The organism is Marinobacter sp. F4206 (assembly GCF_019392195.1).
Taxonomy (GTDB): domain Bacteria; phylum Pseudomonadota; class Gammaproteobacteria; order Pseudomonadales; family Oleiphilaceae; genus Marinobacter.
The window spans coordinates 1490630-1547767 of the sequence record NZ_JAHXKI010000002.1; the positions used below are offsets into that span (position 1 = coordinate 1490630).

General features: G+C 60.0%; 56 protein-coding genes (2 of these 56 only partly in view). 34 read left to right on the forward strand and 22 right to left on the reverse strand.

Annotated elements, in window-relative coordinates:
- A protein-coding gene (locus KZO34_RS09245) for a hypothetical protein (RefSeq protein WP_219477265.1) crosses the window boundary here: on the reverse strand, positions 1-325 show its start. Its footprint begins 698 nt before the window's first position; the window shows 325 of its 1023 coding nt (coding positions 1-325); the start codon lies at positions 323-325; the stop codon falls past the left edge of the window.
- A gap of 330 nt (positions 326-655) precedes the next feature.
- Between KZO34_RS09245 and KZO34_RS09250 the strand changes: the two genes are divergently transcribed.
- Complete coding sequence (locus tag KZO34_RS09250; protein WP_219475926.1) at positions 656-928, forward strand: HU family DNA-binding protein; 273 nt, start codon at positions 656-658, stop codon at positions 926-928.
- Positions 929-978: 50 nt separating this feature from the next.
- Here the strand turns inward: KZO34_RS09250 and KZO34_RS09255 are convergent, their stop codons facing one another.
- The 8 genes from KZO34_RS09255 to gshB form a co-directional block, all read right to left on the reverse strand.
- Positions 979-1965, reverse strand: a complete 987-nt coding sequence (locus tag KZO34_RS09255; protein ID WP_257900369.1) for a putative solute-binding protein — start codon at positions 1963-1965, stop codon at positions 979-981.
- Between the two features lie 243 nt (positions 1966-2208).
- On the reverse strand, positions 2209-3516 hold the full coding sequence (locus KZO34_RS09260; protein WP_219475930.1) for a dihydroorotase: 1308 nt from the start codon (positions 3514-3516) through the stop codon (positions 2209-2211).
- Entirely contained in the window at positions 3513-4526 is a 1014-nt protein-coding gene (locus tag KZO34_RS09265) for an aspartate carbamoyltransferase catalytic subunit (protein ID WP_219475933.1), read from the reverse strand. Before KZO34_RS09265 ends, KZO34_RS09260 begins: the two co-directional genes overlap by 4 nt.
- A gap of 41 nt (positions 4527-4567) precedes the next feature.
- The gene (gene pyrR / locus KZO34_RS09270) at positions 4568-5077 is read right to left on the reverse strand and encodes a bifunctional pyr operon transcriptional regulator/uracil phosphoribosyltransferase PyrR (RefSeq protein WP_219475935.1); all 510 of its coding nucleotides are present in this window, start codon (positions 5075-5077) and stop codon (positions 4568-4570) included.
- Positions 5078-5109: 32 nt separating this feature from the next.
- Positions 5110-5553 carry a Holliday junction resolvase RuvX gene (gene ruvX / locus KZO34_RS09275; protein WP_219475936.1) on the reverse strand — a complete coding sequence of 148 codons (444 nt, stop codon included), beginning with the start codon at positions 5551-5553 and terminating at the stop codon, positions 5110-5112.
- Positions 5546-6112 carry a YqgE/AlgH family protein gene (locus tag KZO34_RS09280; protein WP_219475937.1) on the reverse strand — a complete coding sequence of 189 codons (567 nt, stop codon included), beginning with the start codon at positions 6110-6112 and terminating at the stop codon, positions 5546-5548. Before KZO34_RS09280 ends, ruvX begins: the two co-directional genes overlap by 8 nt.
- Positions 6109-6975, reverse strand: coding sequence for an energy transducer TonB (locus KZO34_RS09285; RefSeq protein WP_219475938.1), 867 nt, complete (start codon positions 6973-6975; stop codon positions 6109-6111). The genes KZO34_RS09280 and KZO34_RS09285 overlap by 4 nt, the downstream gene beginning before the upstream one ends.
- 37 nt (positions 6976-7012) lie before the next feature.
- Positions 7013-7975: a glutathione synthase gene (gene gshB / locus KZO34_RS09290; protein ID WP_219475939.1), complete on the reverse strand. Its 963-nt coding sequence runs from the start codon at positions 7973-7975 to the stop codon at positions 7013-7015.
- A gap of 298 nt (positions 7976-8273) precedes the next feature.
- On the opposite strand from gshB, the gene pilG reads away from it, so the two are divergent.
- The 12 genes from pilG (at position 8274) to KZO34_RS09350 (ending at position 25115) form a co-directional block, all read left to right on the forward strand.
- On the forward strand, positions 8274-8666 hold the full coding sequence (pilG, locus tag KZO34_RS09295; RefSeq protein ID WP_008175635.1) for a twitching motility response regulator PilG: 393 nt from the start codon (positions 8274-8276) through the stop codon (positions 8664-8666).
- A 32-nt stretch (positions 8667-8698) separates the two neighbouring features.
- Positions 8699-9061 carry a twitching motility response regulator PilH gene (pilH, locus tag KZO34_RS09300; RefSeq protein ID WP_008939836.1) on the forward strand — a complete coding sequence of 121 codons (363 nt, stop codon included), beginning with the start codon at positions 8699-8701 and terminating at the stop codon, positions 9059-9061.
- Positions 9062-9081: 20 nt separating this feature from the next.
- Positions 9082-9627 (forward strand): chemotaxis protein CheW, encoded by a 546-nt coding sequence (locus tag KZO34_RS09305; protein WP_219475940.1) that lies wholly within the window; start codon positions 9082-9084, stop codon positions 9625-9627.
- 91 nt (positions 9628-9718) lie between these two features.
- The gene (locus KZO34_RS09310) at positions 9719-11794 is read left to right on the forward strand and encodes a methyl-accepting chemotaxis protein (RefSeq protein ID WP_219475941.1); all 2076 of its coding nucleotides are present in this window, start codon (positions 9719-9721) and stop codon (positions 11792-11794) included.
- A gap of 27 nt (positions 11795-11821) precedes the next feature.
- Positions 11822-12721, forward strand: a complete 900-nt coding sequence (locus tag KZO34_RS09315; RefSeq protein WP_219475943.1) for a CheR family methyltransferase — start codon at positions 11822-11824, stop codon at positions 12719-12721.
- Between the two features lie 11 nt (positions 12722-12732).
- Positions 12733-20358 (forward strand): Hpt domain-containing protein, encoded by a 7626-nt coding sequence (locus KZO34_RS09320; protein WP_219475945.1) that lies wholly within the window; start codon positions 12733-12735, stop codon positions 20356-20358.
- Complete coding sequence (locus KZO34_RS09325) at positions 20358-21410, forward strand: chemotaxis protein CheB (protein ID WP_219475947.1); 1053 nt, start codon at positions 20358-20360, stop codon at positions 21408-21410. The genes KZO34_RS09320 and KZO34_RS09325 overlap by 1 nt, the downstream gene beginning before the upstream one ends.
- Positions 21411-21421: 11 nt before the next feature.
- A complete protein-coding gene (locus KZO34_RS09330) occupies positions 21422-21883 on the forward strand; it encodes a chemotaxis protein CheW (protein WP_219475949.1) in 462 nt (153 codons plus the stop codon).
- Positions 21884-21951: 68 nt separating this feature from the next.
- Positions 21952-22443, forward strand: a complete 492-nt coding sequence (locus KZO34_RS09335; protein WP_219475950.1) for a Fur family transcriptional regulator — start codon at positions 21952-21954, stop codon at positions 22441-22443.
- Entirely contained in the window at positions 22436-23227 is a 792-nt protein-coding gene (gene znuC / locus KZO34_RS09340; RefSeq protein ID WP_219475952.1) for a zinc ABC transporter ATP-binding protein ZnuC, read from the forward strand. The genes KZO34_RS09335 and znuC overlap by 8 nt, the downstream gene beginning before the upstream one ends.
- Positions 23214-24026 (forward strand): metal ABC transporter permease, encoded by an 813-nt coding sequence (locus KZO34_RS09345; RefSeq protein WP_219475955.1) that lies wholly within the window; start codon positions 23214-23216, stop codon positions 24024-24026. The genes znuC and KZO34_RS09345 overlap by 14 nt, the downstream gene beginning before the upstream one ends.
- Before the next feature lie 90 nt (positions 24027-24116).
- Positions 24117-25115 (forward strand): PAS domain-containing protein, encoded by a 999-nt coding sequence (locus KZO34_RS09350; RefSeq protein ID WP_219475957.1) that lies wholly within the window; start codon positions 24117-24119, stop codon positions 25113-25115.
- On the opposite strand, the gene KZO34_RS09355 is transcribed toward KZO34_RS09350, so the two are convergent.
- Positions 25112-25360, reverse strand: coding sequence for a CDGSH iron-sulfur domain-containing protein (locus tag KZO34_RS09355; protein ID WP_219475958.1), 249 nt, complete (start codon positions 25358-25360; stop codon positions 25112-25114). The two genes, KZO34_RS09350 and KZO34_RS09355, sit on opposite strands and share 4 nt — an antisense overlap.
- An 80-nt stretch (positions 25361-25440) precedes the next feature.
- Here KZO34_RS09355 and KZO34_RS09360 point away from each other — a divergent pair, with 80 nt between their 5' ends.
- From KZO34_RS09360 to arsJ, 4 genes are read left to right on the forward strand one after another with little or no spacing between them, the layout of a single operon-like run.
- Complete coding sequence (locus KZO34_RS09360; RefSeq protein ID WP_257900236.1) at positions 25441-25854, forward strand: ArsR/SmtB family transcription factor; 414 nt, start codon at positions 25441-25443, stop codon at positions 25852-25854.
- Positions 25854-26882 (forward strand): ACR3 family arsenite efflux transporter, encoded by a 1029-nt coding sequence (arsB, locus tag KZO34_RS09365; RefSeq protein ID WP_219475959.1) that lies wholly within the window; start codon positions 25854-25856, stop codon positions 26880-26882. The genes KZO34_RS09360 and arsB overlap by 1 nt, the downstream gene beginning before the upstream one ends.
- A gap of 42 nt (positions 26883-26924) precedes the next feature.
- Positions 26925-27929: an ArsJ-associated glyceraldehyde-3-phosphate dehydrogenase gene (locus tag KZO34_RS09370; protein WP_219475960.1), complete on the forward strand. Its 1005-nt coding sequence runs from the start codon at positions 26925-26927 to the stop codon at positions 27927-27929.
- 1 nt (position 27930) lies between these two features.
- Positions 27931-29124 carry an organoarsenical effux MFS transporter ArsJ gene (gene arsJ, locus KZO34_RS09375; protein WP_219475961.1) on the forward strand — a complete coding sequence of 398 codons (1194 nt, stop codon included), beginning with the start codon at positions 27931-27933 and terminating at the stop codon, positions 29122-29124.
- 3 nt (positions 29125-29127) lie between these two features.
- Here the strand turns inward: arsJ and KZO34_RS09380 are convergent, their stop codons facing one another.
- Positions 29128-30210, reverse strand: coding sequence for a patatin-like phospholipase family protein (locus KZO34_RS09380; protein WP_219475962.1), 1083 nt, complete (start codon positions 30208-30210; stop codon positions 29128-29130).
- Positions 30211-30390: 180 nt separating this feature from the next.
- Here KZO34_RS09380 and KZO34_RS09385 point away from each other — a divergent pair, with 180 nt between their 5' ends.
- Positions 30391-31440 carry a GGDEF domain-containing protein gene (locus KZO34_RS09385; RefSeq protein WP_219475963.1) on the forward strand — a complete coding sequence of 350 codons (1050 nt, stop codon included), beginning with the start codon at positions 30391-30393 and terminating at the stop codon, positions 31438-31440.
- Here the strand turns inward: KZO34_RS09385 and KZO34_RS09390 are convergent.
- Positions 31433-32350 carry an alpha/beta fold hydrolase gene (locus KZO34_RS09390; RefSeq protein WP_219475964.1) on the reverse strand — a complete coding sequence of 306 codons (918 nt, stop codon included), beginning with the start codon at positions 32348-32350 and terminating at the stop codon, positions 31433-31435. The two genes, KZO34_RS09385 and KZO34_RS09390, sit on opposite strands and share 8 nt — an antisense overlap.
- Before the next feature lie 195 nt (positions 32351-32545).
- On the opposite strand from KZO34_RS09390, the gene folE reads away from it, so the two are divergent.
- From folE to KZO34_RS09420, 6 genes are all read left to right on the forward strand, one after another.
- Positions 32546-33115: a GTP cyclohydrolase I FolE gene (folE, locus tag KZO34_RS09395; protein WP_219475965.1), complete on the forward strand. Its 570-nt coding sequence runs from the start codon at positions 32546-32548 to the stop codon at positions 33113-33115.
- Positions 33116-33139: 24 nt separating this feature from the next.
- Entirely contained in the window at positions 33140-33514 is a 375-nt protein-coding gene (gene folX / locus KZO34_RS09400; protein ID WP_219475967.1) for a dihydroneopterin triphosphate 2'-epimerase, read from the forward strand.
- Positions 33515-33536: 22 nt separating this feature from the next.
- Entirely contained in the window at positions 33537-33968 is a 432-nt protein-coding gene (locus tag KZO34_RS09405; protein WP_219475968.1) for a CoA-binding protein, read from the forward strand.
- A gap of 192 nt (positions 33969-34160) precedes the next feature.
- Positions 34161-36428 carry a putative bifunctional diguanylate cyclase/phosphodiesterase gene (locus tag KZO34_RS09410; RefSeq protein ID WP_219475971.1) on the forward strand — a complete coding sequence of 756 codons (2268 nt, stop codon included), beginning with the start codon at positions 34161-34163 and terminating at the stop codon, positions 36426-36428.
- A gap of 51 nt (positions 36429-36479) precedes the next feature.
- Complete coding sequence (locus tag KZO34_RS09415) at positions 36480-36803, forward strand: hypothetical protein (protein ID WP_219475973.1); 324 nt, start codon at positions 36480-36482, stop codon at positions 36801-36803.
- Positions 36804-36886: 83 nt separating this feature from the next.
- Positions 36887-37474 (forward strand): LysE family translocator, encoded by a 588-nt coding sequence (locus tag KZO34_RS09420; RefSeq protein ID WP_257900372.1) that lies wholly within the window; start codon positions 36887-36889, stop codon positions 37472-37474.
- Here KZO34_RS09420 and KZO34_RS09425 read toward each other — a convergent pair.
- The 7 genes from KZO34_RS09425 to KZO34_RS09455 all read right to left on the reverse strand — a co-directional run bounded on the left by KZO34_RS09425 (position 37436) and on the right by KZO34_RS09455 (position 43109).
- Positions 37436-38293 carry an AraC family transcriptional regulator gene (locus tag KZO34_RS09425; RefSeq protein WP_219475975.1) on the reverse strand — a complete coding sequence of 286 codons (858 nt, stop codon included), beginning with the start codon at positions 38291-38293 and terminating at the stop codon, positions 37436-37438. The two genes, KZO34_RS09420 and KZO34_RS09425, sit on opposite strands and share 39 nt — an antisense overlap.
- A gap of 225 nt (positions 38294-38518) precedes the next feature.
- A complete protein-coding gene (locus KZO34_RS09430; protein ID WP_219475976.1) occupies positions 38519-39607 on the reverse strand; it encodes a HigA family addiction module antitoxin in 1089 nt (362 codons plus the stop codon).
- Complete coding sequence (locus KZO34_RS09435; RefSeq protein ID WP_219475977.1) at positions 39597-39899, reverse strand: type II toxin-antitoxin system RelE/ParE family toxin; 303 nt, start codon at positions 39897-39899, stop codon at positions 39597-39599. The genes KZO34_RS09430 and KZO34_RS09435 overlap by 11 nt, the downstream gene beginning before the upstream one ends.
- A gap of 211 nt (positions 39900-40110) precedes the next feature.
- The gene (locus tag KZO34_RS09440; protein ID WP_219475978.1) at positions 40111-40491 is read right to left on the reverse strand and encodes a hypothetical protein; all 381 of its coding nucleotides are present in this window, start codon (positions 40489-40491) and stop codon (positions 40111-40113) included.
- 272 nt (positions 40492-40763) lie between these two features.
- Positions 40764-41258: a hypothetical protein gene (locus tag KZO34_RS09445; RefSeq protein ID WP_219475979.1), complete on the reverse strand. Its 495-nt coding sequence runs from the start codon at positions 41256-41258 to the stop codon at positions 40764-40766.
- A gap of 170 nt (positions 41259-41428) precedes the next feature.
- Positions 41429-42409: a DUF4365 domain-containing protein gene (locus tag KZO34_RS09450; RefSeq protein ID WP_219475980.1), complete on the reverse strand. Its 981-nt coding sequence runs from the start codon at positions 42407-42409 to the stop codon at positions 41429-41431.
- Position 42410: 1 nt separating this feature from the next.
- The gene (locus KZO34_RS09455) at positions 42411-43109 is read right to left on the reverse strand and encodes a hypothetical protein (protein ID WP_219475983.1); all 699 of its coding nucleotides are present in this window, start codon (positions 43107-43109) and stop codon (positions 42411-42413) included.
- A gap of 349 nt (positions 43110-43458) precedes the next feature.
- Here KZO34_RS09455 and KZO34_RS09460 point away from each other — a divergent pair, with 349 nt between their 5' ends.
- The 3 genes from KZO34_RS09460 (at position 43459) to KZO34_RS09470 (ending at position 47103) form a co-directional block, all read left to right on the forward strand.
- Positions 43459-43890, forward strand: coding sequence for a MerR family transcriptional regulator (locus KZO34_RS09460; protein ID WP_219475985.1), 432 nt, complete (start codon positions 43459-43461; stop codon positions 43888-43890).
- Positions 43891-43896: 6 nt separating this feature from the next.
- Entirely contained in the window at positions 43897-46512 is a 2616-nt protein-coding gene (locus KZO34_RS09465) for a heavy metal translocating P-type ATPase (RefSeq protein WP_219475987.1), read from the forward strand.
- Positions 46513-46653: 141 nt separating this feature from the next.
- A complete protein-coding gene (locus tag KZO34_RS09470) occupies positions 46654-47103 on the forward strand; it encodes a DUF411 domain-containing protein (RefSeq protein ID WP_219475990.1) in 450 nt (149 codons plus the stop codon).
- A gap of 48 nt (positions 47104-47151) precedes the next feature.
- On the opposite strand, the gene KZO34_RS09475 is transcribed toward KZO34_RS09470, so the two are convergent.
- A complete protein-coding gene (locus KZO34_RS09475; RefSeq protein WP_219475993.1) occupies positions 47152-48252 on the reverse strand; it encodes a hypothetical protein in 1101 nt (366 codons plus the stop codon).
- 133 nt (positions 48253-48385) lie between these two features.
- Between KZO34_RS09475 and KZO34_RS09480 the strand changes: the two genes are divergently transcribed.
- The 3 genes from KZO34_RS09480 (at position 48386) to KZO34_RS09490 (ending at position 51402) form a co-directional block, all read left to right on the forward strand.
- Positions 48386-49060 carry a Fe2+-dependent dioxygenase gene (locus KZO34_RS09480; protein ID WP_219475994.1) on the forward strand — a complete coding sequence of 225 codons (675 nt, stop codon included), beginning with the start codon at positions 48386-48388 and terminating at the stop codon, positions 49058-49060.
- An 83-nt stretch (positions 49061-49143) separates the two neighbouring features.
- A complete protein-coding gene (locus tag KZO34_RS09485) occupies positions 49144-51132 on the forward strand; it encodes a ribonuclease R family protein (RefSeq protein ID WP_219475996.1) in 1989 nt (662 codons plus the stop codon).
- Positions 51133-51192: 60 nt separating this feature from the next.
- A complete protein-coding gene (locus KZO34_RS09490; RefSeq protein WP_219475998.1) occupies positions 51193-51402 on the forward strand; it encodes a hypothetical protein in 210 nt (69 codons plus the stop codon).
- A gap of 18 nt (positions 51403-51420) precedes the next feature.
- Here KZO34_RS09490 and KZO34_RS09495 read toward each other — a convergent pair whose 3' ends face one another.
- On the reverse strand, positions 51421-52311 hold the full coding sequence (locus KZO34_RS09495) for an acyltransferase (RefSeq protein WP_219476000.1): 891 nt from the start codon (positions 52309-52311) through the stop codon (positions 51421-51423).
- 199 nt (positions 52312-52510) lie between these two features.
- Here KZO34_RS09495 and KZO34_RS09500 point away from each other — a divergent pair, with 199 nt between their 5' ends.
- Entirely contained in the window at positions 52511-53662 is a 1152-nt protein-coding gene (locus KZO34_RS09500; RefSeq protein WP_219476002.1) for an alpha/beta fold hydrolase, read from the forward strand.
- 16 nt (positions 53663-53678) lie between these two features.
- On the opposite strand, the gene KZO34_RS09505 is transcribed toward KZO34_RS09500, so the two are convergent.
- Positions 53679-54350, reverse strand: coding sequence for a haloacid dehalogenase type II (locus KZO34_RS09505; RefSeq protein ID WP_219476003.1), 672 nt, complete (start codon positions 54348-54350; stop codon positions 53679-53681).
- A gap of 108 nt (positions 54351-54458) precedes the next feature.
- Between KZO34_RS09505 and KZO34_RS09510 the strand changes: the two genes are divergently transcribed.
- From KZO34_RS09510 to tpx, 3 genes are all read left to right on the forward strand, one after another.
- Positions 54459-55370, forward strand: a complete 912-nt coding sequence (locus KZO34_RS09510) for a LysR family transcriptional regulator (protein ID WP_219476004.1) — start codon at positions 54459-54461, stop codon at positions 55368-55370.
- A 225-nt stretch (positions 55371-55595) separates the two neighbouring features.
- Positions 55596-56816 (forward strand): multidrug effflux MFS transporter, encoded by a 1221-nt coding sequence (locus tag KZO34_RS09515; protein WP_219476005.1) that lies wholly within the window; start codon positions 55596-55598, stop codon positions 56814-56816.
- A 103-nt stretch (positions 56817-56919) separates the two neighbouring features.
- Positions 56920-57138: the beginning of a thiol peroxidase gene (gene tpx, locus KZO34_RS09520; protein ID WP_219476006.1), read on the forward strand. It continues 279 nt past the right edge of the window; 219 of the gene's 498 nt are visible here — the first part of the coding sequence; its start codon is at positions 56920-56922; its stop codon lies off the right edge, out of view.

Genomic DNA, 57138 nt, shown 5'->3' on the forward strand with positions numbered 1-57138 from the left:
CATGCATGGCTGCCAGGCCATCCAGCTCGAATTCCCGCGCCTTTTCCTCCGCACAACCACCGGCCGAGAGGTAAAGCATGACGGCCAACTGGTCCGGCTCGGACGTCACCCGGCCAAAGGACATTAGCAGGGGTGCGGTGGCTTCACTCATCGCACAGCCCATGGCCAGATCGCTGCTTTCCAGCAGGTAGGGCACGGTATGATCGCGGGAGAAGCCTTGCATGACGTCGCCGGTGGTCTTGTAGAGCATGTTATTGACCGCCCCACAGCCACTGAGCACCGCACTCGCCAACAAGGCGGTGATAAGAGTCTTTAGCCGGGGCATGGCATGGCCACGGTTCAGTGGGGGATTCGGGAAATGTGTCATAGCGACTTCACCTTCAGCTTTATTATTCTCGTGCGGTCTGCGCCCGCCCTGAGCCGCTGATCTTGCATCGGCTTGAACGTGTTACAGACTGTAACCAGAACCGCATTATGGCCGACAGCGTCCTGTTTTTATGAGACCAACGCCTCAAATGACGCCAAATGCCACAGTTAACTGAGCCTCCGGGGTTTGCACATTTCGTGGCAACCCACTATAGATGGATGCAACCGCAGGGTTACGCCCCTGTGGCCAGCACCCAGACCAAAAACAGTAATAAAAAAGGAGTACCCGATGCGCAAACCTGAACTCGCTGCTGCAATTGCCGATCGAACCGGTCTCACCCGCGAGAAGGCCTCTGAGGTCATAAACACTGTTACCGATCAGATTTCAGCGGCTGCCGCTCGAGGTGAAGATGTCACCCTGATCGGATTTGGCACGTTCAACATCCGCGCCCGGGAAGCACGAGATGGCAGAAACCCGCAAACCGGCGCCACCATCCGCATCCCCGCAAGCAAAACCGTAGGCTTCAAGGCTGGCAAAGCGCTCAAGGAACAGATTCGCTGAAACAGACAGGGCCCGCGATTGCGGGCCCTGTCACCGTCGATCGTGCCTGGTCAGGAAGCGCACTCTGAACGCGTGGCATCGACCCGGCAGCGAATGGCTTTCATCAGCTTTATCGCCCGTTCATCAAAAACCCCATCGTCCAGCAGCGACAAGCGCACCTTGCGCAGCATCTTGTCGTACTCGGCCGTATCTTCCTGCGGCAGGTTCATCCACACATCCTTGGGAATTTCCGCTTCAGCCTGGGCGATGATCTCGTACGCCTCATCAATGCGCTTGATCGATTCGTTCCGCACCATCTGCGCGGCTTCGTCAGGAAAACGGTCCCGATGAATAATGACCTGGAAGTTCATGTACCCAAGGGCATACTTAACCACGGCGCCGTTGGGCTGAACGCCCTTGTAGAGTTCCAGTGGGGTGTAGGCCACAGCCGGTGCGTAGGCCAGGTCGACGCTGCCGTTGTTGAACTTGCCGGCAAAGTTGGCTGAGTTGGAGCCGACCACGGAGGCGCCGACATGCCGAACCATACGAACGGATGCCTGGTCGTAATCCAGGGTCGCAATCCGCTTGCCCTGCAGTTTTTCCACGGAATCGATGCTGCGATCACGGGTATGGAGGTAGATGGCTCCGCCCGGGAACACACCGGCCACTTCATAGGGGCCGTCGATGAGAAACGGACGAGCCTTCGATTGGCTCAGGGTGTTATAGAGCAGGCGCATCTCTTCTTCACCGGGTACGGCGCCCATCGCCTCCAGGCTTCCGGTGAATTTGTTGAACTCCCGGGCGCGGGTACCGGTTAACAGAACCGCGTCGCATTGCCCCGCCTTGAAATCCTCGGCCGCGACCTTTTCATCGGTGTAGGCCCGGAGATTCAGTTTGATACCCTGTTTCAGGGCAACGGGTTGGAAGGTCTTGGTGATGGCGAACAACGGGCCATTGGCGCCCACCGGATCAAAAACGCAGAAACTGCGTTCCAGTGGCTCGTTCTGCGCCTGGCTCAGTGAGGGGAACAGAAGACTGGCACACAGGGTGGCAGCCATGGCCACCCGTTTCGGGAAGGTTGCTGATTTCACGGGATGACTCCTGATTTATTATTGTCGGGTCGTGATACGTCCATGTGTATCAATGGACCCGCTTTCCTTGGCCGACGTTAGGCGGTCGCCTACAAGAATACGTTGGCACAGGTGGCTGTCATCAAGGTTTTTTCAGCAACACGAGGGGATTCTGTGATGGTGTCGACAGAGGTTCCGCCACCTCTGCCGCATTTTGGCCAGCTCCGGTAATCAGTTCGCCGGCTGCTGCCAGGCCACCTTGCCCCCGGCCAGGGTCAGGCGAACAACGCCCGGTAATTCACGACCGGTTATCGGGGCATGACGCCCGACCGAAACCAGTGTGTCGGTGTCCGGCGTCCAGTGTTGCTCGGGATCGAACAGGCACAGGTCGGCAACTTCGCCCTCCGCCACCCGCGCCTGCCGGCCCAGGACCGAGGCCGGTCCGGCTGTCAGCGCACGCACCAGCTCGGACAGACTCAGCTCGTTGAGCTCGACCAGCTCGAGCCCCAGTGACAGCACACTTTCAACGGTGGAAAGGCCCGGCTCGGTGGCCGCCAGGGGAGCCTGTTTGGCGGCGGAATCGTGAGGCTGGTGCTGACTGACGATGGCATCGATTACGCCGTCACGAATACCGGCAATCAGGGCCTTGCGATCCCGTTCACTGCGCAGAGGCGGGCGCACATGAAAGCGACTGTCAAAGCCGGCCAGAGCCTCTTCGGTAAACAGCAACTGATGCATGGCGACGTCGGCGGTCACCGCGATGCCCCGGCGACGGGCCTCCGCCAGCATCTCGACACTGCGGGCGCAGGACAGCTGGCTCAGGTGCAGGCGCGCACCGGTTTCCTCCGCCAACAGAATCATCTCCATGACCGCCGTGGTTTCCGCCACTTCCGGAATCCCCAGCAGCCCGAGGCGCGAGGTCACCAGGCCGTCATGGGCGTAGCCATCGGCGGCCAGGGCCTGGTTCTCGGGGCTGAACATGACCGTCAGGCCGAAGGTTTGAGCATAGGCCATGCAACGTCGCAGGATGCGGGAATTGCGCACGCCCCTGGCTCCATTGCCGACGGCAACGCAGCCGGCGGCCGCCAGCCCGGCCATGTCGCTGAGCAGCTCGCCCTCAAGGCCACGGGTAATGGCGCCAACGGGCAGAACGTGTATCGGGGAACGGCTGGCCGCCACATCCCGGATCAAGTGAGTGACCGCGCCCGAGTCGTTGACCGGGGAGGTTTCCGGCGACGCACAGACCGTGGTAAATCCGCCATGGGCGGCGGCACGGGTTTCCGATGCAATGTTACCTTTCTGGCCATTGCCGGGCTCACGCAGATTACAGTGCAAGTCGATAAATCCAGGCGTGATAACGCAACCATCGGCATTCAGTGTTTCATCCGCCCTGGCCTGCCTGGCTGCCTCACCGAGGGCGGCGATTCTGCCATCCCGGATCAACAAGGCTGTGTTGTCCGTCTCGCCCCCGTGACCGTCGAGGATACAACCACCCTCAATCTTCAGGCTGGCCCCGCCGTTTCCGTCTGTCACGCTCATGCCTGGGCCCCCTTGCCCTGTTTCTGTTGTCGCTCGGCAACCTGGCCACCCATGGCCATGGACATCACCGCCATCCGGATGGCAATGCCGTTGGTCACCTGATTCAGGATCACCGACTGGGGCCCATCCGCCACCGCCGATTCAATTTCCACGCCGCGGTTGATCGGTCCCGGATGCATCACGATGCACTCCGGGTGGGCCAGAGCGAGTTTGTCCTGGCTCAGCCCGTACAGGCGATAAAACTCCCGCTCGCTGGGCAGCAGCGCCCCTTCCATACGCTCTTTCTGGAGGCGCAACATGATGACTACATCCAGATCCTTCATGCCCCGGGCCATGTCGTATTCGACGGTACAGCCAAGATTCTCCACATCCTTTGGCAGCAGGGTTCCCGGCGCAATAACCCGCACTTCCTCGGCACCGAGGACATTCAGGGCCCGAATCTGGGAACGGGCGACACGGGAATGCAGGACATCCCCGACAATGGCAACCTTCAATCCGTCAAAACGACCCTTGTGCTGGCGAATGGTGAGCATGTCCAGCATCGCTTGAGTCGGGTGGGCGTGACGGCCATCGCCGGCATTGATGATGGCCACACCCGGTGTCACGCTTTCGGCAATGAAGTGCGGAGCACCGCTCTGGGAATGGCGCACCACGAACATGTCGCTGGCCATGGCTTCCAGGTTCAGCAGGGTATCGGACAGCGATTCGCCCTTGGAGGTGGCGGACGTGCTGATGTCGAGATTGAGCACGTCGGCCGACAGGCGCTTGGCCGCCAGCTCAAAAGTACTCCGGGTTCGGGTACTGGATTCGAAGAACAGGTTGACCACCGTTCGCCCCCGCAACAGCGGCACCTTCTTGATGGTGCGCTCACCCACTTCGATAAAGGAATCGGCCGTATCCAGGATGTCGGTGAGCAGCTCGCGGTCGAGGCCGTCCAACGTCAGAAAATGCCGCAACTGACCGTCCCGGGTCAGCTGCAAGTGGTGCGGGGAAGGGTCGTTTGCGGTCATGGGTCGCCTGTTTGCCGTTCTGCGGTGTTTTTGGTGCTGGATCAGTGCCCGGTTTCCTGGAACTCGATGTGCAGAGGTTCAGGACCACGCAACTTGACCCGCTGATGCGATTCCAGGGTCAGGCTCCGGCCTGTCACATCGGGCTGAATGGGTAACTCCCGGGCACCGAGGTCAATAAGCGTGGCCAATATGATACTGGCTGGACGGCCATAATCGAAAATTTCATTCATCGCCGCCCTGATCGTCCGCCCGCTCATAATCACATCGTCAATCAGGATGATGTCCCGTCCCTCGGTGTCGAACGGCAGACTGGATGGTTTCACCTTCGGGTTCAATCCGATGCGGCTGAAATCGTCACGGTAGAAGGAAATGTCCAACTCACCAAATGGCTCATCGAGTCCCAGGCGTTTGCTGAGCATATCGGCAAGCCAGACCCCACCGGTGCGGATGCCAATCAGGGCCGGCGTGGTCACGCCGCGGTCATCCAGGACGCGGCGCAGCCCCGTTTCCAGTTCGTTCAGCAACTGATCCATATCAAGCAGTGCGGTCATTACTTCCTCGCTGTCTCAAGAGCCGGTATCGGTCACGCGCCGGCGGGATTGTCCTGCAGGCCAAACCAGGTTTCCAGGATCAGCACCGCGGCCCGGTCGTCGACGCCGTGGCGGCCAAAATCCCGGCTGCCTCCGGCGGCCATTACCTCGCCCTTGGCTTCAAAGCTGGTGAGTCGCTCATCCACCATTTCCACCGGCACATGGTAGCGGCCGTGCAGGCGATTGCCGAATTTTCGGGCCCGGGCACACATCTCGTTTTCGGAGTCGTCCATGTTCAGCGGCAGCCCCACTACGACCAAATCCGGGCGCCACTCCTGCAGCAGGGCTTCAAGCTGGCTCCAGTCGGGGATGCCGTCCCGGGCGGGGATCATGGCCACCGGCTGACCGGTGCCCAGCATTTCCTGGCCGGACGCCACACCAATACGCCGGGTCCCGTAATCGAAAGCCAGTACCCGTCGGTTGCCCCGTTCAGGCATGGCCAATGGACTCGCTGAGCTGGTTCAGATCCACACCAATCTTCTTGAGCACCGCCTTGTAGCGCTCTTCCCAGGGCGTTCGGAACAGAATGTCGGAAGAGGCCGGGCAGGTCAGCCAGGAGTTGCTGCCCAGCTCCTGCTCGAGCTGGCCTTCACTCCAGCCGGAGTAGCCCAGTGCTACGAGGAACTCCTCCGGCCCCTGGTTCTTGCCAATCCCGGCCAGAATGTCCCGGGATGTGGTAAGCAGCACATCATCGGTTACCTGAGCGGTATTCTGCCAGCTCGTACCCGGTGGATGCAGGACAAACCCACGCTCGGGTTCGACGGGCCCGCCACTGTAGACCGGGAGATCCAGTTCACCGCCGTGCATGTCCAGCTGTTCCAGGATCTCCCCGAGATGGATATCCAGGGGCTGGTTGATCATCAGCCCGAGAGCGCCCTCATCAGAGTGTTCGCAAAGGTAAATGACCCCACCGTGAAATCGAGGGTCCGCCAGGTAGGGCGACGCCACCAGGAAATGGTGTCGCAAGCTGTGGGGAGAGTGCTTTGATGCTGTCATCCGGATGTCAGCCCCCGCCGTTGGAAAGACCAGGTTCGTATGATTTCCAGTTCGTCCACATTTTCTCGCATCTCGTCCGGGAACGGCGCAAACGGTGCCGCCATCCGGACGATGCGTATAGCCGCATCATCCAGCACGGTACTGCCGGAGGATTGAAGAACAGCCACTTCCTTGATTGTGCCATCTTTCTTCAGGGAAACCAGCATTCGAAGCGTGCCATAGATGCCGGAACGCCGTGCTTCGGTGGGGTAATTGATGTTGCCTACCCGCGTCACCTTGCTGACCCAGTTCTGAACGTACCAGGCGTTCGTGGACTTCAGCGTGGACGCAGCCGTCACCCGCATCACCCGCGGCTTACGGGCGTAGGCCTGCTGCTGTGCGTCAAAACGCGCTTCCAGACTGGCGATTTCCAGGCTGCGCTCCATCAGGCTTTTCTTCTTGCGGACCGGCTCCGGTTTTGCCACCGGTTCAGTGCGCTCCTCGGGTTTCTGCACTTTCTGCCGGGCGCTGCTTTCCGTCTGCACCACCTGTTTTTTCTGGCGAGGTTGCGGCTTGGTTTGCGAAGGCGGTTCCGGCTGGACCTGGGCGACCTTGGGCTGACTGACGTCCGCGGGCTGCGGCGTGGTCATTTCCCGGGCCTGTTCCTCACTGCCACTGCCCTTCTGGCTGGTCTGAGCCAGGAAATCCGCCTTCTCGGGCGCTTCCTCGTCCTCGAACTGGGACAGGGTGATCTCCATGGTCTGGGCCGAGGACCGCGGCGACTCCGGGGCAAAGGTGATCCCGAGCACGATCATGGCGTGTACCGCCAGCGCCATAAAGAGGGTGAAGGAAAACCGGTCGAAGTCGCTTACCTGAACTGCCATTCCTGATCCTGGTTAAATCGTTGGCCCCTGGTCGGGGTTAAGCCCGCGTGCGCGCGTCCAGGCGCCGGGCAATGGCCTCCATCAGCATGCCGGCAATATCGATACCGAACGCGGTGTCGAGTTCCCGGATACAGGTAGGGCTGGTTACGTTGATTTCCGTAAGGTAGTCACCGATGACATCCAGGCCAACGAACATCAGGCCTTTTTCCTTGATGACCGGCGCGACCCGCGCACAGATCTCGCGATCCCGGGCGGTCAGTTCACGCCCTTCGCCCCGGCCACCCGCCGCCAGGTTGCCGCGATTCTCGCCCTGGGAGGGAATGCGTGCAAGTGAGTAGGGCACCGGCTCGCCCTCAATCAGCAGGATGCGCTTGTCACCATCCGCTATTTCCGGGATGTATTTCTGGGCCATGGCCTGGTGCTGACCATAGTTGGTGAGCGTTTCGATGATTACGCCCAGGTTGAAATCGTTTTCCTTGATCCGAAAGATCGAGTGCCCGCCCATACCATCGACGGGTTTCATGATGACATCGCCATGCCGGGCATAGAATTCCCGGAACCGGGTCGCAGACCGACTGACCAGCAACGGCGGTGTCAGGTCCTCGAACTGGGCGGCAAACAGCTTCTCGTTGCAGTCCCTCAGGGTGGCCGCCGGATTCACCACCAGGGCACCCTGCTGCTCGGCCGCCTCGAGAATGTAGGTGGCCATCAGGAACTCCCGGTCCACCGGCGGATCCTTGCGCATCAGGATTACGTCCAGCTCGCCCAGCGCCCGGTCCTGGCTCGGGCCGAAGCTGTACCAGTTCTCTGGATCATTGTGCACCGTAAGGTCCCGGGTGTGAGCCATGGCCTTGCCGCCATCCAGATACATATCCGGCAGCTCCATGTACTCGATCTCCCAGCCGCGCTTCTGCGCCGCCAGCAACATCGCCAGGGAACTGTCTTTCTTGAAATGGATATCCTCAATTGGATCCATCACGATCCCGAGTCGGACTGTCATAGTGTCTCTTGAGCTCCAAGGGGTTAAAAACACGAACCGGTCAGCAGAGTGAACCGGGTGACAAGTGTTATGCTGAGACGTCGAATGGTATTGTACCCGAGCCATGAATGCATCCGCAGAAATCCTCAGCCGATTACGTGAAGTTGCAGGCACAAGTACATTTGGTCACAAAGTAATACTTTTTATCCAGCCATTGATACTCTATAAATGAGCGGGGTTTATAGAACAACCTTAAGGTTTGTGTTAAAAATCCCCGTTTGAAAATAATGACAGTCGCTGAGCGCAAGGCAGTTGGACAATGGATGACAACTTCGAGAATCTGAAGATCATGGTGATCGACGATAGCAAAACCATCCGTCGCACCGCAGAAACCCTTCTGAAAAAGGTCGGCTGTGAGGTCATCACCGCAACTGACGGCTTTGACGCTCTGGCCAAGATTGCCGATTCCCAGCCGGACATCATTTTTGTCGATATCATGATGCCCCGACTGGATGGCTACCAGACCTGCGCACTCATCAAGAACAATTCCTCTTTCAAAAAGACGCCGGTTATTATGCTCTCCAGCAAGGACGGCCTGTTCGACAAGGCAAAGGGCCGTATTGTCGGCTCTGACCAGTATCTGACCAAACCGTTCAGCAAGGATGAGCTGCTCAACACTATCCGCCAGTATGTCCCCCAGGCGGAACAGTAAACCTGCTGAAACCAAGAACCATCGAGGAACCCATGGCTCGCATTCTCATTGTTGACGACTCCCCCACCGAGGTGAAGAAAATCTCCACCATCCTGGAAAAGCACCAGCACGAAGTCCTGACCGCCGACAATGGCGCAGACGGTGTTGCCAAGGCCCGCGCCGAAACGCCGGACCTGGTGCTGATGGACGTAGTCATGCCTGGCCTGAACGGGTTTCAGGCCACCCGCCAGTTGACCCGCGCTCCGGAGACCGCTTCCATTCCCGTGGTCATCGTCACCACCAAGGATCAGGAAACTGACCGTGTCTGGGGTACCCGTCAGGGCGCCAAAGGTTATCTGGTCAAGCCGGTTAACGAAGACGATCTGATCAAAACAATCAACAGTCTGATTGCCTGATCCCCAACCGTGGAGTAAGCATGTCCGCCCAGACCGCCCCCTATGCCGTTCTGACGGATATCGCCCAGCGCAGCCGGTCCATGGCGGCCGGCCTGCCGGAGCAGCAGGAAGCCGTTGAGCTGTGGAACGGCATTGGTTTTGTTCTGGCCGGTGAGCGTTATGTGGCGCCCATGGGCGAAGTCACCGAAATTCTCCATGTTCCCCGGTTTACCCACATTCCGGGGGTTCGCCCGTTTCTTCTTGGCGCCGCCAACGTCCGTGGTCGCCTCCTGCCCCTGGTTGATCTCGCCAGTTTCTTCGACATTCCCCGTTCGTCGCGCAGCCTGCGTGAACGTCGTGTGCTCGTGGTCGAAGAGGGAGACGTTTTCAGCGGACTGGTGGTCGACAACGTCCTGGGCATGCAGTACTTCGCATCTGACAGTTTCAAGGAGGCACCGGAAGGTGTACCTGAAAACGTTCGACCGTTTGTAACAGGCGGCTACGAACGCAACGAGGAAGTCTGGAAAGTCTTTTCGGCGGTCGATCTGCTCGACGACGAACGCTTTCTTGACGTCGCACAGTGGTAAGGGTGTGGAACTGGCAGGAACATCACCCTGACCGCCTGATACCCGCAAAAACAAACTTGCCAATCTTTATGAAGAGGCCGGGAGCCAGAAAATGAAAAACAGAGCCGGAAGACTCAGTATGGGACAGGGAGGCAACAAGCTTGTTGCCGGTCTGATCTCCGCACTGATTGCACTCACCGTCCTGCTCGTTGTGGTCCTGTTTATTATCAACAGGGACAGCCAGAACGATCAGGAGTACATTGCCCACACCGCTGAGCTGAGGGTTCTCTCGCAGGCCATTGCGAAGAACGCCACCGAGGCCGCCGGCGGTACTGCCGAGGCTTTCAACCAGCTTCGACGGTCGCGGGATGAGTTCCAGCAGCTCTGGAGCAATGTGACTGAGGGCAACCCCGACACCGGCCTCCCGCCCAGCGAACTGGCAGAACAAAGCGGAGTTCAGGAGAACTGGAATACCGTGCGTGAAAACGCCGACAGCATCCTCTCCACCCAGGACGCGGTGCTCGGCCTTCACGAAGTGGCACGGACCCTGAACGAAACCATTCCGCAGCTCCAGGTGGAGTACGACGACATCGTACAGATCCTGCTGGACAACGGCGCGCCAGCCGAGCAAATCGCCCTGGCCCAGCGCCAGTCACTGCTCGCGGAACGGATTGTGCGCTCGGTTAACAACGTACTGTCCGGTGACGAAGACGCGGTCATCGCCGCCGACCGGTTCGGTCGCGACGCCAGCCTGTTCGGCCGGGTACTGGAAGGCCAGCTCAACGGCAACCCGGCCATGGGCATCTCCAAGGTAAACGATGAAGACGCCATCTACGGTCTTGAGGCCGTTGACGAGCTGTTCGAGTTCGTTTCCCAGAACGTAGACGCGATCCTTGAAGCCTCTCCCGACCTCTTCAAGGTTCGTACTGCGGCCAGCGACATCTTCCAGAACTCCGAGCTCCTGCTGTCAGAACTGTCCGTACTGGCCGAAGGCTTCCGGAACCAGTCCGGCTCCCGCCTGATCAGCCCGACCCTTGCCTTTATCATCCTGGCGGCCATGGTTGCCATCGTGGTCTTCATCGGTCTGGCACTGTACCGGGAAGCCCAGGAACGTCTGTCCACGACCCAGGAACAGAACGAACAGAACCAGAACGCGATCCTGCGACTGCTGGACGAACTCGCCGACCTGGCGGACGGTGACCTGACGACCGAGGCCACGGTAACCGAGGACTTCACCGGCGCCATCGCCGACTCCATCAACTACGCGATCGACCAGATGCGTGGTCTGGTACAGTCGATTCGTGGCACCGCGGTTCGGGTGTCCTCAGCGGCCCAGGAAACTCAGGCCACGGCCATGCACCTGGCTGACGCCTCCGAGCACCAGGCCCAGGAAATTGCCGGCGCCTCTGCCGCGGTGAACGAAATGGCGGTCTCCATCGACCAGGTATCCTCCAACGCCGCTGAATCCTCCGCGGTTGCGGAGCGGTCGGTTGCGATCGCGAAGAAGGGCGCGGAAGTGGTACAGAACACCATCCGCGGCATGGACAACATCCGTGAGCAGATCCAGGAAACCTCCAAACGGATCAAGCGTCTGGGTGAATCTTCCCAGGAAATCGGTGACATCGTATCCCTGATCAACGACATCGCCGACCAGACCAACATCCTGTCCCTGAACGCTGCCATCCAGGCTTCCATGGCCGGTGACGCAGGCCGGGGCTTCGCGGTCGTTGCGGACGAAGTTCAGCGCCTGGCGGAACGTTCCTCCGCGGCAACCAAGCAGATTGAAGCGCTGGTTAAGACGATCCAGTCCGATACCAACGAAGCGGTTATCTCCATGGAACACACCACCGCCGAGGTGGTCCGTGGTGCCCGACTGGCCCAGGATGCGGGTATCGCGCTCGAGGAAATCGAGAACGTATCCATGTCTCTGGCGGAACTGATCCAGAACATCTCTAACGCCGCCCGTCAGCAGTCGTCTTCTGCGGCCCACATTTCCAACACGATGAACGTCATCCAGGAAATCACGTCCCAGACCTCGTCCGGTACCAACGCGACCGCGAAGTCGATCGGTAACCTGGCGGAAATGGCGTCCGAACTGCGGTCCTCTGTTGCCGGCTTCACCCTGCCGGAAGAAGACGCAGCCGAGCAGGAAGAAGAGGAAGACACCGACGTTCCGGTGGTGGGCTGATCTTCGGTCCAGGGCAGTTGACGGTTTATGGCGCACATGCATAACAACCTGTCACCCGCCGAAGGCATCTGGTCACTGCGCCGACTCCCCGATATGGACGAGGCGCAGTTCAACCAGTGGCAGACCCTGCTGGAGCACCGTACCGGCATAACGCTGTCGGCTGAGCGGCGCTCGTTTCTGGAGACCAATCTCGGGATCCGGATGCGGGAAATCGGCTGCAGCAGCTATCAGGCCTACTACGAGCAAATCGTGTCCGGGCCGGATGCGATCAGGGAGTGGTCAACACTGGTGGACCGGCTGACGGTCCAGGAAACCCGGTTCTTCCGGGATCCGGATGCTTTTCGCCTGGTGGCGGATTATGTGCTGACGAGGCCAAGGGAGCAGCTACGAAAACGCCCCCTGGAAGCTTGGAGTGTCGGGTGTTCAAGCGGCGAAGAGCCTTACACCCTCGCCATGGTGCTGAATGAATGCATGAGCCAGCTGGACCTACAGCCGCTGTTCGGCATTACCGGCTCCGATATCAGCAAGCCCGCAATCGAAAAGGCCCATAACGGCCAGTTCAATCCCCGCAAACTCATGGGGATGGACGAAGAACTTAAGTCCCGGTATTTCCGCCCGGCCGAGCGGAATACCGTAGAAATAGTGAACAGCATCCGGGACAGGGTGTGCTTTACCAGACTGAACGTACTGGATCTCGATAAGGCACCCATGCACGGGATGAACATTATCTTCTGCCAGAATCTGCTGATCTATTTCCGTCGCTGGCGCCGGCGGGAAATTGTCAAGCGACTTGCAGAGCGGCTGGCGCCCGGGGGGTTGCTGGTGCTGGGCCAGGGAGAGCTGACCGACTGGCAGCCTCCAGGCCTGCAGAGGGTACCCTCGGAACATGTGCTGGCGTGGATCAAACGCCAGACTGACGAAGAATAACCGGAGTGGTTATGGGCAATCACCATGACAGCATCGCCCTCGACTGGGTTCGGGGCGAGATACAGGACACGCTGACCCAGGGTCAGCATGCACTGGAAGCGTATGTCGACAACCGCGACGACACTGCGCGCCTGCGCTTCTGCCTGAATTATCTCCATCAGGTGCACGGCACCCTGCAGATGGTTGAGCTTTACGGTGCGGCACTGCTGACCGAAGAGATGGAGAAGCTCACCCAGGCGGTTCTGAACGACACCGTTGCTAATGTCGACGAGGCCGTCGAAGTCCTGATGCAGGCGATCCTGCAGCTGCCCCAGTATCTGGAACACCTGGCCAGCAGCCAGGATGATTTCCCGATGGTCCTGCTGCCGCTGCTGAACGATCTGCGTGCCGCTCGTGGCGAAGCCCTGCTGTCCGACACATCCCTGTTCAAGCCGGATCTGAGCCGGTCCCGGATGCAGGTCAGTGGCAAGACGTCCCAACGCCTGCAGGACCCCAAGGTACTCGGCCATATCCGTAAACTGCGCCAGATGTATCAGTTTGCCCTCGCTGGCGTCGTGCGCGAGGAGGATCTGGACGCCCACTTCGACTACATGCAGAAGGTCATTCTGCGTCTTACCCGCCTGTGCCAGAAAACACCGCGCGGCGAACTCTGGAAAGCTGCCAGCGCCTTTGTCGAAACCCTTCAGGCCCACGTTAATCCGGTCAACGCGGCGGTAAAGTCCCTCTTGCGTGAACTGGACAGCGAGATTCGCCGGCTGACCGACGAACACGCCGACATCCTCCAGCAGCCGGCTCCGGAAGCCCTGTTCAAGCACCTGCTCTATTACGTTGCCCGGGCTCGCGACCTCGACACGCCCCAGGTCAGCGCCCTGAGAAACGAATACCAGCTGGAGCAGGCACTGCCATCGGAAGACGATGTCGATGCCGCCCGTACCCGGGTCTCCGGCCCGGGCCGCGAGGCCATTCATTCCGTGGTCAGCGCCCTCAACGAGGAACTGGCCAAACTGAAGGACCAGCTTGATCTGTTCGTTCGGGCCGAACTTCGCCAGAACGGCGAGCTGGAAGAACTGCTGCCAGGCCTGCGTCAGGTTGCCAACACCCTGGCGGTTCTGGGCTTGGGCATTCCCCGTAAGGTAGTCACCGAACAAATCGAGCTGGTGGAGAAACTGAGTAGCCAGAGCGACCTGGTTGACGACGGCACCATGATGGATATCGCCGGCGCCCTGCTCTATGTCGAAGCCAGCCTGGCCGGGCTCGACAGCGATGGCCAACGGGAGCCCGAGGCCGAATCCGATGGGCCGGTCAACCTGGGCTCACGGGAGCTGGGTGAAGCCAGCGGTGCCCTGTTGCGGGAATCCAGAAATACCCTCGAGCAGGTTAAAACTGCCATCGTGAATTTCATTGCATCGCAGTGGGATACCCGTGAAATCGAACACGTACCGGGTCTGCTGCATAGCATTCGCGGCGGGCTGGGCCTGATTCCCCTGGACCGCGTTGCCGACATGCTGGCCTCGGCCGAGCGGTACATTACCGACGTCCTGCTCGGTGGCAAGCAGGTTCCCGACTGGAAGCAGCTCGATACCCTGGCCGACGCCGTTACCAGTATCGAGTACTACCTTGAACGTCTGGCCGAGGGTATTGGCGAGAACGACACCGTACTGAAAGTCGCCGAAGAAAGCCTCGCTTCCCTTGGTTTCCCGGTTGGCGCCGAGCCGACCTGGAGCGAAGCCGACACCGAGGCCGACATTCCGGTCATGGAGACATCGGAAGAAGAGACTGTCCAGGCAGCGCCGGAAACCGACAAAGGGTCCGACGACGAACTTCTGGATGACGAAATTCTCTCGATCTTCGTCGAGGAAGCCGAGGAAGTCCTCGAGACGATCCACGAGTTCTACCCGCAACTGCGCCAGAACCACGAGGACCGCGAGGCTCTGACCGAAGTACGTCGCGCTTTCCACACACTCAAGGGCAGTGGCCGGATGGTCGGTGCCACCAGCCTGGGTGAGCTGGCGTGGTCGGTGGAAAACCTGCTGAACCGGGTCATCGATCAGACCATCAAGCCCAACGATGATCTGTTTTCGCTGATTGATGAGGTCAACACCCGCATCCCGTCACTGATCCGCGAATTCCGGGAAGGTCAGGCCAGTGGCGATGTCAGTGAGCTGATTGAGCGTGCCGAGGCCATGGCCACCACCCGTCGCACCGACGCTGGCAACGACACCGAGGCGACCGCCGAGCATCCGGGAGAGGCAGAAGCCCAAGCAGAGGCACCGGCAGACGCCGAAGCCACCGCCTCCGAGACACCGGCGCCTGCGGCACAGGAAGAGCACCCGGTCGAGTTCAGCCAGGACGACGACCTGATCGACGACGAAATCCTCGAAATTTTCATTGAGGAAGCCGGAGAAGTTCTCGAAACCATCCGGGAATACCTCCCTATGCTGCTGCGCCAGCATGATGACCGCAGTGCCCTTTCCGAAGTACGCCGGGCCTTCCACACGCTCAAGGGCAGTGGCCGGATGGTGGGCGCACTGATCGTCGGGGAACTGGCATGGTCGGTGGAGAATATGCTGAACCGGGTCATTGACGGCAGCATCTTCATGAACGACGACATCGCTGGCCTGCTGGATGAAGTGACCGGTGCTTTGCCGGCGCTGGTGGAGGACTTCGAGAAACGTCGTGGCCAGAGTCTGGACACCGCTGGCCTGGAAGCCCGGGCCAACGCACTGGCCAACGGAGAAATCCCCAACGCCAGCAGCATGCCGGCGGCCGAAAGTGACGCTAACGCCTCGCCCGCGTCTACCGACCGTGACGACAGCGGCTCAGTGGATAATGAGGACGGTGGCGTCGATCCGGTTCTTCTCGATATCTTTGAGAGTGAAACCGAGACCCACCTGCAAACCCTCAAAGACTATCTCGTGGCGGCCGGTGACAAGACGTCGATTTCCTACACCGACGACCTGTCCCGCGCCCTGCACACCCTGAAGGGCAGCGCCCACACTGCCGGGATTGCGCCCATCGCAGCGGTGATTACCCCGCTTGAGCGCTTCGTCAAAGAATCCCGGGCCCAGAACAAGCGCGCCGATCGGGAAATTCTGTCCTGCATTGAAGATGCCTGCGACTTCCTGACCCAGGGCCTGGCCCAGATCCGGAAAAACCCCCAGGCGTCCCTGCCAGGCACCGAGGCTTTCCTTGAGAAGCTCGACCGCATCTCCCAGGAGACCCTGCGCAGTCACCATGACGCCAGTGGCGACGAGCAGCCCGCCCGGGAAGCGCCGCCGCAACTGGTTCAGCTGTTCCTGAACGAAGGTCTGGATATCGTCCTGGACGCCGACCAGATCCTTGATCAATGGGCCAGCAATCCGGAAGAGACCGAGTCTCTCAACAAGCTCCGCGCCGAACTGGCGCAGCTCACCGAGGGCGCGGCGGACGCCGGCCTGTCCGATGTATCGTCGCTCTCTGGTGCGCTGAAAGACGCCTACAGTGCAGTTGCCGCCAGCGATTCCGCGCCGGACCAGCACTTTTTCGACACCGTACGTGACGCCCACGAGCAACTGATCAACATGATGGATCAGGTTGCCGCCGGGTTGGCGACCGAATCCAGCGAAGACATTCTGGATCGCCTCGATGCGCTGAGCGAAGCGCCCACCGAACCCGCGGAACCGGACGCGTTCGACCAGGAATTCACCGAAGACCTGGAAGCCATCGATCTCAGCTTTGACATGGACGAGATGGAGACCGCGGCGCCCGACGCGAAAGGCGAAGACGAGACGCCCGAGCTCCCGCCGTTGGCGGACACCGGTGAATCCGACGATGAGATGGATCAGGAACTCGCCGAAATCTTCCTGGAGGAAGCCCGCGACCTGATCGACAGCACGGCCGATGCGCTGCAGAACTGGAGTGAAAGCACCCACAACCTGGACATTCTGCGTCTTCTACAACGGGATCTTCACACCCTGAAAGGGGGTGCCCGGCTGGCCGATATCCCGTCTATCGGTGACCTCTCCCACGAACTGGAGACCCTGTTTGAAGGGCTTACCGAACAGCGTCTGTCGATCAGCGATGAGCTGTCCGACCTGCTGTTCCGGTCCCACGATCGCCTCGCCGGTATGGTCGAGGCCCTCGAGGCTCAGGAGCCTCCGCGGCCGGCACCGGACCTGATTGGCGAGATTCAGGCCTACATTGACGGCGCGACGGGCACCCGCCCGGTTACCGATGTCAGCCCTTCCGGGGAAGCCGACGAACCGGAAGACGATACCCTGCCCGTTCCCGAACTGGACGAGCAGGCCGAAGCCGAGCCAGAGCAAACCGAAGACGAATCAGAACAGGACACCGTCGCCGATCTGTCTCATCTGGATCCGGAACTGGTGGGTATCTTCCTGGAAGAAGCCTACGACCTGATCAACTCCACCGGCAGTGCCCTTCACAGCTGGAGTGAGGATCCCTCCGACCGGGCGGTGGCCGCGGAACTTCAGCGCGACGTCCACACCCTCAAGGGCGGAGCGCGCATGGCCGGGGTCGAGGCCATCGGTGACCTGACCCACGTGCTGGAAGACCTGTTCGAAAAAGTGGCGGAAGGCCAGCTGGACGCCAGCGACGACATGAACGATCTGTTGTTCGCCTGTCACGACCGTCTGGCCCAGATGGTTGAGCAGGTCGCGACCCAGAAGCCCTGCCCGTCCGCCAACGAACTGGTGGCGCAGGTCAAGGCGATCCTGCGCGGCGAGCCTCTGGAGGCAAAGCCGGTCCAGGATGCGCCGGACGCCGCGGGCATCGACGAAGACATGGTCGAAGCGGACCAGCCCGAGACCCAGCCCTCTATTGAAGGTGCCCCCGGCCTGGCCGAAACTCTGGCCGGCGCCAGCGATGACGATCTGATCGGCATTTTCCTGGACGAGGGGCTCGAGATATACGCGGCCATCAGCGAGTGCCTTGCCCAATGGCGCGACGAGCCGGACGAGTTGACCGGTGTAACCCAGCTTCAACAGGAGCTTCATACCCTCAAGGGTGGCGCACGACTGTCCGACGTCGATCCGATCGCCGATCTGGCCGAGGCCTGGTCGGATGCACTGGACCCGCTGATCGCCGGATCCACTAATCAAAAGGCGTTGCTGGCGCTGAGCGACAAAGCCTTGAGTTCACTCAAGGCGATGCTCACCAGCCTGGAAGAGGGCAACAAACCGGATGCGGACAAAGAGCTGGTCGATGCCCTGAACACGGCCCACCAGGCCGCTGCGGCAGAGACTCAGGCCCCGCAGCCGGAACCCGCCCAGGCAAGCGAAGAGGTGGATCCGGAAGTTCTCGAGATCTTCCTCGAAGAAGCCGGCGAAATCATGGATCAGCTGGAGCAGCTGCTCGATGACTGGCGCAAGGAACCCGCCAATCATGCCTTCAATCAGGAGGCACAGCGTGCACTGCACACTCTCAAGGGTGGAGCGCGCCTGTCACAACTGACCCAGCTCGGTGACCAGGCTCACGCCTTCGAGACCCGTCTGATCGACCTGGGTGGTAATGCCCCGGATCAGAGCCAATGGCAGACCATCACCGAGGATCACGACGCCACTATTGCCATGGTCGCCGAGATCCGGAAACGCCATGAGTCCGGTGACACCGCGCCGGAACCGGCCTCTGCCCCGGAACCCGAGCCCGAAGCAACCCCCGAGGCCAAGGCCCCGGAACCGAAAAAACCGGAATCGCCGGCCCCGGCCGCCGAAGCACCGGCGGCGCCAGAGCCCAAGCCGGCCAAACCGCCCGCAAAGGCCAGCACCAAGGTCCGGAACAAGGCCAAGGAAAGTCAGCGAGCCGCCCAGGAGACCATCCGGGTCTCGGCGCCATTGCTGGATGAACTGGTCAACCTTGCCGGTGAAACCAGTATTACCCGTGGCCGACTTGAAACCCAGACCAGTGATTTCGGCCACACCCTCGACGAAATGGCGGCCACCATCGAACGTCTGCGTGAGCAGCTGCGCCGGATGGAAATCGAGACCGAGGCGCAGATTCTGTTCAGTGCCGAGAAGGAACACGGACCAGACTACGGGGACGACTTCGATCCCCTGGAAATGGACCGTTATTCCTCGATCCAGCAGCTGTCCCGGGCCCTGACCGAGTCCTCCTCCGACCTTGCCGACCTGCGAGAGACCCTGTCTGACCGGGTACGGGATACGGAAACCCTGTTGGTCCAGCAGTCGCGCATCAACACGGAACTGCAGGAAGGTCTGATGAAGACCCGAATGATTCCGTTTTCCTCAATGGTGCCCCGTCTGCGTCGGATTGTCCGCCAGATCAGCGGCGAGCTCGGCAAGAAAGTCGATTTCGATGTCCGCAACGCCGAAGGCGAAATGGACCGCAACATCCTGGAACGGATGATTGCGCCGCTGGAGCACATGCTCCGGAACGCCCTCGACCACGGCATTGAGGCGCCGGCCGACCGGAAGACCTCCGGCAAGCCGGAAACCGGGGAAGTGGTCCTGTCCCTGACCCGCGAAGGCGGTGATGTGGTTCTGCGAATGATGGACGACGGCAAGGGTATTCCATCCAACGTCATTCGTGACAAGGCCATCCGTCAGGGCATGATGCGCGAGGATGAAGATCTGTCCGAACGGGAGATCCTGCAGTTTATCCTTCAGCCCGGGTTCTCAACCGCCCAGCAGGTGACCCAGATCTCCGGTCGGGGCGTGGGTATGGACGTGGTCGCCAGCGAGATCAAACAGCTCGGCGGCAGCCTAGACATTGATTCCGCGCTCGGACGCGGCACGACCTTCACGGTGCGCCTGCCATTCACGGTCTCGGTGAACCGGGCCTTGATGGTCTCCACCGGCGAAGACTTCTACGCCATCCCGCTCAATACCATTGAAGGTATCGTCCGGGTCAGCACCTACGAGCTGGAAGAGTACTACAAGCCGGATGCGCCGATGTACGAGTACGCCGGCCAGGAATACCGCCTGCAGTACCTCGGCAGCCTGCTGAACAGTGATCACCAGCCGAAACTGCAGGGCCAGATACTGCCGTTGCCGGTCATTCTGGTCCGGGGCGCTGAGCAGCCCATGGCCCTTCAGGTGGATAATCTGATGGGTAGCCGGGAAATCGTGGTCAAATCCCTCGGTCCGCAGTTCAGTTCGGTGCGCGGCGTGTCCGGCGCGACCATTCTCGGTGACGGCAACGTGGTCGTGATTCTTGACCTGCCGGCAATGATCCGCTCCGACATTCTGTCCGAGCGTCAGCGCCTGGCCAGCCTCGAGAAGGCGCGCGAAGCTGCCCGGTACGAAGAGCAGGTCACCACCGTGATGGTGGTCGACGATTCGGTAACGGTACGAAAAGTGACCTCGCGCCTGCTGGAACGCAACGGCATGGAGGTCATTCTGGCGAAAGACGGGCTGGATGCGGTTGCCCAGTTGCAGGACCACAAGCCGGACGTCATCCTGCTGGATATCGAAATGCCGCGGATGGATGGTTTCGAAGTGGCCAGTTTCGTGCGGCACGACGACAATCTGTCGGAAACGCCCATCTGCATGATCACGTCACGAACCGGTGAAAAACACCGGGAACGGGCCATGGCGATCGGTGTAAACGAGTATCTGGGCAAGCCGTTCCAGGAAACCGAGCTGCTTGAGACCATCGAACGGCTGACCGGAAACCGGTGATGGCCGGCCAGAATGGCCGGCCCAGAGTCGGGATCGTCTCGGATGTCGTCCTGCAGCGGCACCGCCTGCAGGCCGCCACAGCCAAGGTTGGTCTCGACGTCTGTTTTTCCGGGGATCCGGAACGCCTTCTTGGTTACCCGGACTTTCCGGATGCCGGGCTCTGGCTGGTGACCCTGGAGGACGAAGCCGACCATCCGGCCCTGTTCGATCATCTGCTGGAAAACACGGAGGCTCCGGTGCTGTTCGGGCTGGATCAGGCCCCCAAGCCCGGAGGAACCGATTACTTCCGCTGGGAACGACGGCTGCTTGGAAAGCTGGAACAGCAGTTCGGCCACCTCGAGGAACTCGATTCCGAAGCCAGTATCCAGGAGCTTGAAGCACAGACGCCGGCGTGCCCGCCGACGGCGTCGCTGCCCCACTGGATTCAACCTGCAACCCCTGGCTCTATGGCCGAGGAGGTCTGGATTCTCGGCGCCTCCCTCGGGGGACCCGCGGCGGTCAAGACCTTTCTCGATCATTTGCCCCCCGGCCTGCCCGTCGGTTTTATCTACGCCCAGCACATCGACGGCAATTTCACCGAAGTCCTGACCCGGGTACTCGGCCGCCATGCCCATTACCAGCTCAAACGGGCGGATGAGGGCCTTCGCGTTCACAACGGCGACGTGGTGCTGCTGCCGGTAGAGCACGAATGGAAAATTAACGAAGCCGGGGAACTGACCGAACTCGACACCCCCTGGCCAGGGCCCTACGGCCCTTCCATCGACCAGGTTCTGCTCAACGTGGCCGATCATTACGGGCCACGCTGTCATGCTATCCTGTTCTCCGGCATGGGCAACGATGGCGCGATTGCCGCCCCCATGCTGAAAGCCTACGGCAGTCGAATCTGGGTTCAGGAAAGCCGCAGCTGCGGTAACAGCTCCATGCCCGATTCCGTCGCTGCGACCGGCTGCTCCACCCTGTGTGGGACCCCGGAAGAACTGGCCCGGGAACTGGTTAAAACCATTGAAGAATCCTGCCTGCTCAAAGGCCGGCAGAAACGGGACTCCGCCTGAGGACACATGCAATGAACGACAACAGCCAGACTCTCTCCTGCGTCATGATTCCCATGAGCGAGCGGCAACTGTTACTGCCGAACGTAACCATTGCCGAAGTGGTGGACTACGCCAGTTCCGACGCGGGAGCCAACACACCGGACTGGCTGGTCGGCTACCTCGACTGGCGCGGACTTCAGCTGCCCGTCATTTCCTACGATGCCGCCAACGGCGGCAGCCTCAGCGTTCCTGGCGATAACCGTGGCCGAATCGTCGTGTTGAATACCATTGGTGAACACCATCAGCACGTGCCCTTCATGGCTCTGGTTACCCAGGGCATCCCAAGCCAGACGCGACTCACCGAAGACCAGATCCGACAGAAGGATGGCGAAGCCGGCCCGGCCGATATCATGCAGGTTGAGGTCGATGGGGACAGCGCCTGGATTCCAAACCTTGAGTACCTTGAATCACTGGCAAACCAGTCCCGTCAGTAACGCCATCGGGGCCATGGCAGGGATCAATGCAAATGTTATAATGTTGCAAATTTTGCAGGATTCCCGCCATGTCCGCCCGCGCACTGCCCTATCGCCCGCACAATCACGACGCCTGCGTCAGCAAGGCTCTGGCTGACGCCAGGGAGATCTGCCAGCAACGCAGCGCGCGCCTGACGCCCACCCGGGAACGGGTACTCGAACTGATCTGGCAATCCCACAAGCCCCTGGGTGCGTACGATGTGCTCGCCCAGTTGTCTGAAGACGGCCACAACGCCGCACCGCCCACGGTCTACCGGGCGCTGGATTTTCTGCAACAGAACGGGCTGGTCCATCGGATTGCCTCGCTCAATGCCTTCATTGGCTGTACCCACGCCGGTGACCACCATACCGGCATGTTCCTGATCTGCCGGGCCTGTGGCAACGTGCTTGAACTGACGGCGCCATCGGTCTCTGGGGCCGTGCAGGCAGCGGCAGAAGCGGAATCCTTCGAACTGGATGACATCACCCTCGAGATTGCCGGCCTCTGTCCCCGGTGTCAGAAGGAAACGGGCGATGAGTGAACCACTGGTGACCCTGGACAACCTTACGGTGGCGTTTGACGACCGGCCCGTGGTCGATCACGTCAATCTGAAGGTTCATCGAGGTGATATCCTCACCATCATCGGGCCCAACGGGGCCGGAAAAACCACCCTGATCAAGGCTGTACTGGGGCTGCAAAAAGCCACCCGGGGCGCGATCAGCCTGGCCCGCAACCTGGTCATCGGATACGTGCCCCAGCACCTGGCGCTGGAATCGACCCTGCCCCTGAGCGTGAAGCGCTTCATGATGCTGACCGGTCGTTCGGTGTCCGAATGCCAGGCGGCATTGGCGAAAACCGGGGTCGGCCACCTGCTGAATGCCTCCGTACATCACCTGTCCGGGGGTGAGAAACAGCGACTGTTACTGGCCAGGGCCCTAGTCAGGCGGCCGGATCTTCTGGTACTGGACGAACCGGCACAGGGGGTCGACATCAATGGCCAGGCCTCACTGTACGAGCTGATCCGCCAGCTTCGTGACGAGCTCAATTGCGGCGTAATCATGATCTCCCACGACCTGCATCTGGTGATGGCCGCAACCGACGAGGTCATCTGCCTGAACCAGCACATCTGCTGTAGCGGACACCCGGCCGACATTTCCCACGATCCGGCTTTTATCGAGACCTTCGGAACCCAGGTGGCGGAATCCCTCGCGGTCTATCATCACCGCCACAACCACAGCCACGATCTCCACGGCGATGTGGTGGAAAGCGACCAGGCCCGCTCCATTTCCGGCCATCAGGAGTGCTCCGGCCATGCCCATCATTGACGCTGTTCTGGACGATTTTTTCTGGCGGGCACTGATCGGCGGCCTGGGAGTGGCGCTGGTCGCCGGCCCCCTGGGCTGCTTTGTGGTCTGGCGCCGGATGGCCTATTTCGGCGACACCCTTGCCCACTCGGCGCTGCTGGGCATTGCCCTGAGCTTCCTGATCAGCGTGCCCCTGCACGTTGGGGTCGTCTTGACCTGCGTGGTGCTGGCGGTGGCCCTGGTGCTGTTTTCCCGAACCCGGGCCCTGGCCACGGACACCCTGCTGGGCATTCTCGCCCACAGCGCCCTGGCCATTGGTCTGGTCACCCTCAGTTTCATGCCCGATGTACGAGTCGACCTGACCGGCCTGCTGTTCGGCGACTTGCTGGCCATGAGCCGGAACGACCTGCTCTGGATCTACGGCGGTGCCGCGGTGATCCTGACCCTGCTGGCAACCCTGTGGCAAGGCCTCCTGATGAGCACGATCCACCAGGAGCTGGCGCGCGTCGAGGGCCTGCCGGTAGAAAGGCTACGACTGGTGCTGGTCCTGATGTTCTCACTGGTGATTGCCGTCGCCATGAAAATCGTCGGCGTACTGCTTATTACCGCCCTGCTGATCATTCCGGCGGCAACGGCACGGCGCCTGGCCCACAATCCGGAACATATGGTGGGGCTGGCGATGGTTTTCGGCTTTGTCGCGGTGAGCGGTGGCCTGAGTCTGTCGTGGTACCTGGACACACCTGCCGGGCCGTCGGCGGTCGTCACCGCCTTTCTGACCTTCCTGCTGGTCTATGGCTTCGCGGGCAAAGCCCGGGCCTGAGAATTTCCCAGCAGCCACTGCCTGGTCTAAAGTGAGGGAACACTACTGATTGAGCATGGCGCTAAACCGCCATCACTCGGGAAGGCGCGCATGGACAGCTCACAACCCCGTTTGTCCGGGCAGACCGGCCTTTGGCCCAGCCTGTGGATTCCCTTGGTTATTCTGATCGCCGGGATAGCCGCCACAGCTACCACGGCCCACCTGGAGTCCAGCCGGGCTCGCCAGCTGGCCGAGGCCCATTACCAGGCCCAACACCAGGCTCTGGTCAACCTGCTGCTGGCCCGGGTGCCGGCACGGGCGTCCGAGAATGCCTCGACCCGGGAATGGCTGCAGTCCGTGTTCGATGAGGCGCTGCCACCGAGTCTGGGTGTTCGGGTCGATACCCTCGCCCGGCACACCAAACGGCCGTTGCTCCAGATTCGGACCGAAGGCTCCATCGATCCCACAAGGGCCCTGCGGACCGAGGTCAATTACGGCGACTTCAGCTGGATGCTGACGACAGTGCCCGCCCGTTCCATGCTGGAGCAAGCCGCAAACACGGCCCGCCGAAATGTCTGGCTTGCCGGCGCGGCACTGACCATCGTCGCCACCCTGCTGGCCCTGTTCCAGTGCCGCAGGCTCCACACCCAGTCCCTTCAAATTGCGGATCTGGAGCATCGGGAAACCGGCGCCGATCAACACATCACCAACCTTCAGGTGGAAAAATCCATCCTGCGCCAGGCCCTGGATGACAGTGAACAACGCAGTCGGGATCTGGTTGCCCTGTCGGGCGCCATCATCAGCGAACTGGACGAAATGGGCCTCATCGGCTTTATTTCCCCGCAGGTGGCAGAACTGCTGGAACGGGCGCCCGCCGACCTGACCGGCGAACCGTTCGAGCGACTGATCGCGTCCGAGTCCCGGGAGAACTTCCGGCGGGCGTTAACCGCCGCAAGGTCGGATCATTCCATCGAACGCATTGATCTCCCACTGCTGCACCGAGACGAGGAAACCGTCCTCAATGTCGCCATGAGAATTCTGGCGCTACAGGATCCGATACACGGTCTGACCGGGTACCGGCTCAGCGCCGTCTCCCGAAAAGATCACTAGGCCAGGGATTTGTGGGTGCCATCGCACAGCGGCGGCGTTCCGGTCTGCTTACAACCACAGAACCAGACCCATTCTTTCTTCTCGGCGGTATACTTCACCGGGGTGAACCCCGTGCCCTTATGAGACCCGTCGCAGAATGGCTGGTCCTCACTGCGACCGCAGGCGCACCACATGTAAGTTTTGCCCCCCTCGACCAGGACAGAATAGGGCGTAGTGCTCGCCACGCGGGCTTTCTCATCGCTCATAGGGCCTCCCCAAAAGACACGTCTGCAATACGGTACCCGCAGTATAGACAATTCTTCACCGGCGACTTGCCGGCAACGGCATGATCCCCTATATTGATATTCGTTTTTTTGCATATGCGATCATTCCGATATTTATGACCACCGACGCTGACTACCGTCCGGTGCCTGTCTTCAAGGCACTCGGCGATGAAAACCGGCTCGCCATCCTGCTGTTGATCCGGCAGCAAACGGAGCTGTGTGTTTGTGAACTCACCGCCGCGCTGGAACTCGCCCAACCCACCGTCAGTCGCCATCTGGCTTATCTCAGAGCGCAGAACCTGTTGCAGGACGAACGCCGCGGGCAATGGGTGTACTACCGGCTCCATCCGGACCTGCCCGACTGGGTGCAATCGGTGCTCGAGCGGTCATCGGAAGTCTGCGCGAGCCTGTTAGGCCCCATCCACCGGCGGTTGGGCACCCTGCCGACCCGCTCCGTCAGCGAGAACTGCAGCTAATGGGCACTTTCGAACGATACCTCAGCGTCTGGGTGGCCCTGGCCATCGGCCTCGGCATCACCACCGGCACCCTGATACCGGGCGTGTACGAGACCATCGCAAATCTGACCTACGCGCACGTTAACCTGGTGGTGGCGGTGTTTATCTGGGCCATGATCTACCCGATGATGGTTCAGGTGGATTTCACCGCAATCCGTAACGTGGGCCGCGAACCCCAGGGCCTGATTCTGACCCTCGTCATCAACTGGTTAATCAAGCCGTTCACCATGGCGGCCCTCGGCTGGCTGTTTTTCAAAGTCCTGTTCGCGGATCTGGTCGACGCGACGACGGCCACGGAATACATTGCCGGCATGATCCTCCTGGGCGTCGCCCCCTGCACCGCCATGGTTTTTGTCTGGAGCCACCTCACCCGCGGTAATTCCGCCTACACCCTGGTTCAGGTATCGGTAAACGACATCATCATGGTGTTCGCCTTCGCGCCCATTGCGGCCTTCCTGCTGGGCCTTTCCGCCATTACCGTGCCCTGGGAAACCCTGCTGCTCTCCGTCGGTCTGTACGTGGTGGCGCCGCTCGTGGCGGGCATTATCACCCGGCGTTACCTGCTGGCCCAGGGCGAGGAACGCCTGGAAGCCTGGCTGCAGCACAGCAAGCCCACCACCATCATGGGTCTGCTGGCGACCGTGAGCCTGCTCTTCGGCCTGCAGGCAGACCGCATCCTGGACAACCCGTTCGCCATCGTCCTGATCGCCATCCCGCTGCTGATCCAGAGCTATGGGATTTTTTTCATCGCCTATTTCGTCGCCCGCAGGATAAAACTGCCCCACAACATTGCGGCACCGGCCAGCCTGATCGGGACGTCAAACTTCTTCGAACTGGCGGTGGCCGTGGCGATCAGCCTGTTCGGTCTTACCTCCGGCGCCGCCCTGGCCACCGTCGTGGGTGTACTGGTGGAGGTCCCGGTCATGCTGTCCCTGGTGGCCTTCGCCAACCGGACAACGCGCTGGTTTCCGGCACCGAAGTTACCCTGACATTCTGTTTATAACCCCGGACAAACGGGGGAGGTAGCAACAATGAGCACGATCAAAGTAGGCATTAACGGCTTTGGCCGTATCGGACGACTGGCCCTGCGCGTGGCCTGGGAGTGGCCCGACATTGAGTTCGTAGCAATCAATGACCCGGGTGCCGACGCAGCAACACTGGCACACCTGCTGAACTTCGACAGCATTCATGGGCGCTGGAACCGGGACGCCGGCTTCGACGGCGCCGACATGGTCATCGACGGCCGCCGCATCCGGGTAACCCACAACCGGACCATCGCCGAAACCGACTGGTCCGGCTGCGACGTGGTCATTGAGGCCAGCGGCAAGATGAAGACGGTGGATGTGCTTCAGGGCTACCTGGATCAGGGCGTGAAACGGGTTGTGGTCACGGCCCCGGTCAAGGAAGCCGGCGCGAAGAACCTGGTGAGGGGCGTGAACGACCACCTGTTTGAACCCGCCACAGACCGGATTGTCACCGCCGCCTCGTGCACCACCAACTGCCTGGCACCCGTGGTCAAAGTTATTCACGAGCAACTGGGTATCCGCCACGGCTCCATCACCACCATCCACAGCCTGACCAACACCCAGACCATCATCGACGCCCCCCACAAGGACCTGCGCCGGGCCCGGGCCTGTGGCAGTTCACTGATCCCGACCACCACCGGATCGGCGACCGCCATCATTGAAATCTTCCCCGAGCTGAAGGGACGGCTCGACGGCCACGCCGTGCGGGTACCGCTGACCAACGCCTCGCTCACCGACTGCGTCTTTGAGGTAGACACCCCCACGGACCGGGACACCGTCAATCGGCTTCTGAAAGAGGCGGCCGGCGGCGAACTGGAGGGCATTCTGGGCTACGAGGAACGCCCCCTCGTCTCCATCGACTACCGAACCGACCCACGCTCTTCCATCATCGACGCCCTGTCCACCATGGTGGTCAACGGTACCCAGGTGAAGCTCTACGCCTGGTACGACAACGAGTGGGGCTATGCCAATCGCACCGCCGAACTGATGCACAAGGTTGGCTCTGCCTGATATGAGTTCAGCCATTCGCCAGTATCTGGTCATCACCGGCAACTACTGGGCCTTCACCCTGACCGATGGCGCCCTGAGGATGCTGGTCGTGCTGCACTTTCACCAGCTTGGCTACGCGCCACTGGAGATCGCGCTGCTCTTTGTCTTCTATGAATTTTTCGGCGTGGTCACCAATCTGGTGGGCGGTTACCTGGGCGCCCGCCTGGGGCTCAACCGAACCATGAATCTGGGCCTGTTCCTCCAGATCGTGGCTCTGGCCATGCTGGCCGCCCCAGCGGCCGCACTGACCGTTCCCTGGGTCATGGCGGCCCAGGCCCTGTCCGGCATCGCCAAGGACCTCAACAAGATGTCGGCCAAGAGCGGTATCAAGCTGCTGGTGCCGGATACTGAACAGGGCAAGCTCTATAAATGGGTGGCGGTACTCACCGGTTCCAAGAATACCCTCAAGGGGGTGGGGTTCTTCCTCGGCGGCGTGCTTCTGATGACTGCCGGCTTCAAGGGTGCCGTCGTTGCCATGGCCATAGCCCTTGGGCTGATCTGGCTGGCCAGCCTGTTCCTGCTGAAGCGGGAACTGGGCAAGAGTAAAGCCAAGCCAAAGTTTACCGACCTGCTGTCCAAGAGCCGCCCGATCAACATGCTGTCAGCGGCCCGACTGTTCCTGTTCGGCGCACGGGATGTCTGGTTTGTGGTCGCCCTCCCCGTGTACCTCCACGTCGCCTTCGGCTGGGATTTCTGGCAAGTCGGCGGCTTTATGGCCTGCTGGGGCATCGGCTACGGTGTCATCCAGACCCAGGCGCCCAGAATTACCGGCGACCTGACCGGCAGGACGTCGGCGATACTCTGGGCCTCAGTGTTGGCGGTCGTGCCGGCGGGCATCGCCCTCGGGCTGACGACATCGATTCCGCCCCAACAGACGGTCGTTGGCGGGCTGCTGCTGTTCGGCGTGCTGTTCGCCATCAATTCATCGCTGCACAGCTACCTGATTGTCAGCTATGCCCGATCCGACGGTGTGTCCCTGGATGTGGGCTTCTACTACATGTCCAACGCGGCCGGGCGGCTGCTTGGCACCCTGCTCTCCGGTTGGGTGTACCAATCCTACGGCCTGGCGGCGTGCCTGTGGGTTTCCTCGGCGATGGTGGCCCTTGCCGCAGTGTTCACGGCCGGCCTGCCAGAGCGCCGACCGGTCTCGGCCTGAGCCTCAGAGCGGGCGGATGACGTCCGCCAGCTTCCCGCTATCGGCCAATTCCAGGAACTCGTCCCCCAGACGGTCGCTCTCGGCAATGGCCTTGCGCCAGGCCCGTTCCCGGCCATCATCGTCGTTGAGGTATTTCTCGAAATCCTTGCGGTCCGGGAGCTTGCGATCCGGCAGGGTCTCGAGGTAGTCCTTCGAGGGCGCCACCAGCACAACGTCCTGCAGGCGGGTAGCGTCACCCCTACGCCAGGGCAGGGTCTTGTCGAACCAACCGGGCACCACCTTGTCCGTGAAATGCGGATAGAGGATGACACCGGGCTGTTCGTACGGCAGGTCCAGATGATAGTCCAGCAGCCCCCCGTCACGGTAGACACCTTCGGGGGCGCCCGGGATGTTACGGACGCCCGCCATCACCATCGGAATGGAGGCGGAAGCCAGAAGCGCCGACAGCAGATTGTCGCCGGTCAGTGCCACCTCGTGGCTGGGAAAATCGACCAGCTTGGCCACCGGCGCTTTCAGGCGGGCATCGTGAAGGATGCCCCGTTCCATGAACCGTCCCAGATGACGACGACTCACCATGTTGGCGCTGATGGCATTCATCAAGCCAAGGCTGAGGCGCCCCCGGGTGTCGTGCTCCAGCATGCCGCGACTGCGCACCACCACCACATTGAGCCGGTACCAGGGATGATTGAGAATGTAGTCTTCACGCCCGCCCAGCAGCTCCTCCAGGAACAATACGCTCTTGCGGCTCACTTCGGCGGGGCTTACGCCCTTGGCAAAGCGCTGGGACGTATACAACTCCGCCAGCTTGGCGAGCTGGGCCTTCGGGTTATCCGACGAAGCGACCGCCGCAAACCGCCAGCTGCCGATGGATGAGCCGATCAGTGAACGCTCCTGCGGAGCCCGAGGCAGCCAGTCGCCAAAGATGGCCTTGTCCAGGCCGCTGATCCCCAACGCCTTCGGCCCCCCTGCAGCGCCGGGAACCACGTGGACATCGGCGGGTGTCAGTGGCCTGGCTTTCAGCCGCTCCAGGGCACGGCGTCCGGCGCGGATGGTCAGTGCCGGTGCCCGGGTATGAATTGCAGTCATGACGAACTCCCTGTTTTGGATCCGCGGAGTTTAACGAAGCGGCAGAACCCCGGCCAACTGAAGAAAACTAATAGCAGTCATAAATACCAGTATGGGCTTCATTAACGGACGGCTCATGATAGACTTTCGACAGTCCGGCAACGGAGGCGGACCGATCATCTTTGGCAGCGGGAGTTTGCTGTGAATGTCTTTGCCCCACCCGATCCACTGGCTACCAACCCGACGCTTGCTGTTCTGGGATTCAAACGCCAGCTGATTTTCCACCTCCATTTCTGGGCCTTTGTCGCCATTGCGCCCCTGATTCTGGTGCAATGGAAACAGGATCATCGGCTGCTATCAGGCCTTCTGGTGCTATTCTGCGCCAATGCGCTTCTGGTCATTGCCTTCCTGCGCTATCGCAACACCTATTTTCTGAAGGGGCGCCTGTTTCCGCTGCTGGCAGTGGTTTCCGCCGCCTACTCCACCGGTATCAACGGTCATGCCGGACTGTACTGGGCCTATCCGGCAGCCACGGCCCTGTTTTTCCTGCTCCCTCTCAGAGAGGCGACGGTCAGCAACATCATTTTCATCAGCGTCATGGCCGCGGTCTCATTCACCAAGTTCCCGGAAGCCGACTTCTGGCGCATCACCTTTTCCCTGGGGCTGACCTGCGTGTTCGCCATGGTGTTTGCCTGGCTGGTGGGCAAACTCCAGCACGAACTGACCCGGCTGGCCACCACCGATCCGCTAACCGGGTGCCTGAACCGGTCTCAGCTTGCCGACATCCTGAACCATCAGATCCAGATGCGGGAACGCTACGAGCGGGTATCCAGCCTGGTCCTGATCGACCTGGATTTTTTCAAGGCCATCAACGACCAGTGGGGTCACCAGGCGGGTGATCGGGTACTGAAGGAAATGGCACTGCGAGTTCGGAAGCGCCTCCGGGAAAGCGATCAGCTGTTCCGGATCGGCGGTGAGGAGTTCATGATCGTGCTGCCGGAGACCCGCCAGAAAGACGCCGACACCCTGGCCTATCAGTTGCTGACCGGTATCGGCTCACGCCCGTTCCTGGAAGACATCAGTTTGACCGCGAGCGCCAGCGTGGCCGAGGTGTGCCAGGGCGAGACCTGGTCGGTCTGGCTGAACCGGGCGGACCAGGCGCTGTACGAGGCAAAATCCCGCGGCCGCAATCAAGTGGTGAATGCGCGGCGTCCGGCGGCGGGAACCGTCGCCCCCGACCCCGTCACTTAACCCGTTTTCGAAAATCCCGGTACGCGCTGAACACATCCCACGGGCATTCAAAGTGCGGGTAGTGTCCGGTATTCCGGAGGCTGACCACATCCGGGTTGGCGATCAGTTCGCGATAGCGACGGGCCATGGCAGCCCCGGAAACCGGATCCGCTGTGCCGGAAATCAAGCGCATTGGCTGGGGAGCCTTTTGCAGCGCACCGACCCATCGGTTCCGATGGCAGCGCCGCTCTTCCATGAACTGAATCAGGTGGTGCATGATCCCCCGGCCGTTGTTGTAGGTCAGCAGATGCCAGAAGTCTTCCATGTCCTGATGGTCCGGTGGATTCTGGCTGCCAAAAAGGCGACGGAAATTCCGCTCGAAGGTGCGGCGAGTCAAGCCCCGGCTGACCAGGCCACCCAGGGGACTGCGCAGCAGTTTCTGAATCAGCAGCGGATTGTGGACTTCGGGAAACAGGGCGCCATTGAGGAAACAGACACTGGCGATGTCGAACGGCAACACGCCCTCCTGCTCCCGGGCCAGCAACTCCTGCACCACACTGCAGCCGTAGTCATGGGCCATCAGGTGAATGGAATCCAGGCCCAGGCCTTCCACCCAGCCCTGCAGGAGATCGGCCTGGTCTTCGATGCTGTAGGGGTAAGGCACGGGCTTGTCGGAGAAACCAAAGCCCAGCATGTCCAGCGCCAGCACACTGAAGTGCGGGGTCAGCATCGGCCAGACCCGGCTCCAGTCCCAGCTGGCGGTGGGAAAGCCATGAATCAGGACCAGGGGGTCGCCCTGCCCGGCCATGCGGCTGAATATGGCATGGCCACCGTAGCTGAACCACTTGCCTCCCTGCTGCCAACCCTCAAGGGTGCCCGATTCGCGACCCGCAGACACGTCGTTTCGAGCATCGGCGATCACCTGTTCCATCCTTTATCCCCGGCGACTATCCCAACCCCTGACTGTAAAACAATCCTGCCTTGCCTGCCATAGCCCTGCGGCAGTCCCGAGATGGCACCAGAGCCAAAGTGGTCTTTTCCCGGGTCGGGCTCGTAAAGCGTAGAGATGACGGGCAAATTGCCTTAAGCTTTGGCCCTCGTACGATACAGCAGACCGGAATTGACTATGACCAAACTCCTTGACGACCTCGCCGGCCACTACAGCGCCATTATTAACGGACTCGGTGAAGACACCAGCCGCGAAGGTCTGCAGGACACTCCAATGCGAGCTGCCAAAGCGATGCAGTTCCTCACCCAGGGTTACCAGCAAAGCCTGGCCGACCTGGTCAATAACGCCGTGTTCGAATCCGCCATGGATGAAATGGTGGTGGTTCAGGACATTGAGCTGTACAGCATGTGTGAACACCATATGCTGCCGTTCATCGGAAAATGCCACATCGCCTACCTGCCCCAGGGGCGGGTTCTTGGTCTGTCCAAGTTCGCCCGGATCGTGGACATGTATGCCCGGCGCCTGCAGATCCAGGAAAACCTGACCCGCCAGATTGCCGAGGCCATCGAAAGCGTCACCAACGCCAAGGGCGTTGCGGTGGTCATCGAAGCTCAGCACATGTGCATGATGATGCGCGGCGTGGAAAAGCAGAACTCGCGGATGAAAACCTCAATGATGCTGGGACAGTTCCGCAAGTCCCAGGCCACCCGCACCGAGTTCCTCAACCTCATTGGCAACAACCGCTGATCCACCCCGGTTAACGGAGGCGCTATGACAGACGTAATCGGCAACCATCAGGCCCGGGTCCGCATCAAGGATCTGCTGCTGAGAGCCTACATCGGCATCAAGGACGAGGAGATCAACAACCAGCAGGATGTGCTGATCAATGTGGCCCTGACCTACGATGCCGCTGATGCCATCACCGAAAATGAAATTTCGGCGGCGCTGAACTACCGGACCATCACCAAACAGATCATTCACCACGTCGACGGCAACCGCTTTGCCCTGCTTGAGCGCCTGACCCACGAGGTACTGACCATCGTGATGGAGCACGAAGCGGTGCAATGGGCGCAGGTGGAAATCGACAAACCTCACGCGTTACGCTATGCCGAGTCCGTGTCGGTCTGCCTCGAGGCGCACCGTTAAACCAATCAGGTGACTTCTACCCATGCCCAGCAACTCCCCGGAACAACTGCGAGCGATTCTGGAAAGTGTGCGCTCCATCGCCCTCGTGGGGGCCAGCGAGAAAACCAACCGTCCCTCCCATGAGGTGATGGTGTTCCTGCAGCAACAGGGCTACCGGGTTATTCCGGTCAACCCGCGGCTGGCCGGTCGCGAACTGCTGGGTGAGACCGTGTATGCCGACCTGGCCTCGCTGCCGGAACCAGTGGACATGGCGGAGTTGTTCCTGGCGCCAGAGCGCACGGACGCCGTCATTGATACCGCCATCGAAAAGCGCATTCCGGTGATCTGGCTGCAAATCGGCGTCATCAACGAAGCCGGCGTTGGCCGGGCGGAAGCCGCCGGCCTGACCACGGTCATGGATCGCTGCCCCAAGCAGGAAATCCCCCGTCTGGGCATTCCCCCAGTCCACGCCTGACCCCACCCCGGTCAGGCGTCCCGCACTGAAATCCTGTCCGATGCCTCGAAAAAATCTCCAACACCCCGTATTGTTGACTCTGCCGGGACGAATCGGGATGGAGCTTGATGGCCGGCTCAATAAAAAATAATTCATAATGAAGCGCTCCCGGCCGATACTCGGACAGGAAACAGGACACGTACGGAGTAAATAGTGGAAAAACCGGTACCAGCCACCAACATCGTTGTGCGGGGCCTGCTCAACCCTGCCTTTCCGGTGGTCATCTTTCTGGTTTTTCTCGGGCTGGCTGCGGGCCTCTATTACGGACTTGCGCAGCAGGGCACCCGGCAGATTGAGGCCAATCTCGCGAACGAGGCGCGGGCCATGGCCAACAACCTGGAACGCGAGTTCACCATTCACGCCGAGGCCATTCAGCGCATGGCGCAGCGCCTCGAAGCCTCCCCCAACACCACCGAAGCGATCTGGCGCGAGGACGCACGCCATTACCTCGAGGACTTCGGCGTCTACCAGGCCGTCGAATGGATCGATCGCAATTTCATCATCCGGTGGCTGGAGCCCTACACCGGCAACGAGGACGTCATCGGCTTCAACGTCGCCTTTTCCGAGCAACGGCGGCAAGCGCTGGAGGCCGCCAGAGCAACCGGGACATTCGACATCTCGGGCATCATCGACCTGCGCCAGGGCGGCAAAGGCCTGGTCATCTACGCCCCGGTCGGCACCGGAGCGGATAACAACGGCTTTATCGCCGGTGTGTTCCGGATGGAAGTGCTCGCACGCCAGCTGCTGACCAGCCGCGTCAAGGAATCCTTCAGCATTGAAATCCTGAGCAACGGCGAGGTGAGCTACGATCTCAACGATTCCGGCACCGCCAGCACCTCCTTCTCCCACACAGAGCCGGTGGAACTGCCGACCCTGAACTGGTCATTTGTCCTGCACCCGACCGAAGAGTGGGTCCAGAGCCAGCGCAGCGCCTGGCCAAAGCTGACCCTGGTGTCACTGGTGCTGATGGGCCTGCTCACCAGCCTGACCACCCTGCTGGTCCAGCTCATTCTCAAGCGCAACCAGGCACTGCTGAAAACCCGCCGGCAACTGGACCGGGAGATCGACCAGCGCAAGACCATGCAACAGGACCTGGCCCGCCTGGAATCCACCGACACCCTCACCGGCCTCGCCAACCGTCGCTTCTTCATGGAAGACCTGGCCCACACCCTGAACATCGCCGACCGTCAGATGCGCCAGGTAGCGCTGGTGATGCTGGACCTCGACCGCTTCCAGATGCTGAACGACTCACTGGGGCACCAGTTCGGTGACGAGCTGCTGATCAAGGTGTCCGAGCGGCTGAACGGCCTGAGCAACGAACGCATCCTGGTGGCCTACTCCGGTGGTGACGAATTCATGCTGTGCCAGCAGCAGGTGGAAGACATCGACGACATCATCCACTTGCTGGGTCAGGTAAAACACTGTTTCGAGGAACCCTTCGAGGTGCAGGGCGAAGCGCACGGCGTCACTGCCACCATGGGCGTTGCCGTCTACCCCCAGAGTGGCCTGGACGCCGACACCCTGTTGCGCAACGCCGACGTGGCCTTGTACCGGGCGAAGGAACAGGGCCGGAACACCTACCAGTTCTACACCGAAGGCATGCAGGACCGGGAAGTGATGCGCCTGGAGCTGGACAAGGACCTGAGCCAGGCCCTGGCCCACAACGAATTTGTGCTCTTCTTCCAGCCCCAGCTGGACCTGGAGAGCTCCGAGATCAACAGCGTTGAGGCGCTGATCCGCTGGCAGCACCCCCGCCGGGGCTTGCTGCCGCCGGTGGATTTCATTCCGCTCGCCGAGGAAAGCGGCCGCATTACCGACATCGGACGCTGGGTGGTCATGGCCGCCTGCCGGCAACTGGCCAAGTGGCAGGGCACGCCCTACGAACACCTGCGGATCGCCGTGAACCTCTCGGGCCGGGAACTGGACGACGAGGAACTGGTGGACCATATCCGGGAAGCCCTGGAAGCCGAGAACGTACCGGCCGATCGCCTGGAAGTGGAGCTGACCGAAGAGATCTTCATCCAGAACATCGAACGCAACCAGACCCAGCTGTCCCGCCTGCACCAACTGGGCGTGCACCTGGCCATCGACGATTTCGGGGTGGGCTATTCGTCCCTGGGGTACCTGCGGGATTTCCCGGTGGACCTGCTCAAGATCGACCGGTCCTTCATCACCGAGGTCACCGAACGCCACGATGACGCCGTGATCACCCGCGCCGTGATCAACCTGGCCCACAACCTGGGCATTCAGGTGGTGGCCGAAGGCGTGGAAACCGAGGAGCAGCTGGCCTTCCTGAAGAACCACCGCTGCAACCTGGCCCAGGGCTACCTGATCAGCCGACCGATTCCCGCCGCGGAGCTGGAACGGGCCATGGCCGAGGGCCTGCTGCTGAGTCGGACGACCGTGGATTCCGAATTGTAAAACCGCCCCGCCATCCCCATCATACGAACTGTATTCCACAGGCGAGTTGATATGGCTTCGAAATACCTGACCCCTGAACAGGACGGCATCATCCGGCGTTGGGAGCGCTGGAACCGGAATTACTTCATTGCGGCCTTCCTGGCGCTGACCGTCATCCTGGTCTTCAGCAGCCAGCTGGGTCTGTCCAGCGGCAACAGCTGGGGCCCACTGGGCGTTTTGATTGCCCTGATCATCATCCCCATCATCGTGCTCCAGCTCAAGCTGGCCTGCCCCGCCTGCGGCCACAAGATCGGCTGGCAGGCCAAACTGATGGCGCCGGACCAGTGCAGTACCTGCGGGACGTTTTTGCGGGCTAAAGAGTCCGTCCAACGGTAAGAACCGCAATTTTCTTCAATACCCAGCGCAGGACCCCGGGCACACTTCAAGCTCCTGATCCAACGAGAGCCTGATCCATGAGCCTGTCTGTCATTCTCCCCATGTCCGCCTTTGCGCTGGTTGCCTCCATCTCCCCCGGCCCAGTGAATCTGGTGTGCCTGAGCAGCGGTACCCGGTATCCGGTGTATCAGGGCCTGGTGTTCGTTACCGGTGCCACACTGGGCTTCATCGCGCTGTTTGTCGCGGTTGGCCTTGGCCTGCATTCGCTGTTGGCGTATGCCCCCGAGTTTGAACGCTGGCTAAGTTGGGCGGGCATCGCCTTCCTGCTGTACCTGAGCTATCGGCTGGCGACCGCCGATGGCCGCCTCGCCGATGACGAAGCGCGCCCGGCACCCGGCTTCCTCACCGGCGCCCTGATGCAGTGGCTGAACCCGAAGGCCTGGCTGGCATCGGTGGCCGGTATCGGGGCGTTCACCGACGGGGGCGACACGGCCCTGCTGTGGCTGTTTGCCGGTCTCTATCTGCCCATCTGCTGGTTGTCACTGGCGGGTTGGGTGTACGTGGGCGTAGGCCTTCGCCGGTTGGTGCAGCAACCGGGCATTCTGCGGGCCTTTAACCGTTGCCTGGCGTTGTTACTTGCCGGCAGTTGCGTTTTCCTGCTGCTGGACTGAGGGTTGCCGGTATTGGTTAGGGGTGGCGGCAACCAGCCGTTTGAAGGTTCGCTGAAAATGCGCCTGGTCGGCAAAGCCGGCATTCAGGGCGGCTTCCGCAATACTGGTGCCGCGCTTCAGATCGTTCTGCCCGTGCTGAATGCGGCGGTTGATCAGGTAAGCGTGGGGCGTTAAGCCGTAGGCCTGTCGAAAGGCCCGTACCAGGTGCCCGGGGCTGTAGCCGCTCATGGCGCACAGGTCATCCAGGGAAATCTCGTCCGTACAGTGGTTGTCGAGATGAGCGGCCACCGCCGCCAGCGTGCCGGATGGCGGCTTCACCGCTTCCGCGGGTTGGCCGGCCAACGTCTGCATCAGGTCCAGAAGATACTCCGCCACCCGGCTCTGTTTTTCCAGCAGGTCCCGCCCGGGGTCCAGCAGGCTCTCGGCCATGGCGCAATAGCCCTGGTACTGCTCCGGATCGGTGATCACGGCCGTCTCGATATCCTGCCAGTCGCAGGTCTCCAGCAGGCCGGCTTCAAACCTCAACCGGGTCAGCCAGCTGGTATCCACATACAGCATCAGATACGCCCAGGGCTGGTTATCAATCGGATTGCAGGCGTGCGGCCATTCCGGATTCATCAACACCAGCGCGCCCTCGCCCACGTGATACTGGTCGTTGCGGTAGAGAAACGTACTTTCGCCGGCGGTAATCGCCCCGATTGACCAGTGCCGGTGCGTATGGAGGGCATAACAAACCTCGCGCCCATCCGCGACTTTGCGCAATTCCACATGGGGCATGCGGGCATCGCGCCAGAAAACGGGGGTGCTAGGGTTGGTCATGGTGTTGCCTCAGAACGGGTCTGCCGGGCCAGTGCGCTTGGCAATAGACTAGCAGAAGCTCAGCTCTCCAGCTGCGCTCCGTTATCCAATACCTCCTTGGCGCTGCATGACAAAAGCGGGGTTGAGGCGCTGTAGAGTCAGCAGCCTTCTAACATGTCCTCGAAGAACGCCAGGCTAAACCGCCGGTTGGAGCGCCAGCGCAAACCGGTCGGCTTGAGCCATTTGTTAAGCTTTCTTCCACTTAAACCTAATTCTGTGGTGATGCACTGTGTGAGGCAGCAAACCATCAAACTGTAAGCGACCAGTCACGACTCCAGGAAAAATCCCAATTTTTTTTGAAAAGCTCTCAATAGAACTCGCAGAAAAATCATGTTTGCTCAAAAACTCATTGTACTCCTTTGCAGGAATTAATGTCTTTTGAGCAAAAAGATCCGCCTCTTTCTCTTGTTTAAGATATTGCGGGTCGCTTTGGCCATTTTCTAGAAATGTTGCTCTTTTATCGTGCAACAAAATATGCCCTATTTCATGCATTAAACTGAACCAGAAAATGTCGGACCAACTACCCCTAAGAGACATCATTATTACTGCTTTCTTTTTATCTACCCAAAAGGTTGCACCCGTTGTGTAGGTCTTAGGAAAATGAGGGATCAAGACTAAAGCAACACCACAACTTGCCAATAGCTTCCCAAGATTTTCAATTAGGATATTGGGGTCAGTCTCAAAGGTAAGACTTTTGATATCAGATAAGCAGTCATTTAGTCTCTCGGCATTAAAGTCTTTTGTATTTTTACCGGATGCCACAATGTGGCCAGCTCTCAACCACGCAGCAAGGGCTTCATGAGACATGCTGTCCTTTTCAACCTGCCTAAATGCGGGTGAATACTCTTTTACTTCACCTATATTAAAAAGCGAAGAAACACCAAAAAATCTTCTGAGCTCTTTGACCTTACAGATTGTATTTCTGGTTTTCTCAACTAAGCCCAACTTGGAGAGCTCCAAATATGGATAGGACGAAGCAACCTCCACCTCACCTTCAGCCTTTTGTTCGTCTACTTTTTTAGCAAGAACCAATCGATAACTGGCTTCCAAGTTGCTCCAGAAATACGCGGGCACACCTACTACTTGCTCTAGCTGTAGTGCGGTCTCTGGTGTAATCGCTTTTTCACCTTTCAATATCTCGTTGATAGCTTGAGGGGGACGCCCCATTCGACGGGCTAATTCCGCCTGACTGACGCCCATCTCTTCAAGCACTTCCTCCAGATACTCTCCCGGTGGTATAGCTAAATCTGACATATGTGCTTGTTCAGTCATCATAGTGCTTACTCACTTCTTCAATCATCGCAATGTTCAAGCAGTCGCCATCAACAGTGAATATCAACCTGTAAAATCCCGTGAGCTTGACCGCGTATTGACCCTGGCGCTTTCCCTTAAGGGGGTGGCACCTCAGGCCTGGCAACCCCATAAGATCATCAAGGTTCGCCACCGATTTGATGATTTCGATACGCTGGATGTATTTTCGAGCGACCTGATCGCCGAATTCTTTAACTGCGTGTTTCTGCTGCTTAAAGCACTTTTCTAGCTTTTTCTTGCGAAACTCGACTTTCAAAATCGGTGTACCCTAAGTGTAGACAAATTCGGAGGAGAATCGTTCACCCTTGGGGTGAAGAGTATACGCGATGAAAATACTCGGGTCGACTGGCTTAGGGAGTGGTGAGAACAGAGGCGAGCTTAACGCTTTTGTTCAGCGGCCCTTTCGTAGCGAAGGGAGGGAAAAAGGGCGCCCGGTGGAGGGCCGTTCGGCCCGGAACGTACTGCAACTATTTGTGAGGCTTTACTTTTTTTGCCAAGTTTAAAACGCCCACACTTTTAACGTCAGACTCTTTCTTGGCCCAGCCCAAGTAATAATTTCCGCCATTTGAAATTGACTTGAAGGCCTTCAAGCCTCCTGAGGGCAGCGCTTCAACTTGTAAGCCAGAATCAAAACATGAAAGTAAAATAACGGAGTTCTTAGGTGACGGCCTTACGTTCCAAAACCGGCTATCCGACATGAACGAGAGAGCTACACCGTTAAGTGGCGCACCGATGGCCATATAGTTGTCTATTGCGCCATTTATCTTGGTAGCACCAGAGGGAGCCTCTTTCAAGGTAGCATCAGGCGAGTAACCCGCCAGCGGATTCCGGGAATTAATCTCAGTCACCAATAACGACCAATTCTTAGTCCGGAACACTAGACATGGCAGTTGTTTGATATAGAAGACAGTGCCTTTAGTCCTCATCCCTTCCGCGTAATCTGTCGCTGACTCCATAGTCGTGTGCATACATCCGTTGGAATAACGCGTGATCCAGGTACTGTGCCATGCGTTTCGACCCGTGTGCACATAGTATATAATCCCCGACGAAATATCGGTGATGGGGCTTTCTCTATACTTTTGGGCTGATGCTTGATCTAGTCTCATAAATGCCTAACGCCTCAAACAAAGGCGCCAGCTTTGCTGGCGTCCTGCTGGCTTGACTTGTTAGCAGGCTGTTGCACCGAAGTTTCAAACTCTATTGATAATTCTGGCTCTGCTGACAATAAAGCAATGCCAGAATAAACGGCAAAAACTATTGGTATGACCAGCTCAACTACTAGCCGAATGAAAAATGTTGGCTTAGTTTTGAAGTTTAGAAACTTCAAATGCCCTTCATATTTGTTTGCGCCTATGGTGCCAAATATTTTAATTTCATTATTTTTCTCCGCCTGCTTTAGTTCCTCTAGCTCCTTGGATGCGAGAACAACTTGCCAAGCGGTAAGTTCAGAGTACACATAAACGATAAAACTAATTGCAAAGTAAGCAATTGCCGCTGCCAATAAGGTCATTAGGGCCTGCTGATTTGCCGACGTAAACTCAACACCGAAAGCTGATATTTTTGAAGGTACGAGGCCAACTTTAGTAAAAACCACACCTACGACAGATGCCGCCATCAAATTCCTTCGGACTTTTCTTGTTGTCTCGTTTAGCGGCTCTCTAAGCCTATCCGAAAAATGGTTTGAATTACTCACAATCTATCCTTGCCTGCTACCGCTTGCAGCATTCGCGCCCACGAAATGGAGCCGTAGGCGCAATGTAGTGTGTGTCGCCGTGCCTGCACTTGTTAGGCATCGGCTGAACCGTACCTTTGACTGAACAATGCAATTTTCGCGAAACGTTGCTCATCAGAGGGTGCGTAAAACATTCGGACAAACCGCTCGCACGCTACACTCATCCGATACTCATCTGGCTCGAACAGCTCCCCTTCAACTTCCCGGATGTGGCTGATTAACTCACGCCCTCTTGCTGTTAACGGAGCTAGGAACGAAGGCAACATCTGCCTTTCGTTCCAATCTATGAGGTAGTCAGAATAATCCACTTGAACCAAATTCTGCGCTATTAAAAAGCGAACATAGCGATTCAAAAACTCGTGCGTTTCAAACCCTACCCCCACTCCAAACGACGAGTGTGCAGCCGCTAAATTGTATTCGGCCAGATCAATCGGAATCTGCATGTCAAAGAATGAATGGCGGCACAAATTGGTCAACGAATGAACAAATATTTCAAAGAAGCTCACTGGAAACGATGCATCGGAGAAAACTGTTTCCACCATTTCCTTAAGCAATTCAGGCATTTCAAGGAATGCACCCGGATCTACAGAAGGAAGCTGAAACAGGTCCTCTTTCGAAGCATTTTTAAGATTATTTCGCTTAAAAACTGGAACGTAATTGTAAGTGCGCTCCCGTTCCGGAATTGATAAGTAGTAACGTGCATCAGAGAAATAGACCATATCCGACTCCGGATCGTGCAACATAACCACAACCGGCAACGGAAAAGTTTCCCAATAATTCTTATGCGACTCCTTCGGGTAAAAGGCAAAGTGATCGCCTTTGTCATTCAGGTATGACTTCCCGGACTTGGCTTGCACCGCGATTAAGCTACCCAAAGCGCGGTCTCCCGAGACAAGTTCGATCTGCGCATCAATACCAACATCAGAGTTTGGGGTTTCTCGAAAGATCAAACCGAGCGCTGTTACTTGAGCAGCGATCGCAAATACACCGGCACGCTCCGTAAAATCCGTTGGCTTAAATTTTGGAAATTCCATATCAATAAGTGTCTAGCGCTATCAGCCTGGGGGGGCTGCGAAATGTAGGCGAAACCTCAGTGTGGTAGGCGTCACTGTACTTATTGGGCGATTCTTGGCTTACCGTGATGTCGTCGCCCTTGCTCAATATGTAATTAGCATTGAATAGCGCCGCCACAAGGCCAGATATCAAAACCAGCACTGCTAGATATTTAGATACTCTGTAATTCCATTCACCTGCTTTTACTCGCTTCCACTGATGTTTTAGAAGTGGCTTGCTAGTCTCTCGTAGTGGCTCACAAGCAGATCTCGCCTCAGCCAGTTCATTTTTATGGTAATGCTCCCGGGTCTTGTAAAGAGCAGATAGAAAGGCATCGTTTAGCTCCTTGCCTTTCTTTCGTTTCTCTATGTCGTTAATGCGAAAAATTATGTCATTGTATAACTCATTGACCTTTGCGTATATTTTTTCCACATCCCTAGCCATTTCGAACTTGTCTCGTTTTTCTTCTGGACGGGATGCATAGTGAATATATAACGTGGATAGGTAGCTAAGCGATGAGATATAACAGGAAATCGAATCTCTGAGCAAGTTTATCCAGTCCTGCCTGAACTCAGATATTTTGTTTTCTTTAGAGGCCACTAAGTTGGTGAACGCAAAATAGCCAGCGATCAATGCCGAAAACATTGCTCCCAGCAAAATTATCGCTTTTTCCTCAAACATTTCACCCAAACCTTCTTTCTACTTTTTGCCTAACAGGTGGTATTAGGCGGCACGCAACTTTCTGGCAAAAAATTGACTACTTCGTTAATACGGCCAATCGCTCTCACCACTCACCACCAACAAATCGATAAAACAACAGCTTAGCCCAGCCCACCACTCTCCGCCATCCAATCATTTGATTTCCATGTTTTACTCCCGCGTCCTTGCCTCTGGTCAGCTTTTATCCCCAAAAAAACCTTTGACCTATGAGTTGCTCACAGGTTTTACGCTATCCTCAGTAATACATCAGAAGCAGTCCGTGTTTGGCGTATCCAAACACCCGTTCAACCTTGAATCAGGGGTATGAGCCATGAGAGTCAAACAGTTAGCGGAAGCGGCGGCGGTCAATCCAGACACCGTGCGTTTCTATACCCGGGAAGGGCTGCTGAACCCCAGCCGTAATCCGGAGAACAATTACCAGCAGTACGGCACCGACGACCTGCGCCGGCTGCGCTTTGCCCGCAAGGCCCGGCAGCTGGGTTTTTCGTTGCCGGAGATCCGGGCCATTCTCGATCAGGCCGACGATCACCACTCGCCCTGCCCGATGGTGCGCGAGGTGTTTGAGCAGCGACTGGCCGAGGTTGAGCGGGAGATCACCGAACTCCAGCAACTGCGCGAGCGCATGAAAGGCGCGCTTTCGGCCTGGCGGGATATGCCCGATGGCACCCCGGACGGCCACACCATCTGCCGCCTGATTGAACATTGGGACGATGGGTCGACCGTGAACGGACATGAGGAGTGAAGACCGATGACTGAGACAACGGCATTGAAAACCGCCCTGTCCATTTCCGGCGCCTCGTGCCAGGGCTGCGCCAAGAAGATTCGGGCCGCCCTGGAACCACTGACCGGAAATCCGGACCTGGTGGAGGTGAATCTGGAGGAACAGACCGTCGCGCTGCCAGACGACATCGATCTGGACGACGCGGCCCGCCGGGTGACCGAGGCGGGTTATCCGGCCGAGCCGGTTTCCGGGAAGACCGAATCCAGCTGCTGCAGCGTGGAACAAAAGCCGGCGCCGGAACCGGAGGCCCCGGAGGAAGCGGCCAACCAGGGTGATCACGCCCACGAAAGCGCGGATGCGGCGAACGATGGGGCCGGTCAGATTGCCCTGTCGGTGTCTGGCGCCACCTGCGCCTCGTGTGTGAACACCATTGAGAAGGCGCTGAAATCGGTGCCGGGTATCACCCATGCCCACATGAACCTGGCCGACAACACGGCCACCGCCACCGGCCAGGCCGATCCGAAAGCGCTGGTTAAGGCGGTCGAAAGCGCCGGCTACGGTGCCAGCGTGATCGAGAACGAAGACGAGGCCGACGAGCGCAAGCAGGCGCAGGATAAGAAGACCTACCGCAGCCTGTTGATCAAGATGGCGGTGAGCCTGTCCCTGGGTCTGGGCCTGATGGTCTGGGGCATGGGTTTCGGCACCATGATGGTGACCGAAGCCAACCAGGGGATCTGGCTGGTACTGGGTGCGATTACCCTGGTGGTGATGGCGGCCACCGGCGGTCATTTCTACACCGGCGCCTGGAAAGCCTTCCGGCACCACAACGCCAACATGGACACCCTGATCGCGCTGGGTACCGGTACCGCCTGGCTGTATTCCATCGTGGTGGCCAGCATACCGGGCGCGCTCCCCGAAATGGCCCGGCACGTCTACTTCGAGGCGTCCGCCATGATCATCGGCCTGATCAACCTGGGGCAGGCCCTGGAGCTGCGTGCCAAGGGCAAGACTTCGGAAGCGGTGCGGCGGCTGCTGGACCTGCGCGCCAAGACGGCCCGGGTGATTCGCGATGGCGAGGAACGAGATATTCCGGTGGAAGAGGTCCGCAAGGGCGACCGGATCCGGGTGCGCCCCGGCGAGAAGCTGCCGGTGGATGGCGAGATTGCCGAGGGTTCCACCCGCATCGACGAAAGCATGCTCACCGGTGAACCCATGCCGGTGAGCAAGGGCGAAGGCGATGAGGTCTCCGCCGGCACCCTGAATACCCACGGTTCCATCATCTACACGGCCACACGGGTCGGCAGTGAAACCGCGCTGGCCCAGATCATCCAGCTGGTGAAGAAGGCCCAGGGCTCCAAGCCCGCCATTGGCCGGCTGGCCGATAAGATTTCCTCGGTGTTCGTACCCACGGTGATGCTGATTGCCGTGGTGGCGGCCCTGGTCTGGTACAACGTAGGCCCGGAGCCGGCTGTGGTCCATATGATGGTGGCAGCCACCACGGTGCTGATCATCGCCTGCCCCTGTGCCCTGGGCCTGGCGACGCCGATGTCGGTGATGGTGGGCGTTGGCAAGGCCGCGGAATACGGCGCTCTGATTCGCCAGGGCGATGCGTTGCAGACCGCCGGCAAGCTGGATCTGGTGATCCTGGATAAGACCGGCACCATCACCGAGGGCCACCCGGCGGTCACCCGGATGCACGCCACCGATGGCGATGAACAGAAGCTGTTGGCCATTGCCGCCGGGCTCGAGCAGCACTCCGAGCATCCGTTGGCCGAAGCGGTGGTGGCGCGCGCCAAGGACGATGGCGTGACCCTTGAATCCGTTAGTAACTTCGAGGCCCTCAACGGCAAGGGCGTGCGGGGCGATTACAACGGCCAGCCCGTTCGCCTGGGCAACCGCCGCTGGCTGGAAAACGAAGGCCTGGAAGTGTCGGGGCTGGACGACGTCGCCCGGGACATCACCGATCAGGCCGGCACCCCGCTGTTCGTTGCCCTGGGCGACTCGGTGCTGGGGGTTATCGGCGTGGCCGATGCCATCAAGCCCGACTCCGAGGCGGCGATTGCGCGCCTGCACGAGGCCGGTATCAAGGTCATGATGGTCACCGGTGACATCGATGCCACCGCCAAGGCGATTGCCGCCCGGGCCGGCATTGACGACTACCGCGCCGAGGTCCTGCCGGAAGACAAGGCCGAGGTGGTCAGCGCCATGCGCGGCAAGGGCTACACCGTGGCCATGGTGGGTGACGGCATCAACGATGCCCCGGCCCTGGCCGCCGCCGACGTCGGATTTGCCATCGGCACCGGCACGGACGTGGCCATCGAAAGTGCGTCCATTACCCTCATGCGGGGCTCCCTGCATGGCGTGCCGGACGCCATCCAGATCTCCCGGGCGACCGTAAAGAACATTCATCAGAACCTGTTCGGTGCCTTTATCTACAACAGTCTCGGTATTCCGATTGCCGCGGGGCTGCTGTACCCGGTCTGGGGCATTCTGATGAGCCCGATCCTGGCGGGCGCGGCCATGTCGCTGTCGTCGGTCACCGTGGTCACCAACGCCAACCGTTTGCGTTGGTTCAAGACCGGACAGGATGCCCGGCGGGAAGCACCGAAGACTGATCACGATCAACAAGAGGTGCGGAACTGATGACTACTCTATTGGTCAACGCTGGAGGTGTGGCGCTCATGGCCGCCATCGTATGGTGGTTCTGGCTGTCTCCCTCAACCGGCGACGCGTCCGGACACGACCACAACCACCACTAGCCATTATCTGAGCGAGGATGTAGTAATGAAGAAACAGGCTCTTGGATTTGCCCTGACGGCCGCACTGGGCTTCAGTACACCGCTGCTGGCCGCCGGCGCCGCCCAGAACATTCACGTGTACAAGTCGCCCACCTGTGGCTGCTGCACCGATTGGGTCAAGCACCTGGAAGCGAACGGCTTTGAGGTGGAGGTTACGGAGACCCAGAACCTGAACCCGGTCAAGATCGACGCCGGACTGACGCCGGCCCTGGCCAGCTGCCACACCGCGTTTATCGGTGACTACGTCATCGAGGGGCACGTGCCGGCGGACGACATCCATCGCCTGATTGCCGAGGCACCGCAAGCCAAGGGCCTGAGCGTACCGGGCATGCCGGTGGGCTCTCCCGGCATGGAGATGGGGGACCGCAAGGATCACTACCAGGTCCTGATGTTCAACGACAAGGGCCAGACCCGGGTGTTCTCGGAATACAACTAAGGGAAGGAAAACCGGGGCCAATGGACTGGCCCCGGTGATAGGCCTCTATCAGTAGAGGTAAGGCGCCAGCGCCAGTTCCAGGCGGGCCTGGGCGGCGTAGAGGTTGGAGGCCGGAACGGCCGGTTTTTCCGGCGGAACGGCGGTCGGCCAGGCAGTCTGGAGCTCGTCCAGCGCCTTGTTGGCATCACGCCAGGCTTCCTTGTTCTGCTTCTTGAGCTCTTTCTGGTGGCTATCCAGGTACTCACGGGCCGCCAGCACAAAGCCCCGGCCGTCCTGGTATTCGTGAACCGCCACAAAGCGATCGCCATCCAGCGCTTCTTCATACTCCAGTGCCGCCTGCTTGGTCAGTGACAGGACGACCTTGGAGACGTTCGCTGCGCTCAGGCCCTTGTTGCCGTCGGCGGCGCTCACGGCCTGCTCGGTCGCAACCCAGGCGGCCTGGAATTCCTTGTTGATGTCGCCCCAGTTTTCAACGCTTCCGGCTTTTTCAGCCAGCGTTTCCAGGCGCTCACCCAGATCGTTCTGACCGCGGTGCTTCAGGCCTTCTTCGGCCATCGGGTAGACCTCAACCCAGGGGTGGGTCAGGTGCGGCCGACCCTCGGACGCTTCACCGGATTTGATCAGCTCGCGCGCGGCCAGCATGTGGCCCTGCATCATCTGGAGCATGGCAACGTAGGCCCCATCGGAGTCAACGGCGGACACGGCACTGCCGCTTTCGCCACCTTCGCCGCCTTCTCCTCCTTCTCCGCCTTCGCCACCTTCACCACCGGCAGCAAAGTAACTGAACGCAGCACCGGCTTCGCCGCCATGGCTTTCGCCACCTTCTCCACCGTGGCCTTCACCACCTTCACCGCCGTGATGCTCACCGGCCTCGCCGCCATGATGTTCGCCGCCTTCTCCACCGTGGCCTTCACCACCTTCGCCACCGTGATGTTCGCCGCCCTCACCACCGTGGTGCTTGCCGGCTTCACCGCCATGATGCTCACCGCCTTCGCCGCCGTGGTGTTCACCACCCTCGCCGCCGTGGGCGCCGGATGTCATCATCTCGTCGTGATGGTCTTTGTTGTGATCATCAGCGACGGCACCGGAACTGGCCAGCAGGGTTGCCATACCGATTCCGGTCCACAGTTTGAGTTTCTGGTTTTGCATTCGGGTCTCCTCAATAAGACCGCCGCCGGAAACGCACGGACAGCGGGAAGATTGATGGTTCATTCATGGTGGTGCATGATGATTCAATCAGGGCGTTGATTGCAAATTATTCGTATTAACAATTGGAGACTGCATGATTCTGTGTATTGGTGAGGTTCTGGCCGCCGAACAACTTGAGCGCGTGCGCTCGGCGCTGGACAACGGCCGTTTTGAGGACGGCCGTAAGACCGCAGGCTGGCATGCCCGTCTGGTCAAGAACAACGAACAGATGCAGGTGGCCGACGAGACCGCCCAGGCCTTGCGGGCGGAAGTGGAAAAGGCCCTCACCGGGCATCCGGTTTTCCAGATGGCGGTTCGGCCGGCGAAGATGACCCCCATCCTGTTCAGCCGGTACCGGGACGGCATGACCTATGGCAACCACGTGGATGACCCGGTGATGGGCCGCGGGCCAGGCCGGCTGCGGACCGACATCTCCTTTACCCTGTTCCTGGACGATCCGGACAGCTACGACGGCGGCGAGCTGGTCACCGACACCACCGCCGGGGAACAGTCCTACAAACTCCCCGCCGGCTCCGTGGTGATCTATCCCTCCTCCACCCTGCATCGGGTGGAACCGGTCACCCGCGGCCAGCGCAGGGTGGCCATCGGCTGGATCCAGAGCACCATCCGGGACCCGGCCCAGCGGGAGGTGCTGTTCGATCTCGACACCGCGCGCCGGCAGCTGTTTGAGCGGGAAGGCAAGACCGCCGAGTTCGACCTGCTCACCAAGTCGCTGGCCAATCTCCAGCGTTTCTGGACCGAAATCTAGTTTGGGAAGTCCGCTATCTGACGCATGGCCCCATAACCGTTATACTCCGCCCCAACATTCATTATTCCCAGCCAGGTTCATTCATGCTCAATGCCGACGCTCTCAGCCAGTTGCGCCAGCTGAAATCCGACATCGAAGAAAACAAGGTGGTCTATCCCGGCACCGTCAAGGCCACGAACGGCCGATTCGGGTTCGTCGCCCTGGATGAGGGACGGGACGTGTTCCTGCCGCCCGAGGAGATGCAAAAAGTCCTGCCCGGCGACCGGGTGAACGTGACCGAACAGGAAGTGGACAAGGGCAAGACCCAGGGTGTCGTGGACGAACTGCTGGAAACCCGGCTGACCACCTTTGTCGGCCGATACCTGGTCAAGGGCAAGGGCCATTTCGTGGTGCCGGAAACACCGGGCATCAACCGCTGGATTTTCATTCCGCCGAAAGAGCGCATGAACGCCCAGCCCGACGATTACATCTATTGCGAGATCCACAAGCATCCGATCAAGGACGGCAAGGGCCAGGCCCGGATACTGAGGGTGATCGGCAAGGCCGGTGAACCGGGCATTGAACGCTCGCTCACCCTGGCAACCTTCGATCTGACGGACACCTGGCCGGAACCGGTCCAGGCCCAGGCCGACAGCCTGGATGAGCAAGCGATTGAAGCGCGGGAAACCGAGCGGCAGGATCGCACCGCGCAGCCCTATGTGACCATCGACAGCCCGGGCACCCAGGACATGGACGATGCGCTGCTGGCTGAGCCGAACGCCACCGGCTGGACCCTGTCGATCGCCATTGCCGACCCGACCTCACTGATCGAACCCGGAAGCCCGGCCGAACAGGAAGCCTTCAATCGTGCCACGGCGATCTACTTTCCGGGCGAACCACTGCCCATGCTCCCGGACAGCCTGAGCACTCGCCTGTGCTCACTGATGCCCGACGTCAACCGGCTGGCGCTGGTGTGTGACCTGCAGGTCAACAACGACGGCAGCCTGGGGGACTACAGCTTCCACCAGGCGGTCATCCGGTCCCAGCGCAAGCTCAGCTACGAGCTGGTGGCCAACCTGATCGAAGGCCGTGAAGACGACGACATCAAGGCACTGCCCGACGCCGTGGCCAACAGCCTGGATCAGCTGCATCAGGTGGCGATCGCTCTGCGCAAGTGGCGCAGCGAGCATGCCCTGCTCAGTGGGGACCGGCCCGAGTTCCGGCTCCGTCTGGATGAAAACAAGCGCATCCGCCTGATCGAACCCTCGGTCCAGAACGAGGCCCATCGCCTGGTCGAGGAATGCATGGTGGCCGCCAACCGCTGCGCGGCGGATTTCCTGGCTCGCCAGGCCTCGGGCCTGTTCATCCAGCATCCGGGGCTGCGGGACGACCGCATCGACAACATCCGTGCGCTGCTGGAAAGCCACGCCCCGCACCTGTCCGAGGTCGACGCCAACAGCGCGCACGGCTTCCGCGAGCTGATGAAACACACGGAAGAGCTCGACGCCGAGGTGCCGGTCAAGGCGATCATCTCCCGCCAGCTGGCCCGTGCGGAACTGGGCTTCAAGGCCGCGCCCCACCAGGGCATGGGACTGGACGCCTACACCACCTTCACGTCACCACTGCGGAAGTTCTCCGATTTCTATGTGCACCGCCTGATCAAAGCCGCGCTCTGGGATACCCCGATGAACGCCCTCACTGAGGAACAGCTGGAGCGCCTGCAGCAGGCCCAGATCCGGGCTCGCCAGGCGGCCAACAGCCTGGAAGCCTGGCTGAAAAGCGACTTTGCCAAGACCCTGGGCGACGACGTCATGACTGGCGTCATCAGCCGCACGGTGCCGGCCGGCTTCTTCGTCCGCCTGGACACCAACGGTCTGGAAGGCTTTGTCAGCTGCAAGGATCTGGACGGCAAATACGGCTTTGATCCGGTGACCCTGCGCCTGATTCACAACAAGAACGGTCGGATTTTCCAGATCGAGCAGCCGGTGAAAGTCAGTTTTGCCGGGGTCGACGAGGAACGCCGCCAGATCAACTTCAAGCTGGTGGAGGCGGAGGAAATCCCGGCCACCGGCAAGCCGGCCAGCGCCGGTTGAAAAACCGTCAGGGCAGGCGCATCGTAATCAGAGAAGAACATCCTTTGAGGGAGGTGCGCCATGCCCATCACGCCTAACGAATTTCTGAAGAAGTACGGTTTCGACAAGGACGACGAGGAACGGGACCACAGCCTTCGGCACAATGCCATGGAGCATGCCAGGCACCTGCGCCGGCCCCACGCCGGCACGCCCCATGACTGGGAAGAGTGGGAGCGCTACAAGCGCGAACACCCGGATGAAGTGGAGGAGGACGAGGACAGCAAGGAATAAGCCCTCTTTCCGGTGCTGTCAGCCCAACATCCGCTGCAGGCGTTCGTCCTTGGCCCGCCACTGAGCGGCCAGCCAGTCTTTCACATTCTTGCGGTGTTCCGCGTCCGTTGAATAGTCCCGCCCCTTGAGGTGCTCGGGGATCTCTACGGTGTGGATCTCCATCTTGATCTCCTGCACACGGCCGCAGATGAAGTCCCAGAACGTCGGCGCACCGCCGGGGTAGGCGATGGTGACATCCACCAGGGTCTGGATGGAATCGCCCATGGCATCCAGCACAAACGCCACACCACCGGCCTTCGGCGTGAGCAGGTGGGTGTAGGGAGATTTCTGCTTGTCGTGCTTGGCCTGGGTGAACCGGGTGCCTTCGACGAAGTTCATGACGCTGACCGGCGTATAACGGAATTTCTCGCAGGCAATGCGGGTGGCCTTGAGGTCCTCGCCACGCTTTTCCGGATGCTTGATCAGATACTCGCGGGTGTAGCGTTTCATGAAGGGGAAATCCAGCCCCCACCAGGCCAGGCCGATCACCGGTACCCAGATCAGCTGCTGTTTCAGGAAAAACTTCAGAAACGGTGCCCGGCGGTTAAACACCCGTTGCATTGCCAGAATATCCACCCAGCTCTGGTGGTTACTGAGCACCAGATACCAGCTTTCCCGCTTCAGGTGCTCGGCGCCTTTCACATCCCATTCGGTGCCGTGAGTCAGTTTCATCCAACCGACATTACAGGCCACCCAGGCCTCGGCAATGGCAATGATCACCCGGGTGCAGAGCACCCGAAAACCCTTGATCGGGACAATCAGTTTAAGGATCGCCGGGATGTACAGCAGAATGCACCAGAACAGGGTGTTGATGCCGAGCAGGATGGAATTGAGGACACCAATAACGGGAGCGGGAAGGAAACTGAGCATACGATTCCTGTTGTGGTTGTTTTGCCGAAATGGGTGGCAATGATAACAACCACCGAACCTCTTGGGCAGTGGCCGAAAGTGACCACTTTGCCAACCCGGTTGGACGGATCTGCCATAGCCGGATTCCGCCCCATGGCTTATTGTTGCCCCAACTTCCCGTTCGTCAACAATGCCGGGCCCGCAATCTATGGACATGCCAATGCCTAACCTACTCAAATCCGTCGCCGACCGGGCATCGGGCCTGACCCGGCAGACCGCGCTTTACGCCGGCAACGCTTTCGACCGGGTCTTTCGCGCGGCCAGTCTCGTTCAGGCCGGACAGACCCCGTTTGAAACCCTCCACAGCGACGGCCTGGTCAGCCTGCGCTATTACCCGCCGCTGGCCGAGGATTTCATCGAACTGGACGACACCGTGATTCCGGTCGAACGCCAGAACCACCGCACGCCCGTCGTCATCATTCCGCCGCTGGCCGTGAACATGCTCATCTACGACCTGTTCCCCCAGCGCAGCCTGGTTCGCTTCCTGCGTGCCAAAGGCTTCGAGGTCTACCTCATCGACTGGGGCGTACCGACCCGGGCCCACAGCCACTACAACCTTCACACCTACGTCGCCGAGTTTTTGCCGGCCTATCTGAACCGGGTTCGTGAGCACAGTGGCGAACAGGAACTGTCCCTGCATGGCTGGAGCCTGGGTGGCATGTTCACCCTGTTCTACTCGGCCCTGAGCAACGACCAGCACGTCCGTAACGCCATCGTCCTGGGCTCGCCCATCGACAGCCACGCCTCCGGCATCCTCGGGCTGCTGAACCAGCGCATGGCCGACGTCGCCGACTTCGTCCGCAACCGCACTGGGTTCCGGATCCACGATCTCAAGCCCCACTGGTTCCACACCCCCGGATGGGCCAACACCATCGGCTTCAAACTGACCAACCCCATCGCCAGCGTGATGAGCTACTGGGAACTGGTGGTGCGCCTGGGCGACCGGGAATTCGTCACCAACCACGCCACCACCTCGGCGTTTCTCGACCGGATGGTTGCCTACCCCGGCGGCATCATCCAGGACACCGTGGTGCGCGTCTGGATCGACAACCAGCTTTCCAAAGGCGACATCCAGATCGGCGACGACATCGCCCGGCTCGAGAATGTAAACGCCAACTTGCTCGCCATCGCCGGCAGCGAAGACACCATGGTCACCCCCGGCGCCGCCAAACGGGTGATGGACCACGTCAGCTCCGGGGACAAAACCTTCCGGGTGGTGCCGGGTGGTCACATGGGCATTCTGGCCGGAAGCAAGGCACCGAAGGAAAGCTGGCTGGAGCTGGCCGACTGGTTGGCCGAGCGGTCGGATTAATAGAAGGGTGCCCCAGCTAGAGGTTCGCAAGGGCCTCTGGCAATTCAGACAGGGAGCCGATCACCGCCGAAGGCTCAATCCCCCAGTCCTCCAGCACCTTCTGCGAGTCCCGCCGAACCCAGACCGCCAGCAACCCCGCAGCCCGGGCCCCGATCACATCCCAGGCATTACTGGACACCAGGCACAACGGTTCGTCCCAGGCGCCAGTCGCCCGACGGGCGTAGGCATAGACGGCAGGATCGGGTTTGAACGTCTTCAGGTCATCCACCGACACCAGCCCCTCGAACTGGTCAAGCAGGCCGTTGTGCCCCAGCACTTTCTCCAACGCCGGATACGTGCCATTGGAGAAGGCAAACAGAGGATAATTGCCCTTCAGCGCCTTCAGGGCGGGCAGGGAATCGTCAAAGGCGGGCAGCGACAAATAGGCCGTCAGCAACTCGTTCTCACGCTGGTCTGACAACGGCAACTTGTGGGTTGCCATGGCAAACCGAAGCGCCTGCCGGGTGCACACACCAAAATCCTCGTAGACCTTCATCAAGCCCTTTCGGAACGAGAACTCCAGCTGTTTCTCCCGCCATAGGGCCGCCACCGCCCCGGCTTGGTCACCGGCATCCTGCCTGAGTAATTCCGACATCCCCATGGGATCCACCAGGGTGCCGTACACATCGAACGCCAGTCGCATGGTCATCGTGTTCGTTCTCCTGTTTGCCTGGACAATGGCTCAACCCTATCAAATCTTTCGGTTACCTGCCCCGCACCGTTCCGGAGCGCCCGGCTCTGAGGTAGACTGCCATTCATGAACCCCATCGATACATTCAATCTGGACATCCGAGCCCTCGGAACCTTCATCGCCGTGCTCGACGAGGGCAGCGTGTCCCGCGCGGCGGTCAAACTGGGGGTCAGTCAGTCCGCGGTCAGCCACACCCTGGACCGATTACGGCAGGCCCTGGGCGACCCCCTGTTCGTGAAATCCGGACGCGGCATCACCCCCACCCGCTATGCCCTGCAGGCCGGACCGCACATTCGGCAGATCCTGGATGACCTGCATTCGCTGGCGTCCGGCCCGCCCTTTTCGCCGGAAACCGCCGAGTTCACCTTCACCATCGCCGCCAACGACTATCAGCGGGATCTTCTGCTGCCGCCCCTGGCCAAGGCGCTGCGCCGGGAATCCCCGGGTATTCGGCTGCAGGTGATTCCGTCCGGCATCCCCAATGCCGACATGCTGCGCAAGGACGTCTGCGACCTGATCCTGTCGCCCCATGCCCCGGAGGCGACCGACATCATGCAGCGGGGCCTGATGGCCGATCGCATGGTGGTGTTCTACGACCCGACCCAACGCGAGGCTCCGAAGGACCTGGCGGACTACCTCAAGGCCGACCACATCGCCCTGCTGTTCGCCACCGGCGAAAAACCCAGCCTGGAAATCTCCCTGTCGGCCCGCGGCCTGACCCGGCGGAACCTGGTAACCGTCTCCAACTTCTCCGGCCTGCCCGAATTCCTGCGTGGCACCGATATGCTGGCCACCGCGCCCGAACTGATGAGCAAGCACTTACTCCGGGAATTCGCCTGGACACCCCTGCCGTTCGACTTCAAACCCTTCACCCTACTGATGCTATGGCACCGCCGGAATCAGAATGACCCCGCCCACCGCTGGCTGCGGAATCACGTGAACGCCGTGGCGGCGACCATGAACGGTCTTAACCCATAATCAATCGATATTGTTCATATATTGTATGAACCTTGCGGCCGTTATTTTCTGAGGTCAGACCCTCTAGACTCCTTTCCATAGTTTGAACGCCTGCTGGGATAAATGCCTTCCAAAACTGTGCGGAGCCAAGGATGGCGGAGCTCAAGCGCCACAGGGATGTGCCGCCAGGAGCGGGTTTTGGAAGGCATTTATCCCAACGGGCCTCCTCCACTCTCAGGAAATAAGATGCTCACGCTAACCAGCGCCTGGACAACCATTCTGCTCGCCGCCGCCGTGGCGCTCGGGCCGCTCGCCACCGACATGTATCTGCCGGCGCTGCCGCAGATCGGCAGTGATTTTGGTACCGGCACCGATCAGGTCCAGCTGACACTCAGCCTCTATATGGTGGGCTTTGCCCTTGCCCAGCTCATCTGTGGCCCCCTGGCCGACCGCTTTGGCCGCAAGCCGATCATGATCGGCGGCTTCGTGCTGTTCGCAATCGCCAGCATTGGCTGTGCTCTTGCCACGAGCATCGAAACCCTGATGCTGTGCCGCTTCCTGCAGGCCCTGGGCGGTTCGGCCGGCCCGGTTCTGGGCCGCGCCGCAATCCGGGACATTTACACCCCCCGTGAAGCCGCCAAAATCCTCGCGATCCTCGCCAGCATCATGGCGTTGGCACCGGCCATCGCTCCAACCATCGGCGGCGTCCTGGTTGCCAGCCTGGGCTGGTCCTCCATTTTCCTGGTTCTCGGTGGCTACGCTCTGGTCATGGCCCTCGTGGTCGCCTTCGGGATTCCCGAGCCGATGCGTCCGGACTATCGCCAACCGCTCAGATTGTGCAGCCTGCTGCGTAACTATCGCCGCATTGGCACCGACATCAGCTTTCTCGGGTACACCCTGACCAACGCGCTGATTTTCTCGGGCCTGTTCGCGTTTCTGTCGGGTTCGTCGTTCGTGCTGATCGACTTCCTGGGCGTGGCACCCGAACACTTTGGGCTGTTCTTCGCCTGCATGGTGGCCGGCTACATCACCGGCAACCTGTCAGCGATTCGCCTGGGCAGCAGACTGCTTCCGGATCAGATCCTGGTACGGGGGCTGGTAATCGCCGTGGCCGGCGGCGGCCTGATGGCAGGGCTGGCACTGGGCGGGATATACAACGTCTGGGCGGTCATCCTGCCGCAAACCCTGTTCATGGTTGGCACCGGCATGGTGTTGCCCCAGACCATGGCCGGGGCCATGGCCAACTTCCCGCGCATGGCGGGCTCGGCATCGGCCCTGTTCGGCTTCGCCCAGATGGCCGTTGCCGCCGGCGCCGGCATGCTGGTGGGGCACCTGCACGACGGTACCTCACTGGTGATGGCCGTGGTTATTGCCGTCTGCGCCTGTGCCGCCCTCGCCAGCTACCTGCTGCTGGTCCAGCGCCATCCGGCGCCGGGCTTCGAACCCCAGAGTGCCTCCGCGCAATAAACGCCGGCCAGAGAACCGATCGGGTGCAAGATAGTCCAAACTGGACTACAAAGAGTAAATTGAATAACTCTGATTCCACGCACCCGATAACTAAGGAAAGATCATGAGTAACGTAAATCTCGACGGCAACCCCATCGAACTGAGCGGCAGCTTCCCGAAACCGGGGGATAACGCGCCGCCCTTCACCCTCACCAACAGTGGTCTGGAAGAGGTCAAGCTTGACCAATGGGCGGGCAAGCGCAAGATTCTCAACATCATTCCGAGCATCGACACCGGTGTGTGCGCCGCCTCCACCCGCAAGTTCAATGAAAAGGCCGGCAGC

Coding starts and splice junctions, on each gene's coding strand:
- KZO34_RS09250 (WP_219475926.1), top strand. CDS start 656: ATGCGCAAACCTGAACTCGCTGCTGCAATTGCCGATCGAACCGGTCTC.
- KZO34_RS09255 (WP_257900369.1), bottom strand. CDS start 1,965: ATGGCTGCCACCCTGTGTGCCAGTCTTCTGTTCCCCTCACTGAGCCAG.
- KZO34_RS09260 (WP_219475930.1), bottom strand. CDS start 3,516: ATGAGCGTGACAGACGGAAACGGCGGGGCCAGCCTGAAGATTGAGGGT.
- KZO34_RS09265 (WP_219475933.1), bottom strand. CDS start 4,526: ATGACCGCAAACGACCCTTCCCCGCACCACTTGCAGCTGACCCGGGAC.
- pyrR (WP_219475935.1), bottom strand. CDS start 5,077: ATGACCGCACTGCTTGATATGGATCAGTTGCTGAACGAACTGGAAACG.
- ruvX (WP_219475936.1), bottom strand. CDS start 5,553: ATGCCTGAACGGGGCAACCGACGGGTACTGGCTTTCGATTACGGGACC.
- KZO34_RS09280 (WP_219475937.1), bottom strand. CDS start 6,112: ATGACAGCATCAAAGCACTCTCCCCACAGCTTGCGACACCATTTCCTG.
- KZO34_RS09285 (WP_219475938.1), bottom strand. CDS start 6,975: ATGGCAGTTCAGGTAAGCGACTTCGACCGGTTTTCCTTCACCCTCTTT.
- gshB (WP_219475939.1), bottom strand. CDS start 7,975: ATGACAGTCCGACTCGGGATCGTGATGGATCCAATTGAGGATATCCAT.
- pilG (WP_008175635.1), top strand. CDS start 8,274: ATGGATGACAACTTCGAGAATCTGAAGATCATGGTGATCGACGATAGC.
- pilH (WP_008939836.1), top strand. CDS start 8,699: ATGGCTCGCATTCTCATTGTTGACGACTCCCCCACCGAGGTGAAGAAA.
- KZO34_RS09305 (WP_219475940.1), top strand. CDS start 9,082: ATGTCCGCCCAGACCGCCCCCTATGCCGTTCTGACGGATATCGCCCAG.
- KZO34_RS09310 (WP_219475941.1), top strand. CDS start 9,719: ATGAAAAACAGAGCCGGAAGACTCAGTATGGGACAGGGAGGCAACAAG.
- KZO34_RS09315 (WP_219475943.1), top strand. CDS start 11,822: ATGGCGCACATGCATAACAACCTGTCACCCGCCGAAGGCATCTGGTCA.
- KZO34_RS09320 (WP_219475945.1), top strand. CDS start 12,733: ATGGGCAATCACCATGACAGCATCGCCCTCGACTGGGTTCGGGGCGAG.
- KZO34_RS09325 (WP_219475947.1), top strand. CDS start 20,358: ATGGCCGGCCAGAATGGCCGGCCCAGAGTCGGGATCGTCTCGGATGTC.
- KZO34_RS09330 (WP_219475949.1), top strand. CDS start 21,422: ATGAACGACAACAGCCAGACTCTCTCCTGCGTCATGATTCCCATGAGC.
- KZO34_RS09335 (WP_219475950.1), top strand. CDS start 21,952: ATGTCCGCCCGCGCACTGCCCTATCGCCCGCACAATCACGACGCCTGC.
- znuC (WP_219475952.1), top strand. CDS start 22,436: ATGAGTGAACCACTGGTGACCCTGGACAACCTTACGGTGGCGTTTGAC.
- KZO34_RS09345 (WP_219475955.1), top strand. CDS start 23,214: ATGCCCATCATTGACGCTGTTCTGGACGATTTTTTCTGGCGGGCACTG.
- KZO34_RS09350 (WP_219475957.1), top strand. CDS start 24,117: ATGGACAGCTCACAACCCCGTTTGTCCGGGCAGACCGGCCTTTGGCCC.
- KZO34_RS09355 (WP_219475958.1), bottom strand. CDS start 25,360: ATGAGCGATGAGAAAGCCCGCGTGGCGAGCACTACGCCCTATTCTGTC.
- KZO34_RS09360 (WP_257900236.1), top strand. CDS start 25,441: ATGATCCCCTATATTGATATTCGTTTTTTTGCATATGCGATCATTCCG.
- arsB (WP_219475959.1), top strand. CDS start 25,854: ATGGGCACTTTCGAACGATACCTCAGCGTCTGGGTGGCCCTGGCCATC.
- KZO34_RS09370 (WP_219475960.1), top strand. CDS start 26,925: ATGAGCACGATCAAAGTAGGCATTAACGGCTTTGGCCGTATCGGACGA.
- arsJ (WP_219475961.1), top strand. CDS start 27,931: ATGAGTTCAGCCATTCGCCAGTATCTGGTCATCACCGGCAACTACTGG.
- KZO34_RS09380 (WP_219475962.1), bottom strand. CDS start 30,210: ATGACTGCAATTCATACCCGGGCACCGGCACTGACCATCCGCGCCGGA.
- KZO34_RS09390 (WP_219475964.1), bottom strand. CDS start 32,350: ATGGAACAGGTGATCGCCGATGCTCGAAACGACGTGTCTGCGGGTCGC.
- folE (WP_219475965.1), top strand. CDS start 32,546: ATGACCAAACTCCTTGACGACCTCGCCGGCCACTACAGCGCCATTATT.
- folX (WP_219475967.1), top strand. CDS start 33,140: ATGACAGACGTAATCGGCAACCATCAGGCCCGGGTCCGCATCAAGGAT.
- KZO34_RS09405 (WP_219475968.1), top strand. CDS start 33,537: ATGCCCAGCAACTCCCCGGAACAACTGCGAGCGATTCTGGAAAGTGTG.
- KZO34_RS09415 (WP_219475973.1), top strand. CDS start 36,480: ATGGCTTCGAAATACCTGACCCCTGAACAGGACGGCATCATCCGGCGT.
- KZO34_RS09425 (WP_219475975.1), bottom strand. CDS start 38,293: ATGACCAACCCTAGCACCCCCGTTTTCTGGCGCGATGCCCGCATGCCC.
- KZO34_RS09430 (WP_219475976.1), bottom strand. CDS start 39,607: ATGATGACTGAACAAGCACATATGTCAGATTTAGCTATACCACCGGGA.
- KZO34_RS09445 (WP_219475979.1), bottom strand. CDS start 41,258: ATGGCGGCATCTGTCGTAGGTGTGGTTTTTACTAAAGTTGGCCTCGTA.
- KZO34_RS09450 (WP_219475980.1), bottom strand. CDS start 42,409: ATGGAATTTCCAAAATTTAAGCCAACGGATTTTACGGAGCGTGCCGGT.
- KZO34_RS09455 (WP_219475983.1), bottom strand. CDS start 43,109: ATGTTTGAGGAAAAAGCGATAATTTTGCTGGGAGCAATGTTTTCGGCA.
- KZO34_RS09460 (WP_219475985.1), top strand. CDS start 43,459: ATGAGAGTCAAACAGTTAGCGGAAGCGGCGGCGGTCAATCCAGACACC.
- KZO34_RS09465 (WP_219475987.1), top strand. CDS start 43,897: ATGACTGAGACAACGGCATTGAAAACCGCCCTGTCCATTTCCGGCGCC.
- KZO34_RS09470 (WP_219475990.1), top strand. CDS start 46,654: ATGAAGAAACAGGCTCTTGGATTTGCCCTGACGGCCGCACTGGGCTTC.
- KZO34_RS09475 (WP_219475993.1), bottom strand. CDS start 48,252: ATGCAAAACCAGAAACTCAAACTGTGGACCGGAATCGGTATGGCAACC.
- KZO34_RS09480 (WP_219475994.1), top strand. CDS start 48,386: ATGATTCTGTGTATTGGTGAGGTTCTGGCCGCCGAACAACTTGAGCGC.
- KZO34_RS09485 (WP_219475996.1), top strand. CDS start 49,144: ATGCTCAATGCCGACGCTCTCAGCCAGTTGCGCCAGCTGAAATCCGAC.
- KZO34_RS09490 (WP_219475998.1), top strand. CDS start 51,193: ATGCCCATCACGCCTAACGAATTTCTGAAGAAGTACGGTTTCGACAAG.
- KZO34_RS09495 (WP_219476000.1), bottom strand. CDS start 52,311: ATGCTCAGTTTCCTTCCCGCTCCCGTTATTGGTGTCCTCAATTCCATC.
- KZO34_RS09500 (WP_219476002.1), top strand. CDS start 52,511: ATGCCTAACCTACTCAAATCCGTCGCCGACCGGGCATCGGGCCTGACC.
- KZO34_RS09505 (WP_219476003.1), bottom strand. CDS start 54,350: ATGACCATGCGACTGGCGTTCGATGTGTACGGCACCCTGGTGGATCCC.
- KZO34_RS09510 (WP_219476004.1), top strand. CDS start 54,459: ATGAACCCCATCGATACATTCAATCTGGACATCCGAGCCCTCGGAACC.
- KZO34_RS09515 (WP_219476005.1), top strand. CDS start 55,596: ATGCTCACGCTAACCAGCGCCTGGACAACCATTCTGCTCGCCGCCGCC.